At 67.4% G+C, this 57,422-nt stretch carries 55 protein-coding genes (2 of these 55 only partly in view); 19 read left to right on the forward strand and 36 right to left on the reverse strand.

Features of this window, described 5'->3' with window-relative positions; translation table 11 throughout:
* Positions 1-374, forward strand: partial view of a CdaR family transcriptional regulator gene (locus tag DL991_RS39810; protein WP_125789506.1) — the 3' end only. Its footprint begins 871 nt before the window's first position; only the last 374 of its 1,245 coding nucleotides appear in the window; its start codon lies off the left edge, out of view; its stop codon occupies positions 372-374.
* Positions 375-422: 48 nt separating this feature from the next.
* Here the strand turns inward: DL991_RS39810 and DL991_RS39815 are convergent, their stop codons facing one another.
* From DL991_RS39815 to DL991_RS39835, 5 genes are all read right to left on the reverse strand, one after another.
* Positions 423-1,280, reverse strand: coding sequence for an NAD(P)H-binding protein (locus DL991_RS39815; protein ID WP_125789507.1), 858 nt, complete (start codon positions 1,278-1,280; stop codon positions 423-425).
* A 42-nt stretch (positions 1,281-1,322) separates the two neighbouring features.
* A complete protein-coding gene (locus DL991_RS39820; RefSeq protein ID WP_233599270.1) occupies positions 1,323-2,783 on the reverse strand; it encodes an MFS transporter in 1,461 nt (486 codons plus the stop codon).
* A 38-nt stretch (positions 2,784-2,821) separates the two neighbouring features.
* Positions 2,822-3,988, reverse strand: coding sequence for a serine hydrolase (locus DL991_RS39825; protein ID WP_125789508.1), 1,167 nt, complete (start codon positions 3,986-3,988; stop codon positions 2,822-2,824).
* A 101-nt stretch (positions 3,989-4,089) separates the two neighbouring features.
* Positions 4,090-4,794, reverse strand: coding sequence for a DUF2306 domain-containing protein (locus tag DL991_RS39830; protein WP_125789509.1), 705 nt, complete (start codon positions 4,792-4,794; stop codon positions 4,090-4,092).
* A 46-nt stretch (positions 4,795-4,840) separates the two neighbouring features.
* Positions 4,841-5,725: an SDR family oxidoreductase gene (locus tag DL991_RS39835; protein ID WP_125789510.1), complete on the reverse strand. Its 885-nt coding sequence runs from the start codon at positions 5,723-5,725 to the stop codon at positions 4,841-4,843.
* A gap of 159 nt (positions 5,726-5,884) precedes the next feature.
* Here DL991_RS39835 and DL991_RS39840 point away from each other — a divergent pair, with 159 nt between their 5' ends.
* Complete coding sequence (locus DL991_RS39840; RefSeq protein ID WP_125789511.1) at positions 5,885-6,562, forward strand: TetR/AcrR family transcriptional regulator; 678 nt, start codon at positions 5,885-5,887, stop codon at positions 6,560-6,562.
* A 197-nt stretch (positions 6,563-6,759) separates the two neighbouring features.
* Here DL991_RS39840 and DL991_RS39845 read toward each other — a convergent pair whose 3' ends face one another.
* The 6 genes from DL991_RS39845 to DL991_RS39870 form a co-directional block, all read right to left on the reverse strand.
* Positions 6,760-7,410: a DUF1775 domain-containing protein gene (locus DL991_RS39845; RefSeq protein WP_158634498.1), complete on the reverse strand. Its 651-nt coding sequence runs from the start codon at positions 7,408-7,410 to the stop codon at positions 6,760-6,762.
* Between the two features lie 79 nt (positions 7,411-7,489).
* Positions 7,490-9,016 carry a beta-propeller fold lactonase family protein gene (locus DL991_RS39850; RefSeq protein ID WP_158634499.1) on the reverse strand — a complete coding sequence of 509 codons (1,527 nt, stop codon included), beginning with the start codon at positions 9,014-9,016 and terminating at the stop codon, positions 7,490-7,492.
* A gap of 262 nt (positions 9,017-9,278) precedes the next feature.
* Positions 9,279-9,749 (reverse strand): SRPBCC domain-containing protein, encoded by a 471-nt coding sequence (locus DL991_RS39855; RefSeq protein ID WP_125789514.1) that lies wholly within the window; start codon positions 9,747-9,749, stop codon positions 9,279-9,281.
* A 1-nt stretch (position 9,750) separates the two neighbouring features.
* On the reverse strand, positions 9,751-10,236 hold the full coding sequence (locus tag DL991_RS39860) for a hypothetical protein (protein ID WP_125789515.1): 486 nt from the start codon (positions 10,234-10,236) through the stop codon (positions 9,751-9,753).
* A gap of 15 nt (positions 10,237-10,251) precedes the next feature.
* A complete protein-coding gene (locus DL991_RS39865; protein WP_125789516.1) occupies positions 10,252-10,869 on the reverse strand; it encodes an anti-sigma factor in 618 nt (205 codons plus the stop codon).
* On the reverse strand, positions 10,866-11,411 hold the full coding sequence (locus DL991_RS39870; protein ID WP_158632647.1) for a sigma-70 family RNA polymerase sigma factor: 546 nt from the start codon (positions 11,409-11,411) through the stop codon (positions 10,866-10,868). Before DL991_RS39870 ends, DL991_RS39865 begins: the two co-directional genes overlap by 4 nt.
* Before the next feature lie 126 nt (positions 11,412-11,537).
* Here DL991_RS39870 and DL991_RS39875 point away from each other — a divergent pair, with 126 nt between their 5' ends.
* Entirely contained in the window at positions 11,538-12,422 is an 885-nt protein-coding gene (locus tag DL991_RS39875; protein ID WP_158632646.1) for a LysR family transcriptional regulator, read from the forward strand.
* On the opposite strand, the gene DL991_RS39880 is transcribed toward DL991_RS39875, so the two are convergent.
* The 3 genes from DL991_RS39880 to DL991_RS39890 form a co-directional block, all read right to left on the reverse strand.
* Entirely contained in the window at positions 12,403-13,035 is a 633-nt protein-coding gene (locus tag DL991_RS39880) for an aspartate/glutamate racemase family protein (RefSeq protein WP_125789519.1), read from the reverse strand. The two genes, DL991_RS39875 and DL991_RS39880, sit on opposite strands and share 20 nt — an antisense overlap.
* Positions 13,036-13,079: 44 nt before the next feature.
* Positions 13,080-14,084 carry a D-cysteine desulfhydrase gene (locus DL991_RS39885; protein ID WP_125789520.1) on the reverse strand — a complete coding sequence of 335 codons (1,005 nt, stop codon included), beginning with the start codon at positions 14,082-14,084 and terminating at the stop codon, positions 13,080-13,082.
* Between the two features lie 96 nt (positions 14,085-14,180).
* Entirely contained in the window at positions 14,181-14,765 is a 585-nt protein-coding gene (locus DL991_RS39890) for a TetR/AcrR family transcriptional regulator (protein WP_233599271.1), read from the reverse strand.
* A 173-nt stretch (positions 14,766-14,938) separates the two neighbouring features.
* On the opposite strand from DL991_RS39890, the gene DL991_RS39895 reads away from it, so the two are divergent.
* Positions 14,939-16,150, forward strand: coding sequence for a cytochrome P450 (locus tag DL991_RS39895; protein WP_125789522.1), 1,212 nt, complete (start codon positions 14,939-14,941; stop codon positions 16,148-16,150).
* Positions 16,151-16,248: 98 nt separating this feature from the next.
* Here the strand turns inward: DL991_RS39895 and DL991_RS39900 are convergent, their stop codons facing one another.
* From DL991_RS39900 to DL991_RS39910, 3 genes are all read right to left on the reverse strand, one after another.
* Positions 16,249-17,523, reverse strand: a complete 1,275-nt coding sequence (locus DL991_RS39900) for an MFS transporter (RefSeq protein WP_125789523.1) — start codon at positions 17,521-17,523, stop codon at positions 16,249-16,251.
* A gap of 73 nt (positions 17,524-17,596) precedes the next feature.
* Positions 17,597-19,021, reverse strand: a complete 1,425-nt coding sequence (locus DL991_RS39905; protein ID WP_125789524.1) for a DHA2 family efflux MFS transporter permease subunit — start codon at positions 19,019-19,021, stop codon at positions 17,597-17,599.
* Entirely contained in the window at positions 19,018-20,607 is a 1,590-nt protein-coding gene (locus DL991_RS39910; protein WP_125789525.1) for an FAD-dependent oxidoreductase, read from the reverse strand. Before DL991_RS39910 ends, DL991_RS39905 begins: the two co-directional genes overlap by 4 nt.
* 1,170 nt (positions 20,608-21,777) lie before the next feature.
* Here DL991_RS39910 and DL991_RS39915 point away from each other — a divergent pair.
* The gene (locus tag DL991_RS39915) at positions 21,778-22,722 is read left to right on the forward strand and encodes a catalase family peroxidase (RefSeq protein ID WP_233599272.1); all 945 of its coding nucleotides are present in this window, start codon (positions 21,778-21,780) and stop codon (positions 22,720-22,722) included.
* Positions 22,719-23,285, forward strand: coding sequence for a cytochrome b (locus DL991_RS39920; protein WP_125789527.1), 567 nt, complete (start codon positions 22,719-22,721; stop codon positions 23,283-23,285). Before DL991_RS39915 ends, DL991_RS39920 begins: the two co-directional genes overlap by 4 nt.
* Positions 23,286-24,075: 790 nt before the next feature.
* On the opposite strand, the gene DL991_RS39925 is transcribed toward DL991_RS39920, so the two are convergent.
* From DL991_RS39925 to DL991_RS39945, 5 genes are all read right to left on the reverse strand, one after another.
* On the reverse strand, positions 24,076-25,257 hold the full coding sequence (locus DL991_RS39925) for a YncE family protein (protein WP_125789528.1): 1,182 nt from the start codon (positions 25,255-25,257) through the stop codon (positions 24,076-24,078).
* Between the two features lie 249 nt (positions 25,258-25,506).
* Positions 25,507-26,151: a GntR family transcriptional regulator gene (locus tag DL991_RS39930; RefSeq protein ID WP_199746559.1), complete on the reverse strand. Its 645-nt coding sequence runs from the start codon at positions 26,149-26,151 to the stop codon at positions 25,507-25,509.
* Positions 26,152-26,773: 622 nt separating this feature from the next.
* A complete protein-coding gene (locus DL991_RS39935) occupies positions 26,774-27,208 on the reverse strand; it encodes a co-chaperone YbbN (RefSeq protein WP_233599273.1) in 435 nt (144 codons plus the stop codon).
* A 32-nt stretch (positions 27,209-27,240) separates the two neighbouring features.
* Positions 27,241-27,591, reverse strand: a complete 351-nt coding sequence (locus DL991_RS39940) for a rhodanese-like domain-containing protein (RefSeq protein WP_125789531.1) — start codon at positions 27,589-27,591, stop codon at positions 27,241-27,243.
* Between the two features lie 89 nt (positions 27,592-27,680).
* Complete coding sequence (locus DL991_RS39945; RefSeq protein ID WP_125789532.1) at positions 27,681-28,634, reverse strand: LysR family transcriptional regulator; 954 nt, start codon at positions 28,632-28,634, stop codon at positions 27,681-27,683.
* A gap of 201 nt (positions 28,635-28,835) precedes the next feature.
* On the opposite strand from DL991_RS39945, the gene DL991_RS39950 reads away from it, so the two are divergent.
* The 3 genes from DL991_RS39950 to DL991_RS39960 are packed head-to-tail and all read left to right on the forward strand — an operon-like array spanning position 28,836 to position 31,848.
* Positions 28,836-29,552, forward strand: a complete 717-nt coding sequence (locus DL991_RS39950; protein WP_125789533.1) for a tRNA-dependent cyclodipeptide synthase — start codon at positions 28,836-28,838, stop codon at positions 29,550-29,552.
* Positions 29,553-29,554: 2 nt separating this feature from the next.
* A complete protein-coding gene (locus DL991_RS39955; protein WP_125789534.1) occupies positions 29,555-30,868 on the forward strand; it encodes a cytosine permease in 1,314 nt (437 codons plus the stop codon).
* Positions 30,865-31,848 carry a LysR family transcriptional regulator gene (locus DL991_RS39960; RefSeq protein ID WP_125789535.1) on the forward strand — a complete coding sequence of 328 codons (984 nt, stop codon included), beginning with the start codon at positions 30,865-30,867 and terminating at the stop codon, positions 31,846-31,848. Before DL991_RS39955 ends, DL991_RS39960 begins: the two co-directional genes overlap by 4 nt.
* A gap of 28 nt (positions 31,849-31,876) precedes the next feature.
* Here the strand turns inward: DL991_RS39960 and DL991_RS39965 are convergent, their stop codons facing one another.
* Positions 31,877-33,328 carry a M1 family metallopeptidase gene (locus tag DL991_RS39965; RefSeq protein ID WP_125789536.1) on the reverse strand — a complete coding sequence of 484 codons (1,452 nt, stop codon included), beginning with the start codon at positions 33,326-33,328 and terminating at the stop codon, positions 31,877-31,879.
* Between the two features lie 280 nt (positions 33,329-33,608).
* Between DL991_RS39965 and DL991_RS39970 the strand changes: the two genes are divergently transcribed.
* Positions 33,609-34,757, forward strand: a complete 1,149-nt coding sequence (locus DL991_RS39970; RefSeq protein WP_125789537.1) for an MFS transporter — start codon at positions 33,609-33,611, stop codon at positions 34,755-34,757.
* On the opposite strand, the gene DL991_RS39975 is transcribed toward DL991_RS39970, so the two are convergent.
* From DL991_RS39975 to DL991_RS39995, 5 genes are all read right to left on the reverse strand, one after another.
* Positions 34,749-35,240, reverse strand: a complete 492-nt coding sequence (locus DL991_RS39975) for an SDR family oxidoreductase (protein WP_199754267.1) — start codon at positions 35,238-35,240, stop codon at positions 34,749-34,751. The two genes, DL991_RS39970 and DL991_RS39975, sit on opposite strands and share 9 nt — an antisense overlap.
* Before the next feature lie 211 nt (positions 35,241-35,451).
* Entirely contained in the window at positions 35,452-36,912 is a 1,461-nt protein-coding gene (locus DL991_RS39980; protein ID WP_125789539.1) for a cell wall metabolism sensor histidine kinase WalK, read from the reverse strand.
* The gene (locus DL991_RS39985) at positions 36,909-37,619 is read right to left on the reverse strand and encodes a response regulator transcription factor (RefSeq protein ID WP_125789597.1); all 711 of its coding nucleotides are present in this window, start codon (positions 37,617-37,619) and stop codon (positions 36,909-36,911) included. The genes DL991_RS39980 and DL991_RS39985 overlap by 4 nt, the downstream gene beginning before the upstream one ends.
* 42 nt (positions 37,620-37,661) lie before the next feature.
* Complete coding sequence (locus DL991_RS39990) at positions 37,662-38,432, reverse strand: ABC transporter permease (protein WP_233599276.1); 771 nt, start codon at positions 38,430-38,432, stop codon at positions 37,662-37,664.
* Between the two features lie 23 nt (positions 38,433-38,455).
* Positions 38,456-39,370: an ABC transporter ATP-binding protein gene (locus DL991_RS39995; RefSeq protein ID WP_125789541.1), complete on the reverse strand. Its 915-nt coding sequence runs from the start codon at positions 39,368-39,370 to the stop codon at positions 38,456-38,458.
* A 470-nt stretch (positions 39,371-39,840) separates the two neighbouring features.
* On the opposite strand from DL991_RS39995, the gene DL991_RS40000 reads away from it, so the two are divergent.
* Positions 39,841-41,760, forward strand: a complete 1,920-nt coding sequence (locus tag DL991_RS40000) for a cytochrome c oxidase assembly protein (RefSeq protein WP_233599278.1) — start codon at positions 39,841-39,843, stop codon at positions 41,758-41,760.
* A 519-nt stretch (positions 41,761-42,279) separates the two neighbouring features.
* Here the strand turns inward: DL991_RS40000 and DL991_RS40005 are convergent.
* Both DL991_RS40005 and DL991_RS40010 read right to left on the reverse strand, forming a co-directional pair.
* Positions 42,280-42,477, reverse strand: a complete 198-nt coding sequence (locus tag DL991_RS40005) for a hypothetical protein (protein WP_125789542.1) — start codon at positions 42,475-42,477, stop codon at positions 42,280-42,282.
* Between the two features lie 532 nt (positions 42,478-43,009).
* Positions 43,010-43,765 (reverse strand): GntR family transcriptional regulator, encoded by a 756-nt coding sequence (locus DL991_RS40010; RefSeq protein WP_125789543.1) that lies wholly within the window; start codon positions 43,763-43,765, stop codon positions 43,010-43,012.
* 66 nt (positions 43,766-43,831) lie between these two features.
* Between DL991_RS40010 and DL991_RS40015 the strand changes: the two genes are divergently transcribed.
* The 3 genes from DL991_RS40015 to DL991_RS42800 all read left to right on the forward strand — a co-directional run bounded on the left by DL991_RS40015 (position 43,832) and on the right by DL991_RS42800 (position 45,938).
* A complete protein-coding gene (locus tag DL991_RS40015; protein WP_233599280.1) occupies positions 43,832-44,962 on the forward strand; it encodes a YeiH family protein in 1,131 nt (376 codons plus the stop codon).
* A 187-nt stretch (positions 44,963-45,149) separates the two neighbouring features.
* On the forward strand, positions 45,150-45,584 hold the full coding sequence (locus DL991_RS40020; protein ID WP_233599282.1) for a cysteine dioxygenase family protein: 435 nt from the start codon (positions 45,150-45,152) through the stop codon (positions 45,582-45,584).
* A 21-nt stretch (positions 45,585-45,605) separates the two neighbouring features.
* Positions 45,606-45,938, forward strand: a complete 333-nt coding sequence (locus DL991_RS42800; RefSeq protein ID WP_158634500.1) for a hypothetical protein — start codon at positions 45,606-45,608, stop codon at positions 45,936-45,938.
* 81 nt (positions 45,939-46,019) lie between these two features.
* On the opposite strand, the gene DL991_RS40030 is transcribed toward DL991_RS42800, so the two are convergent.
* Positions 46,020-46,253, reverse strand: a complete 234-nt coding sequence (locus tag DL991_RS40030; RefSeq protein ID WP_199754269.1) for a hypothetical protein — start codon at positions 46,251-46,253, stop codon at positions 46,020-46,022.
* Positions 46,254-46,428: 175 nt separating this feature from the next.
* The gene (locus DL991_RS40035; RefSeq protein WP_125789545.1) at positions 46,429-47,385 is read right to left on the reverse strand and encodes an SDR family NAD(P)-dependent oxidoreductase; all 957 of its coding nucleotides are present in this window, start codon (positions 47,383-47,385) and stop codon (positions 46,429-46,431) included.
* A 50-nt stretch (positions 47,386-47,435) separates the two neighbouring features.
* Here DL991_RS40035 and DL991_RS40040 point away from each other — a divergent pair, with 50 nt between their 5' ends.
* Entirely contained in the window at positions 47,436-48,011 is a 576-nt protein-coding gene (locus DL991_RS40040; RefSeq protein ID WP_125789546.1) for a TetR/AcrR family transcriptional regulator, read from the forward strand.
* 199 nt (positions 48,012-48,210) lie between these two features.
* Here the strand turns inward: DL991_RS40040 and DL991_RS40045 are convergent, their stop codons facing one another.
* On the reverse strand, positions 48,211-48,771 hold the full coding sequence (locus DL991_RS40045; RefSeq protein WP_125789547.1) for a TetR/AcrR family transcriptional regulator: 561 nt from the start codon (positions 48,769-48,771) through the stop codon (positions 48,211-48,213).
* Positions 48,772-48,873: 102 nt separating this feature from the next.
* Here DL991_RS40045 and DL991_RS40050 point away from each other — a divergent pair, with 102 nt between their 5' ends.
* Entirely contained in the window at positions 48,874-49,614 is a 741-nt protein-coding gene (locus tag DL991_RS40050) for an SDR family oxidoreductase (RefSeq protein WP_125789548.1), read from the forward strand.
* 127 nt (positions 49,615-49,741) lie between these two features.
* Here the strand turns inward: DL991_RS40050 and DL991_RS40055 are convergent, their stop codons facing one another.
* Together DL991_RS40055 and DL991_RS40060 are read right to left on the reverse strand one after the other, a co-directional pair.
* Positions 49,742-51,271: a glycerol-3-phosphate dehydrogenase/oxidase gene (locus DL991_RS40055; RefSeq protein WP_125789549.1), complete on the reverse strand. Its 1,530-nt coding sequence runs from the start codon at positions 51,269-51,271 to the stop codon at positions 49,742-49,744.
* Positions 51,268-51,852 (reverse strand): TetR/AcrR family transcriptional regulator, encoded by a 585-nt coding sequence (locus tag DL991_RS40060; RefSeq protein WP_125789550.1) that lies wholly within the window; start codon positions 51,850-51,852, stop codon positions 51,268-51,270. The genes DL991_RS40055 and DL991_RS40060 overlap by 4 nt, the downstream gene beginning before the upstream one ends.
* A 20-nt stretch (positions 51,853-51,872) precedes the next feature.
* Here DL991_RS40060 and DL991_RS40065 point away from each other — a divergent pair, with 20 nt between their 5' ends.
* From DL991_RS40065 to DL991_RS40075, 3 genes are all read left to right on the forward strand, one after another.
* Complete coding sequence (locus DL991_RS40065; protein ID WP_233599284.1) at positions 51,873-53,504, forward strand: FAD-binding oxidoreductase; 1,632 nt, start codon at positions 51,873-51,875, stop codon at positions 53,502-53,504.
* Positions 53,501-54,427 carry a diacylglycerol kinase gene (locus tag DL991_RS40070; protein ID WP_125789551.1) on the forward strand — a complete coding sequence of 309 codons (927 nt, stop codon included), beginning with the start codon at positions 53,501-53,503 and terminating at the stop codon, positions 54,425-54,427. The genes DL991_RS40065 and DL991_RS40070 overlap by 4 nt, the downstream gene beginning before the upstream one ends.
* A 267-nt stretch (positions 54,428-54,694) precedes the next feature.
* Positions 54,695-56,362: a hypothetical protein gene (locus DL991_RS40075; RefSeq protein WP_125789552.1), complete on the forward strand. Its 1,668-nt coding sequence runs from the start codon at positions 54,695-54,697 to the stop codon at positions 56,360-56,362.
* On the opposite strand, the gene DL991_RS40080 is transcribed toward DL991_RS40075, so the two are convergent.
* A protein-coding gene (locus tag DL991_RS40080; RefSeq protein WP_158634501.1) for a tetratricopeptide repeat protein crosses the window boundary here: on the reverse strand, positions 56,316-57,422 show its 3' portion. The gene runs 891 nt beyond the window's last position; 1,107 of the gene's 1,998 nt are visible here — the last part of the coding sequence; its start codon lies off the right edge, out of view — the gene reads right to left on this strand; its stop codon occupies positions 56,316-56,318. The genes DL991_RS40075 and DL991_RS40080 overlap by 47 nt on opposite strands.

A 57,422-nucleotide genomic window follows, 5' to 3' on the forward strand; every position in this document is an offset into this window, starting at 1 on the left:
GCCGCAGCCATCTGGACGCCGCCGCCACCCAGCGGATGCTCGCCAGGCTCACCTCACCGCAGCAGATCGCGCGGTACCAGGACATCCAGCTGCTCGCCCTGCTCACCGGCGACCCGGCGCAGGCAAGCGAATTCATCGCCGACACCCTCGGCGAACTCCGGCACGCCGACGCCGAAACCCGGGAGACCGTCCGGACCTACGTGCACGAACTGGGCAACACGACGCGGACCGCGGAACGGCTCTACACCCATCGCAACACCGTCGTCCGACGGCTGGCGCGGGCCGACGAACTGCTCCCCCGCCCGTTGGCGGAGAACGCGGTGAATGTGGCGGTGGCGCTGGAAACGTTGCGGTGGCTGGGAAGCAGCGCTTGAGGTCGTGAGCGAATCGGGTCGTTCTCTTGAGGGGTAAGGCGCGAGGTTTCAGCCTGCAGGGGCGAACGTGGCAACGTGATCGCGAGCGAAGTCGGCGACGTCCCGAGCCGGACGGCCGGTGAGATCGGTGACAGCCGAGGACACTTCCGCGGCTTCGCCCCGGGCGTAGTGGGCGTAGTCCTCGACCAACCCTTCGAGCTGCCATGGCGGGAGGAAACCGCTCAGTGCGGCACTGAACTGGTCGGCCGACGCGTTCCGAAAGACGATTTCCCGTCCTGTGGCGGCGGCGATCGCTTCGGCGATCTCGGCGTGGGTGACGGCACGAGGACCGGTCAGGGTGTAGGTGTGACCGGTGTGTCCCGCGGTCGTCAGCACGACCGCGGCGGCGTCCGCGATGTCCCTGATGTCGATGGCGCTCACGGCGGCTTCGCCGATGGGCGCGGCGAACCAGCCCTGCGCGATCGTGCGGGCAAACCCGAGCAGCGCCTGCAGATAGAGGTTGGGACGCAACACAGTGTGGTCGAGCCCGATCTCCCGTAGGTGCGCTTCGACTTCGGCATGCCAGCGCAGGAACCGCACCGGCGAGTCGGCTCGCGCCGCGTACTGCGAAAGGACCACGAGCCGGTTCACGCCGGCTTCGCGAGCAAGGTGCGCGAACTGGATCTGCAGCGAGGCGGCGTCCGGTGCCGAGGGACTGTTGAGAAAAGCAGCGTCGACTCCTTTCAACGCGGCGGCGACCGATTCCGGATCCTGCAGGTCGGCGACGACGGTCTCGGCGCCGGAAACGGAGTGGCCGGGGTCGCGGGTCATCGCGCGGACGGTGACGCCACGGGCTCGCAGGGCGGGGATCAGAGCGGAGCCGACGGTTCCGGTCGCGCCGGTCACGAGAACGATGGGGTTCGTCATGGTGGTGAGCCTTCCTGGATTCGGTGGATTCGGCCGGGCGTGTCAGCGCGCGGCCAAAGGAGCCGCGGAGCGCTTGCCCGTGGCTCTGGAGACGAGCGACACCGCGAGGGCGATCAGGACGAGCGCGGCCTCGCCGAGAAACGCCGTGGTGAACGCGATGTCCCCGTGCTTGCCCGCGGCGCCGATGGCGATCCCGGCGAGAGCCGCGAGACCGACCGCGCCACCCAGCTGCTGTGCGGCGTTGACCAGCCCGCTGAGGAGGCCGGACTCTCCCGCCGCGCTGTCACGTACTCCCATCGCGGTGGCGTTGACGAGGCCGAGCCCGAGGCCGGTGCCGATCAGCAGGAACGCGCCGAGCAGGCTGAGCGAGAAACCACTGGTGGTCGGGTCCAGTACGAGCCACAGGAAGCCGGCGAGCAGCGTGCCGAGCCCGATCGGCAGCGCGCTGGTCAAGCCGGCGCGCCTGGCCAGCACCGGCGCGAGAACGCTGCCCACGATGATCATGCCGGCGATGGGGAGCTGCGTCATCCCGGTGCTCAGCGGGCTCATCCCGAGTACCTGCTGCTGATACTGAGGCAGGAAGAAGAACAGGCTCGTCAACGTGCCACCGAGCAGCAGCACCACCAGGTTGGCGGTGACGACCGGCTTCCGGCGGAAGACCCGGAGCGGGACGAGTGGGTGAGCGGACCGCCGTTCGACGACCACGAACGCGGCCAGCGAAAGGACACCGAGCGCGAGGCCGATGACCGTACCGGGCGAGCTCCAGCCGGCGTCGGAAGCGGTGACCATGCCGAGTGCGAGGCCGGAGACACCCACGGAGATGGTGATCGCGCCGAGTGCGTCGAACCGCCCGGGCCTGCCAGGGACGGACGGCACCGTGCGCCATACGACCAATGCCCCGAGGGCGCCGAACGGCACCGGAGTCAGGAACACCGACTGCCAGCCGAAGACCTGGGTCAAGGTGCCGCCGAGGAAGACGCCGATGAGACTGCCGAATCCCGCGACAGCACCCCAGATACCCAGCGCACGGGTGCGTTCCGCGGGAGTCGGGTGGATGGCGAGGACGAGCGAGAGCGCGGCAGGCATCACCAGCGCGGCCCCCGCACCCTGCCCGATCCGCGCGGCGATCAGCATCGTGCCGCTGGTCGCGAGCGCGCAGACGACCGAGGTGGCGAGGTACACGCCCATCCCGGTCAGGAACACCCTTCGTGCTCCCATCACGTCGGCGAGCCGGCCACCGAGAAGAAGCAGGCCGGCGAACGCCACCAGATAACTTCCGACGACGGCCGTGAGTTCGGCGGCCGAAAGCCCGAGACCCGTGCGAATCGTCGGCCCGGCGAGGTTCACCATCGCGCTGTCGAGAATGACCAGGAACATGGCGCTGGCAAGGCCCGCCATCGCCACACTGCGCGTTTTCCGGGGGCGAGTGGGTACTTTCGCGGAAGCGGCTTCGTCGCTCATCGTTTCGTCCTCGCTCTGGGCTTCGGCGGATATTCGGGTCATGTCATGACCTTGGCGCGCATCCGGTCTCGCTCGCGTCCCTACTTCCCCTGGCAGAGCGCGGAATCCAGTGTTTCGTCGAGGTGCTTCAATCCCTCGATGGTGGACGGCAGCGCGGTGACCGCGACGCTGGCGGCACGTCCGTCGGTCGTGGCACCGTTGACGATCGTGTAGCCGGGGGTGTTGCCGCCGTGCGACCAGGCCTGTCCGCCGCAGCTGAGCTTGAATGTCGCGATGCCGAGCCCGTAGCGGGATCCGCCGACGGTGTCGAAGCCGGGCGCGTCGACGGTGGACTGCATTTCGGCGAGCTCCTGGGGACGCAGCAGTTTGCCGCCGACCAGCGCGCTGAAGAACCGGGTCACGTCACTCGGGGTGCTGACCAGGGCACCGGCCGCCCAGGCCATGGAGATGTCCTGCCGGGTGACGTCGACCAGGTTCCCGTCCTTGGTGGCGAAGTAGCCTTTGGGGTGTTTGCCACGGAGGTCCTGTTCGCCGAGCTGCGGCCAGTAGGTGTCACGCAGCCCGATCCGGTCGATGATCCGGGTGGTGATCTCTTCCCCGATCGGACGGCCGGTGACCCGTTGGACCAGCAGTCCGGCGATGATGTAGTTGGTGTTGCTGTAGCTCCACCCGCTCGAGGGCGGCTGCTGCAGCGCGGTGTCTGTCAGCTGCCTGGGCTCGAAGTAGGTGTGCCGGAGCGACAGGTAGTTCCCGACGAAATCGCCGCCCATGACCGGATCGACATAGTCGGGCAGGCCGCTGGTGTGTTGCAGCAGCTGGCGGACCGTGATCTTCCGGCCGTCCCCGCCCTTGCCACGGACCACGCCGGGCAGATAAGTCTCGACGGGCTCATCGAGTTCGATCTTGCCTTCTCCGACCAGCTGAAGCACCACGGTCGCGGTGAACGTCTTGGTGTTGCTGCCGATCCGGATCCTCCCGTCGACCGGCACCTTCTTCCCGGTTTCCCGGTCACTGGCTCCGGCGGTGTAGTCGCGGGTCCGGCCGTCCCGGCTGGAAACCGCCGCCAGCGCCCCGGTGAACTTGTCCTGGCCGACCAGCACGTCCAGCCCGCGCTGGACGCCGTCACCCCGCCGCCCTTCCGTGTCCGCACCGGCAGCCGACGGTGCGGACACCGCGCCCACCAGCACAGCGGCCGTCACCGCGAGCAGATACCGGCGCCGCGGCGCCTTCCCGATACGCCCAGTCATGGGAACCTCCGTTGTCCGAACCGGCTTTCGATCACGTCGATCATGTCCGGCGGGAAACCGGGATTCGATCCCGTAGGCGGCCGAGGTACGGGTAGCGCCAGCTATACCGGCACGGGTGGATTCTCCTTTGTGGACTCACGCCTGCGACGCGCCAACGGTGTCAGTGTGCGCTGGATGATGAAGTACTCGGCCACCAGGACGTTGACCAGAATGGACGCCCAGCCGCTCGCGGTGTAGATCTCGTCGAACTCCAGCCCGGGAAACGACGGTTTCAGCTGCAGACCGATGAGGAGATAGATCCGCAAGGTCACGGCGGCGAAGGTCAGGGCGTAGTTGCGGATCATCCAGATCCGGTGCAACGCCACCTCACCACGACGGATCGTCCGGTACGCCTTGGCCGCGGTGAACAACCAGGCCACGGCGAGCACGTAGAAGCCGACCTGGATCGCGAACCCGCTCAGCGTGAAAGTGGCGGCGTACAACGACGCGCCCGAAGCGATGATGACGGAAATCAGGTACACGCGGCCCGCGACCCGGTGCCATTTCGGGTAACGCGCCCGGAACCGGGGTACGAACTGCAGTGGCCCGATGATCATGGCGAGCCCGCCGGGCACCGCGTGTACCGCCAGGGACAGGTAGTGCAGCGCCACATCCGGGTCGATCGGCACGTTGCTGTCCGCGGAATTCCCGGTCAGGTAGGGCGGCACCGCGTAGCCCGCGATGGCGACCGCTGAGACGGCGAGCAGCACCCACAAAGCCCACCACCAGCGGCGCCTGGCGGTTCTGGACAGGGTTTTGGTGACCATTCGAAACTCCGTTTCCTGGGAAAGTTGTTCTGGTGATTCAAGGACTTCAGACGTGGTTCGGTACTCGCGGCGGCGTGAAGGCCCCGGCGAAATCTTGGGCGAACCCGGCCAGGTCACGGGCGGGGCGGCCAATGAGATCGGCGACGTCCGGGTGGACCCGGGCCGCCTCACCCCGGGCGTAGTGCGCGTAGTCCTCGGCCAGGCCCGCGGCCTGCCAGTCCGGCATGACCCCGCGCAGCGACGCGGCGAAGGCCGTGACGGAAAGATCCGTGAAGGTGACCGGCCTCCCGGTCGCCACGGACAACGCTCCGGCGATCTCGCCATGGGTCACCGCTTGTGGACCGGTCAGGGAGTACGTGCGGCCATTGTGCCCGGGCTCGGCGAACACGAGCGCCGCCACATCGGCGATGTCGCGGGTATCGACCAGGCTGACCGGTGCAGCACCGATCGAGGCCGCGAAAGCACCGTTCGCCCGGATCGCACTGGAGAAACGCAACAGTCCCTGCATGAACAGATTGGGGCGCAGCACGGTGTGTTCGAGATCGAGGGTCCGCACGTGCGCCTCCACAGCGGCGTGCCAGCGCAGGAACCGCGCCCGAGAGTTGGTCCTGGCCTCGTACTGGGACAACAGGACCAGCTGCGAAACCCCCGCGCGCATCGCGAGGTCCGCGAACCGGATCTGGAGGTCGACGGCGTCCGGCGTGGAAGGACTGTTCAGGAAGACCCCATCCACGCCGTGCAGAGCGGCGGCGACGCTCTTCGGGTCGCGCAGGTCGGCGAAGGCGAATTCGACCCCCTCCGGCAACGTCTTCTCCCTGCCCGGTGTGCGCACCATCGCCCGCACCCGGAGCCCGCGAGCCCGCAACGCCGGAACCACCAGCGCACCGATCCCCCTGGTGGCACCGGTCACGAGCACTTTTGATGTCTTCACGAGTCTTCTCCTCAGACTGTTCGGTGCGACGGTGACTCGATGGTTAGAGACTGTAACATGCGAGAGTTGATACACCAACGGTTGCCATGGAACTTTTTGTGCGCCCCTCTCACATCCAGGAGCGGGTGTTAAGGTTTGTTCGAGAGAGAAGGAGGTCTGATGCGACCAGTAGCCGCCCGCAACACGATGCGGGAGCGGTTCCGCGAGCAGGTTCGCGAAGACATCAAGGCAGCAGCGCTGGAGCAGCTGACCACAGGTGGGGCACAGTCGATCTCGATCAAGGCCATCGCCAAGCAGCTCGGCGTTTCCGGCACCGCGCTCTACCGCTACTTCGCCAATCGCGATGACCTGCTGACCGCCCTGGTCGTCGACGCGTACGGCGACCTGAGCCGTGCGCTGAAAAGGGAGTTCGAAGACAGAAAGGCCCCTCTCGCCCCCGAAGCACGGGTGCGCGGATTGGCGCGCGCGTACCGGGCCTGGGCGCTCAGCGAACCTCACCGCTACGAACTGCTGTTCAAGCCGCCACTGCCGGGATACGACGCGCACAGCGAACCGCTCGCCGCCGCCGCGCGCTCGCTCATGGAGGTCTTGCTCGCCACTCTTCACGGCATCGACGACGCAGAGGCGCCGATCAAGAAACCCGTACCGGCGACCGGCGACGAAGTCCTCGCCGCACGAAGCGCCGGCACCGAAGAGTTCCATCTGGCCGTGTCGGTGTGGGCACGCCTGCACGGAATCGTGAGCCTCGAGCTGGGCGGTGGCTTCACCGCGATGCACCTGGACGCCGACGCTCTCTTCGAACGGGAACTGCGAGTACTCACCGAGCGACTCCACTGACCAAAGTCGTGAGATGTATCGACGACATCGAGCCGACTGTCCATAAAGGACAAGCCGAAGGGGTCGTGAGCGACAACGAGCGTTATCGGGCGGCAAGCGCCGGCGTGGCCGTGAAGGCCTCCTTGAAGGACTCTGGGTCCCTCAAGGAGGCCTTCACGGCACAGACTCGGCCACAAATCTCACGAGCGCTTGATTTCTCAGCTGACCTTGCGACGGGTTCTCACGATCACACCCAGTGCGGTGACAACGGCGAGAGCGGCCACGCCGGTCAGAACCCAGACCAGCCAAGTGTCGTCGCCCGCTTCCGCGGCGGCCGGCATCGAAGTGGCAGCGACCTCAGGCCCCGAAGCCGCCTGAGCCTGCTTCTCCGCGGCGACCGCGGCCGCGTCCAGAACGAGCACCGCGGAAGGGAACTCCGGTTCCTTGGAACCGACTTCCGGTTCGTTCCACTTCACCACCGTCCCGTCCGAATAGGTCTGGACCACGTCGAAGCCCAGGCTGGGCTTCGCGGGCAGAGGCCCCACACCCAGCTCGAAGTACCGGCTTTCGTCGGGCTTGATCTCCTTGCCCGCTTCCGCCGTCCAAACGACGTGAGCGAGGTTGTCCTGCCCACCCTGAGTCTGCGCGTGAGCCCATCCCTCGACAGGCGGGAACGACGTGGCGGCGACCTCCTTCGGCAAGGCGACGTCGACGCGGATCGTCGTGACCGACGCCAGCTCCGAAGGAACACGGAACTTGAGGGTCGCCGGCTTCCCGGCCACCGCACCGTCGGCGAAGACCTTGACATGCGCGGAAGCCGTTCCCGCGAGCATCACCATCGCGGCGGCGCACGCGCCCACCACGGTCATCGCCGCACGGCCCCACCGGCGTGGCGAACGCGCGCCGCCCCCGGCCCGACGTGACAGTTCCCTGTGCTTCATGTCGACCTCAGCAGCAGTCGCAGTAGAGGAGGTCGGCCGTCTCGACACGGCCGTCAGGCGCGTCGGAACCACTGGAGCCGCCGGAGCCATGGTGCGAAGACTTGCTCACGGCCTGCGCGAGGGTCTGCTGGGTCGCCTTGCCCTGGGATTCGATCGCGATACGGCGGCCCTGGAAGTCGGCGAACGCCAGCACCTGGGGCGCGGAGCCCGAGGCGTCGGTGGTGAACGAGACCAGCGGCGTCCGGCGGCCCCAGCGATCGACGGAGAAGGCTTGATAGGTGGTGGTCGGCTCCAGTTCACGGGCCTGGAGCTGGATCATGTCGAGCCCACTGACCTGCCTGACGGTGGCCTCGAGCACGCGGCCTTTGTTCCCGGGACGCATGGGGTCGCCCGGCCTTCCGTTGGGCAGAACGGTGTCCACGTTCTCCGGAGTGCCACCGAGTCCTTGCTTGCCGAGGCCCGGCGCCGATCCCGCGGGGGCGGCGTCCGGCACGTAGACCAGGGCCTGCGGTTCCTGGCCGACTCCGATGGTGTTCGTCACCTTGTTGGTGGCGGTGTCGATGACGTCGACCTTGTCGGACTTCTCCAGCCCGACGTACACCCGGGTGCTGTCACCACTGGCCCAGATGCCGTGTGGCGCGTGCCCGTTGTTGGGGATCTCGGTGACCACCTCGGGGACACCGCTCGCGGTGCGGCGGTACACGACCGTCTTGTCGAGCCCACCGACGGTCAAATACGCGAACGAGCCCTTGCCGGTGTCGGCGAACGCGGGGTGGTTGGTGTCCGGCCCCGTCTCGAGCACCGTGGTGACCTTGCGGTTGACCAGGTCGACCACACTGATCTTGCCGAACGACTTGTGCGACGCCCACAGTTCCTTGCCGTCCGGCGAGATGGCCTGATCCGAGGAGAAGGTGCTGCCGAGACCGGTGATGTGATCGACGACCTTGCGTGCCGCGACGTCGATGACGGTGATCTCGGCCAGCTTGATGTGGTTGACGTAGGCGAGCTTGCCGTCCGGGCTCAGCAGCACCTTCGACGGACCCGCCCCCACCGGCAGGTTGGCGAGCACCCCGCCGTGCTCGGCGTCGGAGATCGTGACCGTGTCACGACCGCGGTTGGCCACCCAGAATTCCTTGCCGTCGGCGGTGAAGGTGCCTTCGTGCGCGGCACGGCCGACGTCGGTCTGGTTGAGGACCTTGTTGGTGGCGGTGTCGATCACGGTCACCGTGTTGCTGGTGACACTGACCACGCCGAGCCGCTTGTGATCGCGGGTGTAGGCCAGCCCGTGCACCCCGGTGTTCTCAAGGTACTGCGGGCTGAAGGAGGCACCCAGCCGCTGCGCGCCGAGGGCGATCGTGCCAAGGGTGCGATTGGTGGACGGATCGATCACCGACACGGTGTTGGAGGTCTGATCGGCGGTGTAGACGCGATCCCGACCCGAAATGGGGATGGGCACCTGTTTGCCGGTCTCCGCCGCGGCGGCGGTCACCGGTGCGACGGCGGCCTGCGTCGGATCGACCTTGGCGGAGGCCACCGCACCGAAGGCCGTGGCCCCCAGACACACGAAGCCGGCGGTCGCACCTGCTAGATGTCGGACAGAAAGCACGAAAAACCTCCATCGCGGGAGAATTGGGCACACTCCGGTCACGAAAGCGACATTGTCGGATTCCCGGCAGGCGAAAGGACCGGCTCTTCAGCTCCGGCCGGTTGTTCACCGTGCGCCTTTACGTGAGGGGTACGCATCCCGGTGGTGGCAGTGTCCAAAGGGGACGGCATGACTTGCGTCATGCTCGCCGTTACTCGAGCGCGAGGAGACCGGACACCAACTTCTCGCAGCGGTCCTTCATCGCGTTGTTGAAGGCCGCGAAACCCTCGTCGGCCCCTTTTGGCCCTTCTTTGGACAACCGGGACACCAGACCACCGAAGTGTTCGCGATGTGTCAACCTGGTCGTGCCATCGGGAAGTGGGCTCAGAACGAACTCGTGCGTTCCGGTGAAAACGAACGCAGGCAACCAGGCCGCTCCGGGAATCACCGCCGACCACGCCAACCTGGCACCCGGCGTGGCTTCCACGACTGGGACACGGACTACGTACGGCTTGGCGCCAGGCGGCCCCTGCACAAGACGCAGGGAGGCACCCACCTCCGGGCGGCCGTCGATCTCCTGGAGGTAGGGAGCCCACTCCGGATAGCTCGGGAAATCGGTCAGCACCGCCCACACCACTCGCGGACCTACCGAAATATCCGTGACCGCCTCGATCGCGCGCATGTCAGCTTTGTCCTTTCACCCAGGGCACGCGACCGGCCGGTGCCGGATCGTCGTGGATCACGATGTCGGCCAACCCGAAGACGTCAGGTAGCGTTTCCGCACCGGCCAACCGGCGGCCGTACAGTGCGGCAGTGGTGGTACGAGCGTTGTCCCACCGGACATGGTGTACCGCGCAGCGACCCCGCCATCCGAGGAGATACCTAGGGGGCATCTCCAAGATGAGGCGGCGCACGGTGTGCCGGATCTGCTGCTCGGGAATCGCGCGGTCGTTCAGCGCCAGCGGCGGGAACTGCTCGGCGATGATGCAACACACCAGCAGAGCGGGCAGGCGTGTCCGGTCGATACCGTCAACACGGGCGGGCAACGGCGGCCACTCGACCTCGGCGTCGGGGGACATCGTGTTCGGCTCCCTCTCCATAGTGCCGACCGGTCGGGCAGGCGGGCGGCGCGTGTGCCTGTCGCTCAGGACGACCAGCCGGATCGTCACGGCGCACTCCGTTCGTCAGCCCCGAGGGGCCACCGGCAACTGCGCGACCTGACGGCCGTCGTCATCGCGCACCAGCAGCGCGGTGATGGAATCACGGGACATCGCCGTGACCATGCGTGCCCGGAACGGACCAGGGCCTTCGGCACGCACGCTGCCCGCGGGCACGCTCCGCCCCTCGAGCCCGACCGTCACCAGTTGATAGGTCTCGCCATGCCGCAGGCCATTGAGCATGATCGGCACCTCCGTACCCCAGGGCTGCGACACCATGAGACCGTCACGCTCCAAGGCGATCTGCTGAACCGGCGAGGACCCGGACACCATCACGAGACTTCCCACCGCCACAGCCATCACCAGTACGAAGGCGGCTGCGGCGAGCACGAGCCGCCGAACCCGCCGGGCCCCCGTCGCGGCCCGCAACTCGGCTTCGATCCGGGGTCCGAGTTCCGGGGAAACGGCAGGCGGCCGATTGCCCTCGGCGTAGGCGAAGGTAGCTACGACCTCCCGAACCTCGGCGATCTCCCGCGCGCACGCCGAACAGGATGCGACGTGCAAGGACAGCTCGGCGGTCAACGGGCGGCCGAGCATCAACAGTTCGGTCGCCTCACCGCGGGTTTGCAAGCAGTGCTCGTTCATCGTACGAGTCCCCCGTTCTCCTCCAGGATCAAGCGGAGTGCACGGATCCCGTAATACAGCCTGCTCCTCGCGGTTGATGCCGAAATGGAGTTTTCGGCAGCGTAGTCGGCACACGTGTGGCCTTCCACGTGCACGGCCAGGACGATTTCGCGATGGGGGTCGCTGAGCTTGTGCATCGCCTCGTCGAGCTGGATCCCCACCAGCAGACGATCGAAAGGGTCGTCGGTCCGCTGTGTCGGCTCCGCCTCGGTGGGCACGGGACGGCTCGCGCGCCGCCGCGTCGCGTCGATCACGAGGTTTCGCGTTATCCCGAACAACCACGTGCGCAAACTGCCGCGGTCGGGATCGAAACGCCCGCTGGCGCGCCACGCCCGCACGAACGTCTCCTGCACCACGTCCTCGGCCAGCTGCCGGTCATCGAGCGCGTTGAAGGCGAAGCCGAACAGCTGCCCGCCGTACCGCGCATACGCCTGCCGGACGTCGCTTTCGCTGCGTATGGACTCGGCGAGGACGTCGTCGTCCTTAGACCGTCGTACCCTCACCCGCACACCTCATCTCTTGGTTCGCCGGGGTTTACGCACGCCGACGGCGAAGTGTTGAGAATGGAGACCGACTACTACTGTGTTCCCCATCACGCCGCATCACGATCACGCGAGGACTGTAACTCTGTGGATATCGGCTGGCTGGAGAGCTTCCTGGCCCTCACCGAGCACGAGAGTTTCACCAGGGCGGCGGAGGCACAGCACCTCAGCCAGCCGGCGTTCAGCCGACGGATCCGTGCCCTTGAGCTGTGGTTCGGCGAGGAACTGGTGGATCGCTCCACCTTCCCGGTGGCGTTGACCGCGGCCGGCGCGAAGGTGCGGGCCGGCGCACTGGAGACGGTCGCCGGCCTGCACACGGTCCGTGACGAGATCCGCGGTCGGCGGCGCTCGCCACGAGACGCCGTCCGCGTCGCCGCCACGCACACACTCGCGGGTCCCTTCTTCAGCCATTGGTGGTCGCGCAGTGGCGGCGGACCGTGCGTCCTGCTGGCGTCGAACACCCACGACGCCTATGACACCTTGCTTCACGGAGGTTGCGACTTGCTGCTGGTGTACGCGGATCCGGCGATGCCACCGGCCATGCCCGGCGGCGACGTCGAGTCGATGACCGTCGCCACCGATCGGCTCGCTCCGTTCGCCGCGGCAGGCACAACGCATACCCTGCCCGGCACCGACGCCTTCCCCGTCCCAGTGGTCACCCATGGCCAGGGCACCTTCTTCGGCCGGGTCACCGACCGGATCCTCACCGAGCACCGGGTCTCCGTGCGGCCGGTGATGCAGAGCGACTTCACCGCGGCACTCGCCGCGATGGTCCTCGCGGGCGACGGAGTCGGCTGGCTACCGGAACTGCTGATGCGGCAGGCACTCGAGGACGAGCGGATTCGCTTGCTCGACGATGCGTCGTTGACCGCGCGACTGGAGATCCGGCTCTACCGGACGCGCGGTGATCACACGCCGCGTCAAACCGACACCGTCTGGCGGAACGCCGGTCTCACCAGCAGCACTGGATGAGCGCATCGGCCAGGAGATCAGTCGGGTCGAGCAGCTCGCCCTCGCTCGTGGTGTACCTGGCCGCGAGCGGAAGTTCGGTACACGCCAATATCGTCAAAGGCGCGTCGAGCGCCGCCAGCGCGCGGTCGAGATGGGCCCCACCCTGCCGCGCGTCACCCCGTTTCACCGCGGCGATGGCTTGATCGACTTCGGTTTGCGTTGGCTCTGACGGCAAGATCAGCTCGGTACCCGCCAGCATGTTCTGGTAAAGGCCGCTTGCCAGCGTGCCGCGCGTGCCGAGCAAGCCGACCGGACCAGTGCGCGCGGACAGCGCGGCCGCCGTCTCGGCCACCATGTCCAGGAAGCGCATCCCGGTGTCCGCGGCCAGTTTCGGAATGAAGTACTGCGCCGTATGACACGGGATCGCGATCACCGTCGCGTCCAGATCGCGCAACTTGAGCGCGCCCTCCAGCAGCGCGGGATAGGGATCGGTGCTCCCGTCGAGCAACGCGGCCACCCGGTCCGGCACCGTCGGATCCGCCCAGATGACCACTCGAACGTGGTCCTGATCGCGAACCGCCGGCGTGCGTGCGATGACCTTGGCGTAGAACTCGGCGGTCGCCGCAGGCCCCATGCCACCGAGGATGCCCGCCAGCGGCCGCCGGTACGCCGAGGCCCTCACTGGAAGGTCGATCGGTAGCCGAACAATCCCGCGACTCCGCCGGTGTGCACGAACACCACGTTGTCGGTTTCGTCGAACCGCTCGTCGGCGATGGCTCCGAGCAGGCCGGCGAACCCCTTTCCCGAGTAGACCGGGTCCAGCAGGATGCCCTCGGTCGTCGCGAGCAGCGACATCGCGTCGGTCATCGCCTCGGTGGGCACGCCGTACCCGTCACCGACCCAGCGGTCGTCCACCAGCACGTCGTCGCGGAGGACCTCGGCGCCCAGCAACTCCCCGGTCCGCGCGGCGAGCGTGTACACCGCGTCGACCTGCTTCTGTTCCGGCTGACGCACACTTACGCCGAGCACCAGCGCCGGACTGTGCACCGCGCGCAACCCCGCGACGAGCCCCGCCTGGGTCCCGGTACTGCCGGTGGCGTGCACGACCCAGTCCACCGGCACCGGGGCGGCGTCCAGCTCTGCCGCGCACTCGACGTAGCCGAGCGCGCCGACCGGGTTCGAGCCGCCGCCGGGGATCACGTAGGGCTTCCGTCCCTCGGCACGCAGGTCGTCGGCGAGGGAATCCATCGCCGCCGCCATGTCGGTGCCGGCCGGCAGCCGGTCCACGATCTGCGCTCCGAGCAGTTCGTCGAGCAGCACGTTGCCGGAACGCTCGTATTCCTCGTCACGAATCTGGCGCTGTTCGAGCAGCAGCCGGCATTCCAGACCTGCCCGGGCCGCGGCCGCCGCGGTCTGCCGAGCGTGGTTGGACTGCGTGGCGCCCTGGGTGATCAAGGTGTCGGCGCCCTGTTCCAGCGCTTCCCCGACGAGGAACTCGAGCTTGCGTGTCTTGTTGCCACCGGTGGCCAGCCCGGTGCAATCGTCGCGTTTGATCCAGAGGTTCGGCACTCGCCGATACTTCCGGCTCAACACCGAAGCCAACCGTTCCATCGGCTCGAGCGGGGTCGGGAAATGTCCGAGCGGGAAGCGTGCGAAACGCGTCGTCTGTACCACGAAACCCATCGTGCGGGGCCCGGCTCGGCACTGTCCAATGTCGAATCGGCACCGCCCATGCAAACCCCGCATGAGGCCGGGTGTCAGAAGGATGACACGGCACGCTCAGGCGCCCTCGATGCCGCGTTGGACGGCGTCGAACGCCTCCTTCAGGCGTTGAAGGTGGGATGAAGCGACGTCGGCGAGGTCATCCCCGGCGAGTTGCCGTCGTACCGTCTCGGCGGCGACCGTCCGGTAAGCGGCGACGAGCAAGGCCGCGGCCAGTGCGCTGTCGCCGGAGTACCCCGGGTCCGAGTGGAGCTCGGTTGCCAGCTCTGTTTCGATCTCGTACGCGAAGGTGCGGAGCCGCGCGATCAAGGCGGGCGATTCCATGACCGTCCGCATCATCGGCTCGAGGTCTCCGTCCAGGCCCGAGAGCACATGACGTTTCTCCGCGAGTGCGACAGTGGCCTGACGGAGCGCCTCGACAGCGCCGACGGCGTCGTCCCGCTCGCGGATCGCTGTTCGCACGATGTCGGCGACGTCGGGGAGACGGTCGAACAGCAGGTCCTCCTTGCGCTCGAAGTGCGAGAACACGGTCACCTTGGACACGCCGGCGGCCGCGGCGACCTCGGCGATCGTGACCTCGTCGAAGCCGCGCTCCAGGAACAGTCGAGTCGCGATCTCGGCGATGCGAGCTCGCGTCTTCAAACCGCCACGGTCTCCTCGGTTCGGCATTGGAAGAGCTCCCTCACAGCGATGATCTTTACCCAATAAGTTTATCGGATCAGCAAATCCCGTCCAACCTGGCACGACCACAGTCAACCCGATAAACTTACCAAGTAAGTTTATCAAGTAAGTCTGTCTTGTCGATGGGAGCAGTCATGACGCCGACGCCGCGTCCGATCACCATGTCGCGCGATCGCTACAGCCCGGGATCCGACCTCGCCGAACGCGCACACACGGGCAGGCCGACCAGAACGGACACCACCGATTTCGGGGTATCCGCCTGGGTGGTCACCCGCCATGAGGATGTTCGCGCCGTACTCGGTGACGCCGGCTTGTTCAGCAGCGCGGGGCTCGCCCGCCACTCGACCCCGTCCTCATCACCCGATTCCGCCCCTCCCGGCGAGCAGCGATTCACCGACGCGGCGTCCTTCATGGTCGGCCAGGACCCGCCTGAACACACCCGCCTGCGCCGCCTGCTCACCCCGGAGTTCACGATGCGCCGCATGCGCGCGCTGGAGCCTCGAGTACGGGCAGTCGTCGACGAAGTTCTGGACGACATGCGGGAGACCGGCTCGCCGGCCGACCTCGTCCAGGGCTTCGCGTTGCCCATCCCCTCCTTGGTCATCTGCGAACTCCTCGGAGTTCCCTACTCCGACAGGGAACTGTTCCAGCACCTGTCGTCCGTTCAACTTCGGCAGACCACCTCGAAGGAGGAACAGACCGACGCGTTCATCGCGCTTCGCTCCTACATGAGCGATCTCGTCGACCGGCACCGCGTAGCCCCCGGCGACGACTTGATCGGCATGCTGATCCGCGAACACGATCAGGACATCAGTCACGACGAGCTGGTCGGTATCGCCCTTGTGCTGCTCATCGCGGGACACGAGACCACCGCCAACACCCTGGGCGCGGGCACCGCGCTGTTACTCGAGCATCCCGGACAGCTGGCCGCGGTCCGCGACGAACCTCAGCGTGTCGACGACGCCGTCGAAGAACTGCTCCGTTTCCTCACTCCGGTGCACTCCGGTCTGCCCCGGACCGTCATGACGGACACCGCCGTCGGCGGGCAGGAAATGCGCACGGGCGATCTGGTGATGCTGTCTCTGCCGATGGCCAACCGGGACACCGACCTCGTCACCGCCCCGGACGACTTCGACATCGCACGGAAACCGGTTCCTCATGTGGCTTTCGGCCACGGCATCCACCACTGTATCGGCGCGCCGCTGGCCAGGATGGAGCTGCGGATCGCGCTACCGGCCTTGCTGCGGCACTTCCCCGGACTCCGCCTTGATGTCGATCCGGCGGATATCGACTTCCGGAGCATGACAGCCGTACACGGCGTCGAAAGGCTTCCCGTCGCCTGGTGAGCCAGGGTCCGTGAAGGCCTCCTTGCCTACCCTGAAGGCAGGGAAGGAGGTCTTTACGGACTACAGGAGCGCGATGGCGTGGCCCACCTCGCCGATCGTCACTTCGCGCCCTTCACCCGATAGATGATCACGGCGGCGGCAAGGGCGAGGATGGCGCCGAACAGATAGTAGACCGTGAATCCACCGAGTGGGGTCGAAGCGCCGAGCGCGATGATCGCGGGCGCGATCGCGGGAGCGACCGACTGCGGCAGGGAAGCGGCCGTGTTGAGTACGCCGAGGTCCTTCGCGGACTCACCGGTGTCAGGCAGTACTTCGGTCGCGAGCGCGAGGGACACCGAGAAGAACAATCCCGCGCCGATCCCGATGATCGCCTGGGCGAGGAGGACGGTCGCGAAATCCGGGGCGAAGGCGAGTGACACAAGGCCGACGACGATGAAACCCCCGGCGGCGGCGACGAACGGACGACGTTTGCCCAGTTTGTCGGACAGGAACCCGCCGGCCAGACTCGAGATCATCATCATGGCCGTCGAGACCGCGTTGACGGTGAGGACCTTCGCGATCGCGTCTTGCTCCTCGAAGCCGAATTTTTCGGTCAGGTAGTACGGAAGGTAGCTTGCGATTCCTCCGTATCCGAACATGATGAGGAACTGCGCCAACCACGTCCATCCGAAGTCGGGGTGCTTCGCCGGGTTGAAGACGAACGAGCCGAAGAACTGGCCGACAGTGAACCGTCGAGCGGGCTTCTCGGTGAGCACGCGGTCTTCGAGCCCCACGACGAACCAAACTGTCAAGGCGGTCGCGATGAGCGCCGGCACGACGAAGCGCGGCACATCGTCGGCGAGGAAGTTCACGATGGTGAAACCGGCGAGGACACCCAGCGGAGTCGCGACTCCGACGAGTCCGGACACCGAGCCGAATCGCGACGGAGGAACCTGGTCGGGGATGGTCGCACTCGCGGCGGCGACGGTCGCGTTCGTTCCGGCCTGCACGGCACACCAAGCCGCGAGGACGACCCAGAACGACGTCGCGATGCCGACGATGAAGAGTCCAGCGAGCCCGACGAGCATGCCACCGAGAATCCAGGGGCGTCGCATACCCCACTTCGAGGTCGTACGATCGGACAGCCGACCCGCGACCGGGTTGGCAACGAGGCCGAACAGTGCCCCGACGGCAAGGATCACCGCGAGATTCGCGGTCGCTTCCCCGGGGGAAGCGGAGATGTGCTCGATCTTGAACGCCAGCGTGACGGCCATCGGAGTCGTCGCCGCCAGGAAGACGCCGAAGTTGACGGCGAACAAGCCGCGGGCGTAGCCACGCGGCGCCCTCTGGCGGGACGGACCGGCTGGTTCGACGGACAGGGAAGTCTTGCTCAAGACACTCCTCTTCCAGGGTGGGGTTCGAGGGTGCCGCCGGCCATGCGGTGCGCCGCGGGCGGCGGCACGCAGCTCAGGAATGGGCCGCGCCCGCCTGTACCGACACGGCCGCCTGCGGGTATCGGCGTTCGGCGATCGCGAGCGAGACGGCCGCGACGAGCGCGATCGCCGCGGCGGCCGCGAGGATCGCGTGGGCGGCCTGGAATCCGGCGAGTTGCCCGGGAATCCGGGCGATGACGATGACGATGATCGCGCTACCGAGGCTGCCGCCGACGCGTTGGATGATGTTCGACGTGACAGTGGCGTCCGCCAGCTGATCGGCTGCGGCGCGCATCGCCGCGGTCATCGCCGGTATGCCCGCCAGACCGACGCCGATACCACGGAACGCCTGGAGGAACTCGACCGTCACGAGGCTCGTGTTCTGGGGCAGGAAGATGAACGGAACCGTGGCGGCCACGGTGATCGCCAGGCCGATGACGCAGGTGACGCCGGCGCCATGGCGGTCGGTGATCCGGCCTCCGACCGGGAGCGCGGCCATCGCGCCCAGACCGTATGCCAGCAGGAGCAGCCCGGTGTGGATGACCGTCAGGCCGTGCAGCTTCTCGTAGTACAGGGGTAGCAGGATCAAGCCGCCGAAGAGGCTGAGCCCGGTGAAGAACAACGTGATCTGAGCGGTGGCGTACGGCATTCTTCGGAACAAGCTCAGATCCAGCAGCCTGTCCCGCTTCGACGACCGGTCACGGCGGGAGGCGTCCGCGACGAACGCTACGAGCAAAAGGGCTCCCAGCGCCGTGGAAACCAGCCCGAACGTCCCTTGTGGACCGGCCGAGCCGAGGTTCGTCAACCCTGACAACAGGGCCGGCAGCCCGGTCGACAGCAGAGCCATTCCGATCAGGTCGAGCTTCGCCGCGCGATCCGGGGTGTCTTTCGGCAGTACGCGGAGAGCGAGCAGGGCGGCGACGATACCGATCGGCAGGTTGACCGCGAAGAGCCATCGCCAGGACGACGCGTCGATGAGCAGGCCGCCCAGCGCCGGGCCGATGGCAGGCGCCGCGAGGATGACCAGGCCGGCGGTGGCCATGGTGCGGCCCATCCGGTCAGGGCTGACGGCGCGTGCCACGATGTTCTGCCCTGTCGGCACGAGGAGCCCACCGCAGATGCCTTGCACCGCGCGGGCGATGATCAGCCACGGGAGGTCGGGCGCCACCGCGCACAACAGTGACGCGACCACGAACCCGAGAAGAGATATCAGCCATAACCGCGACGCGCCGAGCCGGCGTTGGAGCCACGAGCACGCGGGCAGCGCCGCGGCCAGTGCGAGCAGATATCCGCTGGTGACCCACTGCACGCCGGTCAGCGTGGCGTGCAGGTCTTCGGTGATCGTCGCCAGCCCCACGTTGACCAGTGACGTATCGACCCCGGCCATGAAGCCACCGAGCACGATCACCGTCGTCAGCGGACCGATTCTCGCCGGTGACGGGCCGCCGTCCCTGCTCATCGCGAGCCTGTCCAACGCGAAATCGCGGCGTCGAGTCGCTTGCGGGCGTCGCCGCCGTCCGACTCTTCCTCCTGTGTCGTGGCCCAGACGATGATGCCGTCCGGCCGCACGAGCAGGCTCGGCAGCGACATGTCCGCGGTGGGGTCCGCGACGTAAGCGACCCGCTCCAAATCCCTTACCTCGTCGGCGAGCCTGCCGTCGTGCGAGCGGTCGACGAGGACGAACCGGCCGTCGTGGGCGTGGTCGGCGAGCCTGCCCTCGGAGGCCAGGTCGACATCCCCGGCGAGCGCGCCGACGGGAGCGACGGCACCGTCGGCGACGTCGTAACGCTGCTCGATGCCCGAGGACAGGGCGACCATCCGGTTCATCGCTCCGGGCGCGGTCATCAGCTCGTCGCCGATGATCTTCCGCAGCTGCTCGGTGCGCTCGTCGCCACGCATGAGGGCGACCTGCGCCCTTGTCCAGTCGAGCACCCACGCGGCGACGGGGTGCCGTTCGGTTTCGTAGGTATCGAGCAAACCCTCCGGCGCCCAGTCCTTGATCGTCGCGGCGAGTTTCCAGCCGAGGTTCACCGCGTCACCCAGGCCGAGGTTCAGGCCCTGGCCACCCAGCGGCGAATGCACATGCGCGGCGTCGCCCGCCAGCAGCACCCGGCCGTGCCGGTACGTCCGTGCCTGCCGGGTGTTGTCCGTGAACCGCGTCGCCCGCCCGCGCATACCCGTCACGGTCACCGGGACCCCGGTGACATCCCGCACGGCGTCCTGTAGCTCTTCCAGCGACACAGGAAGGTTCCGGTCTTCCGGGACGACCCCGTGCCGGACGAGGAAGACGCGTCCCGGAGTCGGCCCGTAGGCATAGAGACCGCGCGGCGTCCACGTCCAGCCGCGCCGTAATCCGCTGGTGTCGTCGAAATCGGCGATCGCCTGATACCCCACCAGCTCGGGCTCGGTACCGACGAAGTCGATACCGAGCTGTTTGCGGATCAGACTCCGTCCCCCATCGGCCGCGACGACCCATCCGGCCGTGAAGTCGCCGGCATCGGTCTCGACGACCACGTCGGCGTCGTCCAGGAGGCTCCCGGTCGTGCTCCGTACCTTGTGCACCTCGACACCGCGACGGGTTCGGACACCGAGCCGGGCGCAATGCTCCGCGAGCAGCAGCTCGAGATCGTACTGGGGCACGCCGATTCCGTTCGACACCGCAGTGTGCGCCGCCAGGACCGGATCGTCCTGGTCGACCAGGTCGTTGCGGAACATGAACCCCGAGAAATGCCCCGCGGCCAGGAATCGGCGGGATTTCCGCCGGGCCGCCTCCAGCTGTTCACCGACCGTACGGTTCGAGGTGTCTCCTGCGAACGCACGAGCAGCCGCGATGAGGCGGGCCTGCGCCTCCTCGGCAGCAGGCAGCAAGCCTCGACGGTCGAGGATCTCGGCGCTGGCGACGCTGATCGAACCGGCCTTGATCGTCTGATCCGGCTCATCGAGGCGCTCCAGGACGGTCACCCGCACACCCTGTAGTGCCAGCTCGCCGGCAAGAAGAAGGCCCGTGGGCCCGGCTCCGACCACGACTACGTCCGTCCTCTGCATGACACACCTCTCAGGCTTGACTCATACTCGATAACTTTACCAAGTAAGCTTACTCGATAAACGGTAGCATGAGCCGGCCTTGCCGACCACGCGAGTTCCTTCTCGCAACCGAGCGCAGGACGCCTTGATGTCCATCCGGACAGACAGTCGCGCCCAATCGGACAGCGGCAACCCGCCAGTCTGGACGGACCGAAGCGAGCGTTGTCCACTGCACCGTCAGTGGGATCCCGGCCTGTTCTCCTCACTTGAAGGTCAATCGGCTCCCACGTCGCTGCGGCACGTCAATCGAGCGTGTGAGTGACGGGATCGGCGTGGCGGCGGCCCGTCGACTCACGGCGCCAAGACCGAAGCCATCGCCACCGAACTCGAGCCGAGTTCCACGTCGCGGACTTCGCCCTTCTCGATGAGGTCCGCGCGCTCGCCGCGAGCCTCGCCGGCGAGGCTTCGGTCATCCAGACCTCGAGCAATGCCGCGAGGTTCTCCCCGCGAGTGCGCCGTGATCGGTGCCGCTTCGATGCCCTGATGCGCCCAATGTGGCATGGGGGACGCTCACGGTCCCCCATGCCACATTGGGCGCACTCAACTAGCCGATTCTGAGGCGTAAGGCGAACAGGGCGCCGCCGGCAAGGACGCGAAGGGGCCCATCGCCGCATCAGGCGCAGCGAAAGCCCCTTCAGCCCAGCTGACGAGCACACCACCTTTGTCTTACCCCTCAATAGAACGACCATTTCGGCTTCGCGCCACGAAAACCCCGTCACTCTCGACCCCGGCGCCGACGCTTCGCCAGTCACACCCGCCCCGATAGTCACGCCGGCTTCACAGAATCAACCATCCAGGACACGCTCCCGCAGCGTCGCTCGGTCCAGCTCGGGATCCGATCGGGGTACGCGACGTGTCGAACGCACAATCCTGGTAGCGCTCGATTGTCGACAGCCGCGGCCAGTGATCCAGGCCATACCGAGGCTGTTCAACACTCTCGCCCTGCCGTGCGTACACCTGCCGTAAACACTCGGCAGATTGGGCGACTAAGTGGGAAAAGAAGAACATCGCGAGGGTTCGGGTCTCTCCAGGCGAAGCGCGCTACTCGGGATGCTCGCCGTCGCAGGGATAGGAACAGCGGACGTCGGGGTCTTCCTCGGCACCAGTGGCGCATTCGCGGCGGATGACGCATTGACACCGGAAAAGTTCGCGGATCGCTTCGAGCAGGTTTACGGGAAACACGACGGGTTCCGCCGCAATCACGCCAAAGGCGTCAGTTTGACCGGGACGTTCCGATCGAACGGCGCGGGAGCGGAGGTTTGCGAGGCGTCGGTCTTCGCTTCCGGAGAATTCCCGGTGACCGGCCGTTTCTCGCTCTCCGGCGGAATGCCGCACGCGGCGGACACCGGCAGTACGGTGCGCGGTCTCGCGCTCCGCTTCGAACTTCCCCGCGGCGAACAGTGGCGGACGGCGATGGTCAACATCCCGGTTTTCCTCGATCGCACACCGGAAGGGTTCGCCGACCGTATCGTCGCGTCCGCTCCGGTCGCCGCCACCGGCAAGCCCGACCCCGCTCGCATGGCCGAGTTCCTCCGATCGCACCCCGAAACCGTGAAAGCGATGGCGTACGTGAAGGCGAGGCCTCCAACGGCCGGTTTCGCCGACAGCACCTTCCACGGGCTCAACGCGTTCCGCGCCACGAACGCGACCGGTCGTACTGTCCCGGTGCGCTGGACTTTCGAGCCTGGACCGCACACGCCCGTTCCGGCTCCCGCCGAAGGCGACGGCAAACTGTTCGACGGCGTCGTCGCGGCGGTCGAGCAGGCCCCGCTGTCCTGGCGGCTGGTACTGACCGTCGGCGATCCGGGCGATCCCACCGACGATGCCACAGTCCCCTGGCCGGACTACCGGCGCAGGATCACCGCGGGCACCTTGACCATCACCAGTGCCCAAGCGGAAGCCGAGGGCAATGCCAGGGACCTCAACTTCGATCCCACCGTGCTCCCCGCGGGACTGGCCGTGTCCGACGATCCGCTGCTCAGCGCCCGTTCCGCCGTATACGCGCAGTCATTCCGCCGACGAGCCGGTGAACCGAAGCAACCCAGCGCCGTGCAGTTCAAGGAGGTGCGCGCGTGACCGCGCCGGAACGATTCACCTTGTTCAGCCGCGTCCTGCATTGGGCGATGGCCGTACTCGTGGTGGCCATGCTGCTCATCGGGTTCGCCATGGTGGCCTCGATCGCCGACTACCGGTTCCTCCAGGCGATCCACCGCCCGGTCGGTGTTCTCGTCCTGGTGCTCGCCGTCGTCCGGATCGTGAACCGGCTACGGCGCCGGCCGCCCGCCGCGAATCTCGGCAGGCTGGAACGCCTCGCCTCGACCGGTTCGGAACTTCTCCTGTACGCACTCCTCGTCGCGCAACCGCTGGTCGGCTGGGCGATGGTCTCCGCTTCGGGTACGCCGGTGATCCTGTTCGGCTCCCTCCACCTGCCGCGGATCACACCAGCGGACCTCGATCTCTACTCCTGGTTCCGCGAAGTGCACACTTTGCTGGCCTACGCGTTGTTCCTCCTGTTCACCGCGCATATGCTCGCCGTCCTTTTCCACACTCTGGTACTCCGCGACGGCCTCCTCTCCCGGATGACTTTCGGCCGCCGCCGGAAGGCCGTCGCACCCGGCACGCCCGCCGACGGCGCATAGCCGGCAGTACCACTGATTCGGCAGCAGCTGGGATCGAATGTCAATGCGTGCACAGGCATGCTCAGGTGAGTGCGAGACATCGCCAACGGCTACCACCGGAACGATTCGCCGAAGACGAAACCAACACTGACAAACGGTGAACTGATATGACCACATCACTTCATCAAGTCGGGATCATCGCCAACGACCCGATCATTTTCGAAGGCAGCCCTGTCGCACAGGCTGCCCCGTCGACCGCACAGCGGGACTTCGTGGCGCACATTGTCCACAAAGGACACCAAGGTGTCCGATTTGAATGCTTTGCACGGGAGTCGTGAGCGGCAATGGTCGTTCTAACGCAATGACGACAAATGGTCCGCCAGCAGTCAGTTTGTCCATTGTGGATAGTTGTCGGTGTGGCAGCGGGCGTTGACGTAGGGGTCGTCGCGAGTGGTAAGTGTCGTTAGAACGACACTTACCACTCACGACTCCCCAGCCGCGCCACCCTGCGAACGGGCGGTTTCGCGTGACCTCGGGGACGGCACGTGTGCTCAGATGGACGACACGCGTGTCCAGGCGGACGACTCGCGGCGCCAGGCCGAACACTGAGAACTCCCACTCAGGCAAGTGGCGGCCAGGCACGGCCGACATCCGCTCGACGAGGTGTACCTTCCCGGGCGACTGCCGAGCTGGGCGAGAACTCGGCAGGGCCCGGGAAGGTACTTACTCGGTCACAGCCCACGGGTGCGATGAGGGGGTCACCGCAGTCCGCGACCGAGCGGCTTCACTTCAGGTGGTCGACACCAGCGCTTCACGACTCCTTGGGCCTGGGATATCCCGGGTCCACCTTGCCGTTCGCAACGTCGATCTTCGCGAGGGTCAGGTCGCCATTCAGCACCAAAGCGGACGACTCGTCCAGGAAGACGATCGCCTGACGGGGCCCATTCAGGTGCATCGGGTCGGTCAAGGGAGCGCTCACCGTTCCCGTGGTCAGGTTGATGATCGAGACCGAGTTGCTGTCCTTGTTCCCCGTCAGAACGGTATCGCCGTTGGGTGAAACCACGGCACCGTAAGGGTCATCTCCGACCGTGAACTTATTCAGCCCCGTGCCGAAATCGCCGTCCGCGACGCTGATGACACGCACGGAGTCATCGCCACTGGTGGCGACGTACAGCTTGTTGTCCCTGGCGGTCAGACCACGCAGCCCGGGGAGACCCGTACCGGGTACACCCGAGCTGTCCTTCTCGAAACCCGTGATCTCGCGTCGACTCGTGCCGGTGTCCGCGTCCGTCACGATGATCTTGCTTTTCACTCCATTACCGTAGTTGGTGACATACAGGGTTTTGTCGTCCGACGAGAGCTTGATGCCCTGACGAGGCTGATCGAACTTCGCGAAGGTCGCGTTCATCTTCATCGAACCGTCGGCGGAGTACAGGTCGACCTTGGTGACGGTGTTCTCCAGGTAATTGTTGACGTAGAGCCATTTGCCATCACTGCTTTGCGCGGAACCGAAAGTACCAGGGAGCAGCGGCAGCCGCTCCATAGTCCAGGACGCGCGAGTCAGCTCGATCCGGTCCACGACGCCCAGAATGCTGTCCGTCACCGTGAAGGTCAGGCCTTGCGTTGCGAAGATGACACTCCGCGGCGCCTTGTACCCCGGGATTTCAAAGAGCTTATTGCCGTCCGGCACGGAGTAGACGTTGAGACCCGTTGATTCCGAGTTGGCGCCCACGGCGAGCACATGGTTGGAATCGACGGCCAGGGTGTTGTTCTGTGGAGCGGCGACAATGGGATCGGCACTGGCCGGGTCGTTCCCCGCTTCAACCGCGAAGGACCCGGATCCCTGATTCTGTGCGGTGGACGAATAGGTGTCCGCGAATGCGGCAGTACCTGGTAGGGCTGTCAAGGCAATCACGGCCGCGCCGAGAATCATCCGGCGCGTTGCCTGAGAATTTCTCACTTGCGCTTTCTCTCTTCCGTCGAGGCGTCCCACCTTTATGGGGCACCGCATGGGGAATACGCCGACGGCGGGCGGAGTGTTGAACCATGTCGAGATCTTTTTCCGACTATCGTTTATGTCCGGTTTGCTCCGACCGTGCCGCTACCCGGACGTCAGCGAGACGGCACGGCAACTCCAGGTCGTTCAGGTGGTTTCCTTCGCCGGCGTCGAATTCCCCGACGTCGTCGTTCGAGCAGGGCCTTCAGCAACTCCTGGACAGCACTCGGACCCTGCTCGGACCGGTCACGATCCCCGATGCTCGATCAGCCCTGCTGCCGTCATAGTCAGGTGCCGGGTGAGCACCGCGGCAGCCGTGTCCGCGTCCCTCGCCAGGGTCGCCTCCTCCAGGCGGCGATGCTCGGTGACACCATCACGACCCGGCGTCCGGTGCGCCGACCACCGGCGAGCCAGTTCGCTCGCGGTCCACATCCGGTCGAATACCTCCAGTAGGACCGGGTTCCCGCATCCCTCCAGCAGAGTGCGATGGAAGACGCGGTGCGCCTCCGACCAGGCATCGCTGAGGTATTCGCCCTCTTCCGGCACGAACACCGGAGTACGGGCCAGCTTGTGGTGAGCGGCCCGCACCCGTGATTCCCAGTCGACATCGCCGTTCTCGATGGACAACCGCAGCATGACCGGTTCGATGGTCCGGCGTGCTTCGGCGATCTCCTGCCAACGACGGTCCGAGAAGGCCGGGACGGCGAACCCTCGATTGGGCAGCCTGTCCGCCAGCCCGTCGCCGACCACCCGCACCAAGGCTTCGCGCACCACGGCCAGGCTCACGCCCTGGGCCTTGGCCAGGTCCTGAGGTTTGAGAGCGGCGCCGGGCTCGAAATCCCCACGCATGATGGCGTCCCGCAGGTGTACGTAGACCTGCTCGGACAGCATCTGTTTCTCCGGCGACGACGAGACGTTCATCCGGCGATCATAGACCATCCCTAAGATAATCGATTATTAATGCTACAGTCGATGTCACGACCTACCCCAACGATCCCTCGCGCCCACATGGACCCGTTTCGGGCTGAATGTACGGAACCCGCGTTCGGTTTCCAGCTTGACAGCGAGTTTCTTGATAGCCGGTTCGTGGGCCTTTTCGTATGCCTTCTCGGTCATCTTGTCCTGCTTCAGCCGGTCGGAGATCCGGGCTGTCTTGGCGATCGAAGAGAATCGGCTCACCCGTCCCCGCCTGGATACGGGACAGCCGTGCGCAGGAGTCCGACACCGGCAGTCGCCCGCCCTGACCTGCACCATTGAGGGGTAAGGCAAACATGGCGTGGTGGGTCTGGTGGCCACCCACGCCCCGTCTCCACCGACGATGTTGCGAACGCCACGTTCGCAACCTTGAACGTTGCGAAAGTGGCTTTCGCAGCCTTCCTCTCAAGAAAACGACGGGTGCCCGGCACTCTTGGACGGCACACCTCCGTCCGTGAGCGCCGGGCACGTCACGCAGACCCGGGAGAGCTTTCAGCGCGGTGGGTCGAAGGGTTTCTCCCCGAGGTCCTCGGTCAGGTCAGCCCTTGGCCAGCTGGGCGTCGATCCAGGCACGCAGCCGCGCCTCACCGGGGTAGCCGACGTTCCGCGAGTTGGGCAGTTCGGCGGCGTTGCGGATGCCGATCAGCGTCGGCAGGTAGCGGATGTTGTACCGGCTGGACAGGTCCCGGCTCTGGTCGACGTCGATCTCGCCGAGCAGGAACCGGCCGTTGTACTCGGCGGCGAGCCGTTCGATCACCGGCTTCATCCGCTGGCACGGCGGGCACCAGGTGGCGCCGAAGTCCAGGATGACCAGCTTCTGCCGCGAAATCTCCATGACCTCGGCGTAGTTGGCCGAAGTCACCGTGACCACGTTCGCGGCCGTCGGTGCCGGCGCGGCCGAGGCCGGTGCGCCGAAACTCACGACCAGCGCCAGCGCGCCGGCCATCAGGCCGATGAATCGTTTGAACCTCAACAAGGTGCACTCCTTCGTTGCGGGGGGTCCACTCAGGACGAAGACTCGGTCGGCAACCCGCCCGCGACCCAGTCTTCGATGCCTTCGCGGTATTTGCGGACGTCCGTATAGCCGAGTTCCACCAGCCGCCGTCCGACGAATTCACTGTTACGGCACGGCGTGTTCGCACAATAGACGACAATCGCGGCACTCTTGTCCGGAAGTACGGACGGAGCCAGCCGATCGGTGAACTCGGCGGCCTCCTCGTAGGGAAAGCCCGGAATATTACGCGCTTCCGGTATATGCTCCTTTTCGTAATAGGCGACCGGCATGGTGTCGACCACGACCACCGATCTGGCCTCCACTTCGGAGAGCAATTCCGTTCGAGTGATCAAAGGCAGCATGGCAACCCTTCCCGACGACCGTGATTGACGAATTCCATCGTCGGCCAGTCGCCGTGGTCGCTCTAGTGCCGCCTCGGCATGCCAGCGGGTTATCCGGCCACCATTTCGCCGTGCCGCTCCAGCCAGGTCCGATAGGGTGCGGATCTTTCGGCCATTCGCCGGTACTCGGCGGAGGTTCCGGCGGCCAGTTCCTGGATCCCTGGCACGCAAGGGCCGGCTTCGTGCCAGGCGAGCACATGACGGAGCTTCATCGGTGAGCCGGTCAGCGGCCGGATGACCAGGCCGTCCACCTCGGGCCGGGTCGGCTGGACGAGGCTGACGCCGTACCCGCCCGCGACGAGGTGCTCCCGGGTGACGTCCACGTCCACGTCATGGGTGATCCTCGGGTCGAACCCGTGCGCGAGGCACATCTCACGGAACACCGCACGGCATCCGTCACCACCGCTCGACACGATCCAGTCTTCGCCGGCGAGCTCGGCGAGGTCGATCTCCTTCCCGGTCGCGAGCCGGTGCCCGGCCGGGACCGCTACGAACGACGGCTCCCGCACAAGGGTCATGGTCCGTACCCCCGGTGGCACCGGGAGGACGCGCTTGCCGCAGATCATGATCAGCGCGAGATCGATGGCCCGGTGCGAGACCTGCGCGAGCAGCCGGGTGCGGGACGAGTCCGCACGGGTGCGGACCGGCCGGTCGGTGAACAGGTCTCGCAGGCCGCCGAGCAAGGGCGAGGCGAGGGCGCTGTCGTTCCAGCCGATGCGGATCGAGGTGTCCGTTTCGCTTCCCCGGCGGTGGAAGTCGTGCTCGAGTTCGTCGAAGGTGAGTACGATCACCTTGGCCCGGCGGAGGATCAGGGCGCCGAGTTCGGTGGGCCGCACCCCGCGCTGGTCGCGGTGGAACAGCGGGCCGCCGACCATCCGCTCGATCCGGCGCAACTGATGGCTGAGCGCGGGCTGCCCGAGCCCCAGTCCGGCCGCGGCGCGGTTCAGGCTGCCGTGGGAAGCGATCTCACAGATCACGCGAAGATGCCGAACCTGAATCTCCATGACTTCGTATACCGCACCGCGCCCCGGACTGGGCACCCTCGAAAGTTGCACCGACCTCCCCGTAATCCGATATCCACAGATCATTCGCGATTTCCCATAACCCGGTGACAACCGGTGACGGCAATACCGGCTCCCACGGCCGGTGGCTACGTTCGGTCGACGCGCCTATTCCCTCGCACATCACGCGAATCAGGAGTCCTCGTGCTTCGACCATCGCCACTCACCGAGCACTGTGCGGACCCGCTCATGCGAGCCGACCACGTCTGCCTCGGCGTCAGCCCGTTCAACAGCCATTTCACCGTCGATCGTATCGCCGATCTCGCTCGCTGGGCGATGTCGAACTTCCAGGGTTTCCATTTCTTCGTCCCGGACGGGCCGTCCGCGTTCACCCTCGAAGCACTCGGCTACAACCCGGTCCGCGCCGCGCAGAAGGCGCTGAGGCAAGGCAACTACACCCGGAACAAGATCATTCGTGCCCTTGAGCAAGTCTACCCAGGGGATTCACGGGAACTGATCCTCGACTCCACGGTCCTCGACACCAATCGCGCCTACCTGGGGCTGCTTTCCGAGGCGCACCACCGGTTCGCCACCGACCCGGAGTTCGCCGAGCAGTGCCTCGGCGCCACGGGCTGGGTGCTGGACAAGCGGCTGCCCGAAGGCGAACACCCCACTCGTGACCAGTTGCGCAGCGCGGTCCGGTACTTCCTGGCCGAGTTGCCGATGTTCGTCGGCACCGTCGCCGTGGCCGGGGTCGGCAGTTCCGTGTTCGCCTATCACCAGCGCGTCTCGTTCCTCGAACGGCTCTACCGCCGCGAACTGTCCTGGCGGCCGAGCCCGGGCCAGGGCTTCGTCGTCCTCGAAAACACTGTCTCCGGACAAGCCATTCCGGAGCAGGCCGTCCCGGAACGGGTGGAGTGACGGTGGAACACGACGACTTCTCCCTGCGCCGGGTGCCCGCCGAACGCCGCTACTCCTGGATTTCCGTCGCACTGCAACGGTTCGGGCAGGTGTCCTCGTTCCACCAGTTCCTGCTCGGCGCGGTACTCGGCTTCGGCATGACGTTCTGGGACGCGGTGCTGGCCATCACGATCGGTTCGGTACTGCTGGAGATCATCACCATCCTGATGGGCGTCGCGGGCACCCGGGAGGGACTTTCGACGTCGGTGCTCGCGCGCTGGGCGGGCTTCGGCACCGGCGGGTCTTCGCTGGTCGGGCTGCTGATGACGGTGAGCCTCGCGGGCTGGTTCGGGGTGCAGAACGACGTGTTCGCCCACGGCCTCCACGCGTTGATGGGCGGCCCGCCGGTGTGGGTGTGGGCGCTCGCCGGCGGCGCGCTGGTGACCGCGATCGTCGTGTTCGGCTTCCACGCGATGGCCTGGACGGCGTATCTGACGGTACCCGCTTTCCTGGCGCTGGCGGGCTTTTCGATCATCACCGCCCTCGACGACCACTCGCTGCCCGCGCTGATGTCCGAGCCGCCGCCGGGGCCGTCGATGTCGCTGGCGCAGGGCACCACACTGGTGGCGGGCGCGTTCATCATGGGCGCGATCATGACCCCGGACATGACCCGCTTCAACCGGACCGCGTCGGATGTGGTGAAGCAGACGCTGGTCAGTGTCACCCTCGGCCAGTACCTGATCGGCCTGATCGGGGTGCTGCTCGCGCACGCGGCGAAAAGCGCCGACGTGGTCGGGATCATCACCTCGTCGTCGGGGGTGCTCGGCACGCTGATCCTGGTCACCGCGATCCTGAAGATCAACGACTGGAACCTCTACTCGTCCTCGCTCGGGCTGGTGAACGCCGTCCAGGTGCTGCTGTCGCGGCGGCTGGACCGCACCGCCGCGACGTTGCTGCTCGGCGGGCTCGGCACGGTGCTCTCCGCGATCGGCATCCTCGACCATTTCACCGCCTTCCTGACCTGGGTCGGCGTGCTCACGCCGCCGGTGGCGGGGGTGGTGATCGCCGAGTACTACGTGGTCCGGCGCTGGAAACCGGAACTGGACGCCACCCGCGCCTCGGGGGAACTGCCTTCGACCTGTCCGTCGTGGGTTCCCGCCGCGCTGATGTGCTGGGTGGCAGGCGCCGCGGTGGGCATTTGGTTCCCGTGGGGAATTCCCACGGTGAACTCCATTTTCGCGGCTTTCCTACTGTATATTCTGATCGGCAGACGAACCACGGGCGCCTCGGCGCCCGTGGTGGTGACTTCTTCCGGCGGGTCGAAAGCTCGTTCGTGACAAAGGAGTTTGGCGTCGTACAGCTGGATGTGCAGCACCTGCGGGTGATCCGGGCGATCGCGGATACGGGCAGCCTGTCCCGTGCCGCGATCGCTCTCGGCGTCACCCAACCGGCGGTTTCCACGCAGCTCAAACGGCTGGAGAACATGCTGGGCTACCAGTTGTTCGACCGGTGCGAAGGCGGCGTGACACCGACGCCGATGGGCGAACTGCTGTTGCGCCGCACCGCCGCTTTGCTGCCACAGCTGGACAAACTGCTCGAAGACATCGAGCAGCGCAGCTGCCCCAGCGGCCCGCCCGGCGTCGTCCGGGTGGCGGCGGTGGCGAGCGCGCTGGTGGCGCAGCTGCCTTCGCTGGTGGCCAGGTTGTGGCCCGAGGTGTCGGAAGTGACCATGGTCCACGACGACCACCCGGAGAGACTGGTCTCGCTGCTGGCACAACAGCGCGTGGAACTGGTGCTGGCCAAGGACTATCCCGGGTACGAGCTGGAAGTACCAGAGGGAGTGGACACTGCGGTGGTGGCGACCGAGCCGACCTTCGTCCTGCTGCCGGAACGCCATCCGCTGGCCCGCGAGAAGACCGTCGACCTGCGCGACCTGCGGACCGACCCCTGGGTGATGGTGTCCGGGTCATCGGCGAACACGTTCACGAAGTACTTCGTCGACACGTGCGCACGGAACGGTTTCACGCCGTCCATCACGCATCAGGTGACTTCGCAGCAGGTGGCGCTGCTGGTCGTCAAGGCGGGCGCGATCGGGCTGTCACAACCGATCTGCGACCCGAAAGGCGACGGTATCGTGACCAGGCCGCTGGCCGGAGAAGTCTTGCCGCGCAGGCAGGTCATCGCTTGGCACCGGGACACCTTCGTGGCCGGGCGAAAGGCGGAACTGGCCGCGGCAATGGTCGAGACTTACTGGGCGGAAGCGAGAAAAGCGCCGATCTACGCCAGGTACCTGGAGTCCCGCACGGGCGCCGGGTGATACGTCACCGTCGCCCGCGCGGGAAGGATCACTGCCGTGGCGTAAGCGGGCCCGGGTAGAGAACCGCGTCCGGCGGTCGAACCGTGCCCTCGAGCCAGGCGTGGTTGAACTCGGTGAGATCGAGCTGGGTGACCGCCGAGACGTAGAGCGTGAAGTCGTGCCAATTCTGATTGCCCTGCAGGTTGATCAACGGAAAACCCTCCGCGATCTGGAAGAACAGCTCGTCGCCGATCAGGCGGCGCAAGGCATGCACCATGAGCACCGCTTTGGTGGTGGGCACGAACTCGGTCCCCTTGCCGGGATCGGTGAGTTTGGGCGCCCAGAACGCCGCGTCCCCGGCCGCCACCAGCTCGCGGTAACGCTGGTCCATGTCGACACCGTTCGCGGTCTCATCCCACAACCACACCGCGTAGCGCGCGAAGGATTCCGGCAACAGCGCGTCGCGCCACATCTTGTTGGTCACCCCGGCCCCCCACCATTGGTAAGCCGTGGCGTAGACAAGATCGGAGACGGTCGCCGAACGGCCGTACACCGGCCGTGTCTGCGCTCCGTGCACGTAGCCGAGGTCGCGGTCGACGAACAGCCCACCCGCCGCCGCCTGCGGGTACTCACCGAACTTGCCGGCGAGGAACTCCAGCACCTCGGGGAGCCGGTCGCCGATCGCCCGTTTACCGGTGGCACAGGGATCGTAGACGTTGGTCGCGGTCCGCCCGCCGGGAAGCGCGATCTTGTCGATCTGCCAGCGCCCGATGCCGAGCATCGCCGTATTCGGCGCGAGCGCGGTTTCCTCCGCCCAGGTGACGGTGTGCCGTCCGGGCCCCGCTGGCACGTCCGACACCTGAAGACCATTGCCCACCACGGAATACTCGTTCAGAACGGTGACGGAGACCCGCAGGGTCGCCTTGTCGACTTCGGTGCCGTTGACCGGGAACCAGGTCATCGCCGAGTGCGGCTGGCCGGTGGCGACGGCCGAGCCGTCGGCCATGGTCAGCCACCCCGTCCTGCCGCGCGCCGTCGTGATCGGTGCCGGGCGTCCGTCGTAGCGGACCGCGACGGTGAACTTCGCGCCCTCGGCCAACGGGGTCCGCGGGGTGATCACCAACTCGTGTTCACCCGCGCGCTGGAATGTCGCGGCCACGCCGTCGACGGTGACCGACCGTACCGTGAGCCCGCGCAGGTCGAGGTTGAACCGGCTCAGATCCTGCAGCGCCGTCGCGGTGATCGTCGCCTTGCCGCCCACCATCAGGAAGTACGGCGAGTAGTCGAGCGCGATCGAGTAGTCGGTGACGTCGTAGCCGCCGTTCCCGTCCTTGGGGTAGTAGGGGTCGGCACCGAGGACGGTTCCATCGGGTGAAACGTGCACGTAGCCGTCGCTGCCGATCGCCGGGTCTTCCGCGGCCGACGCCTGGCCGACGCCGATCATCGTGGTGGCCAGCAACGCGGTGCACAGTGGCTCCTGCCACCGAAGCCGCACGGTCATGAACGAGCCTTCTCTCTGCGAACTAAGTGGTTGCCAAAGGTCCTCGTACCGGGTTGTACTCGGGCCTTGCGGCCGTATGTCCAGCGGGAAGCCGGGCCGTCGAGACACCCGAAAGACTTCCGATGGTGACCGCTAAGGGACGATGCCCGACCATCGTGCGATTGTTCCGCCGTGTCCGGCACTGCCGGACGGCCATGTCGTGGGGTTATCCACGCCGATAACCCCACGGCATGGTCGTCCGGAAGTACCCGCGCGCCCGCTGGGAAGCGATCGTCGAGGCATGCTGCCCTTCCGTGCGCTGCTCGCGCTGACGACGACGGTCTTCCTCGGTTGCCTCGCCGAGGTCCTCCCCGCTGGGCTGTTGCTGAACATGTCCGAGGACCTCGGCGTGTCCCAGGCGGCGACCGGCCAGCTGGTGACCGTCTACGCGATCACCACCGCACTGACGGCGATCCCGCTCACCACCGCGACGCTGCGCGTGCCGCGCAAGGTGTTGCTGCTGGCGTTGATCATCGGCTTCCTGGGCACCAACCTGCTGATCGCCGTGTCCTCGTCGTACCCGCTGATCCTGGCGACACGGGTGGTTTCCGGTGCGCTGACCGGGGTGATGTGGTCGCTCGTCGCGGGCTACGCGATGCGCCTCGCGCCGCCTGGGCTCACCGGGCGCGCGCTGGCCGTGGCCATGTCGGGCACCCCGATCGGTTTCGCCCTCGGCGTGCCCGCCGGCACCGCGCTCGGCGAACTGGCCGACTGGCGCTGGGCGTTCGCCGCGATGGCGCTGATCACCGTGCCACTGCTGGCGTGGGTGCTCGCCGCGGTTCCCGCCGTCCTCGCGGATCCGACTCGCCCCACCCGGCCGCTGACCGCGTCACGGCTGCCCGGAATGCGGGCGCTGCTGGCGACGGTGGCGCTGTTCTCGTTGGGGCACAACGTGGCCTACACCTACATCGGCCCGATCCTCGCCGGCCTCGACGCTGTGGGAATGCTGGGGGCGGCCCTGCTGGTGTTCGGGTGCGCGACGGTGGGCGGGTTATTGGCGGTCGGTACCGCGCTCGACGGCCATCCGCGCGCCGTGCTGACGTGTTGTACCGGCCTGACGGCCGCGGCTGTCGTTCTCGTGGGGCTCAGTGACGGGATCCACGGCGTGGTCCTGGCCGCCGCCTGCCTGTGGGGACTGGCGTTCGGCGGCGCGCCGACCGCCTTCCAGGCCGTCACCGCCCTCATCGCGGGCCCCACGGCCGACGCCGCCCAATCACTCACGATCGCGGCCTGGAACGGCGCCGTCGCCGGCGGAGCACTCATCGGCGGTCTCCTGCTGCCACTGGGAACGGGCCTGCTCCCTTGGTGCGCCGCCGTCATGATCCTCCTACCGCTGCTGATCAGCCGGCAAGTCGTACCTTCAGCACCCGCGAGCCAGGTCTCACGATGACTTCCGCGTCCCGTTCGACCGGGCTCGTTCGCCGGGTCGAACGGGCAGCCAAGGGCTGACGATCATGACTGCTTCGCGGTTCGTCGGCACACTGTCCGGCATGATCTTCCTCCGCGCGGCCGTCGCCGCACTGGCTTTGGCCGGGTAAGAGACCGCGCGCCGCCGGGCGTAGTCGTCGAGGGTGCGGGCGGCGACCCTGGCCGGTTCGTCGGCCACCCGGGGGTCGATCGTGGCCGAGGTGCCGTCGAAGAACCCGGTCGAGATCGCGCCGGGGTGCGCGACCATGACGTGCACCCCGGTCCCCCGCGGTTCCTCGGCCAGCGCTTCGGAGAAGGAGAGCACGAAGGCCTTGGTCGCGGCATAGCTGGCCTGGTACGGCATGGGTTGGAAGGCCGCGGTGGACGAGACATTGATGATTCCACCGGAACCGCGGGAAGCCAGCTCGGTGCCGATCGCGTGAGTCAGCGTGAGCAGGCCGCTCACATTGAGTCCGACGGAGTTCAGCTGGGGCTCGAGAGGGCGGCCGCGGCCGCGACGAGCTGGTCCGCACAACGCAGGAGAGGTCGCCGCTGGCGGCATTGGCCGGACCTGAATTACGACGGCTCATGGCATTACCGGACCGCGCTGTCGAGCGCCCCTGACCGCGACAGAACCGGCGAGGACTTCGTGCCCTCCGTATGACACCGAACGCCACTCACACGTCGGCAGGATCGCCTGTTTCCGGCAGGGTCAGCCGGAAACAAGCGCCCTCACCGAGAGCGGTCACCAGCTCGACGTCGCCACCATGGGCCCTGGCCAGAGAACGGGCGATGGCGAGCCCGAGCCCCGCATTGGCGCCACCGGAGCGGCTCCGGGAGCGGTCGGCCCGGTAGAAGCGATCGAAGGCGCGGTCCGCCTGCTCGGCCGTCATCCCCGGGCCCGCGTCCGCCACTTCGAGCACAGAATGGCCTTCCACCGTGCCGACACCGATCCGGACAGGTGTGCCAGGCGGGGTGTGGGCGGCGGCGTTGCCCACGAGGTTGATCACGACCTGCCGCAGCCGAGCCTCGTCGGCATGGACCGGCGCGGGGCCGGGCGAGCCGGCGCCGCCCGGCCCGGTCAACTCGATCGGCCGGGACGGGTCCAGGGCGCGCAAATCGTGCCGGGCGTCGCCCGCGAAGGTCCGCAAGTCCATCGGCGCCCGATCAAGCTGTGCCTCCGGTGCGTCGTCGAGCTGAGCGAGCAGCAGGAGATCCTCGGTGAGGGCGGTGAGCCGGATGGACTCGCGGTCGATTCGCCGCATCGCCTTGTCGATGTCGGCCCGCGCCGGCAGCGCACCCATCCGCCAGAGCTCGGTCCAGCCTTTGATGCCGACGAGAGGCGTGCGCAGCTCGTGACTGACGTCCGCGACGAAGACGCGCATCCGGTTCTCGGACGCGGCACGGTCGGCGAAGGCCTGTTCGAGCTGGCCGAACATGGTGTTCAGCGAGGTCGCCAGGTGCCCGATCTCCGTCCCGGGTGATGCGAGAACCGGTACACGGCGGGAAAGGTCTCCCCCGGCGATCGCGGCGGCGGTGTGCTCGATCCGGCGCAGCGGCCGCAGGCCATGACCGAGCGCGAACCAGCCGGCCGTCGTCAGTAGGACGAGCAGCACGGCACCGCTGACGATGCTGGCCGCCCGGAGCTGCGCGATGGTGGCTTCGGCCTCGGTCAAGGGCGCGGCCGCGATCACCGTCCCCTGCCATCCCGTGGTCGGCAGGCCGACGGCTCGCCAGCGTCCGGACCCGTCCGCGGCGCGCAGGTCGACGGCAGTCCCGGTGGCGGGGATCGTGCGCAGCTCTTCGCGGGGCGGCAAAGCCGAACCGTCCAGCCGGGAAGCGTGGAGGTCGCCCGTCACCGCACCCGCCGCGTCCAGGTAGACCAGATAAGGAACGCCGATGGCGTCGGGAGCGGAGTCGCGGAGCTCGGGGCGCGCGAGGGAGTTCCCGATATCGGGCGGTCCCGTGGCGGGCACCCGCGAGATCACCGTGGTGACCGAGCGCAGCTGGTTGTCGATCCGGTCGAGCTGATAGCGCTCCACACGATCGGAGACGACCGCGCTGATGAGGCTCAGCCCGGCCAGCAACAGCCCCGAAGTGAGCAGCAGCAGCCTGACCCGCAACGAAAACCGGCTCACTGCCGCGGTTCCCGCATCACGTAACCCACGCTGTGCACCGTATGGATGAGTTTGGGTTCTTCGATGTCGACCTTGCGCCGCAAGTAGGAGATGTAGGTGTCGACGATGCTGGCGTCCCCCTCGAAGTCGTAGTCCCAGACGCGGTCGAGGATCTGCGTTTTGGACACCACCAGGCCCGCGTTCTCCATCAGGTAGCGCAACAGCCGGAATTCGGTGGCGGTGACATGGATCGGCCGCCCTGCCCTGCTCACCTGATGCCCGTCGACGTCGAGCTCGATCGTGCCCACCGTCAGCAGGTCGGTCTGGTGACCGGACGTGCGGCGGAGGATCGCCCGGATCCGGGCGATCAGCTCTTCCAGGTCGAAGGGCTTCGTGACGTAGTCGTCGGCACCGAGCGAGAGACCGGTGACCTTGTCGGCCTGACGATCCCTGGCCGTGAGGAACAGGACAGGGACCGGCCCGCCGCGGCCTGCCGATCGCTGCCGTCGCAGCCGCCGGACCACCTCGAAGCCGTCCATGTCCGGCAGCATGACGTCGAGCAGCACCAGATCGGGCGGCTCACCGTCGGCCGAGGCAACCGCCTCGGCGCCGGTCGACACGGAGGTCACGTGGAATCCCGCGAACCGCAGGGTGGCGGAGAGCAGCTCCCGGACGGTGGCCTCGTCGTCCACCACCAGGAGCCGCTCAGCGCGTCCATGAGGCGTCATCGCCCGACTTGATCGTTCCACTCCGCCAGGATACGAAGGCCGTCACACGTCACGGCGCCGCAGGACGACGAACCCGGCCGCCACTACGACCAAGACCCCGACGCACATCCCACCCAGGTTCAGCCAAGGGTCCGGGTAGGCGGGATCCGGGACCGTCGCGAGGATCGCGGCCGCACCCCGCGTCGGCCAAAAGGCGAAAAGGCCTTCGAGCGCGGGGAAGAGGCCGGCGATGGCAGGCACCAGGAAGACGATTCCCACCAGGGTGGCCAGTGCTCCGGCGGTGGCTCGCATGAGCACACCGAGCCCGACCGCGAGCAGCGCGATGGCCGAGAGGTAAAGCCCCCCGCCCGCCACGGCGGAGAACACGCCGGGATCACCCAGCGCCGCGTTCGGCACGTCCTGAGCGGCCAAGAGCGCCTGTCCGAGGAAGAACGACACGAACATCAGTACTTGGCCCGCCACCAGCCCGATGACGGTGGCCAGCACCGCCTTCGCCGCCAGCAGCCGATGCCTGCGGGGCGTGGCCGCCAGCGACGACTGGATCGAGCCGGTCGCGTACTCGGAGGTGATGATCAGGAGACCCACCACGCCGATGATCAGCTGGGCGAGGATGAAGGACTTCAAGCTGAGACCGGTCGGATCCCAAACCGCCTGTTCCGCGGGCGTCGACGTCTCGTACGTCGTCCCGGCGGAGCTCATGGAGATGGCCGTGATGCCGAGTCCGACCACGAAGAGCCCGGCCAGGGTGTACCAGGTGGAACGCAGGCTGCGGAGTTTGATCCACTCCGCGTGGAGAGTGTGTGCGAAGGCCACTTCAGACTTTGCCGCGAGCCAGTTCATGCGGCGGCCCCCTGGTACTCGACACTGTCCTTCGTCAGTTCCATGAACGCTTCCTCCAACGAGGGTTGTTGCGGAGTGAGTTCGCCGAGCGCGATGCCGTGGTACGCGGCGAGCTTGCCGATCTCGGCACTCGTCATGCCGGAAACCACGAGCGAAGACTCGAGCCCTTCCCGCACAACGGCCCCGGCCGCGGTCAACGAGAGCGCGAAGGAGTCCCGCTCCGCCGTACGGACGAGCACAGTGCCCTCGCCGTTGGACCGCAGGAACTCGCTCATCCCGGTATCAGCGATGAGCCTTCCCCGGCCGACCACGACCAGGTGATCGGCGGTCTGCGCCATCTCGCTCATGAGGTGACTGGAAACCAGCACCGCCCGGCCTTCGCGCGCCATGGAACGCATGAAGTCCCGGATCCACCGGATACCCTCGGGATCCAGGCCGTTCACCGGCTCGTCGAAGATCAGCACCCTCGGATCACCCAGCAGGGCCGCCGCGATGCCGAGCCGCTGCCGCATACCGAGCGAGAACCCTCCCGCTCGTTTGCCCGCCACGTCCTCGAGCCCGGTCCGGGCGAGCACTTCGCCGACCCTCTGCCGGGGCAGCCCGTTGCTCACCGCGAGCACCAAAAGGTGGTCGTACGCCTTCCGGCCGCCGTGGACCGCGCCGGCGTCGAGCAGCGCGCCCACCTCGGTCAGCGGTACGGGCAAGTCGGTATACCGGCGTCCGCCGATCTTGACCGACCCTCGGGTGGGCGCCGCCAAACCCATGATCATCTTCATGGTGGTGGACTTGCCCGCCCCGTTCGGCCCGAGGAATCCGGTCACCTGCCCGGGTTCGACGGTGAACGACAGGTCGTCCACCACGGTGTCGGGCCCGTACCGTTTGGACAGCCCCTTTACTTCGATCGTTGTCATGGCATCGACCTTGCCGAGCCGGGCTGACCGATCTCTGAGAGCTTCTGTGAAAACCCTGGGAATTGCCTGCCGGCGTCGCGGACGGGCCATACTCGACCATTCCCCTGAGGGGGAAGTGGTCACCAACCGCGGCTGTGAAGATCATGCGGGCGCCGTCCATCTCATTCGTGCCTGCCGGTCCGCGACCGGCACGAAAGGGCACTCTTATGTGCCCGAAATCCGGAAACCTCGCGCCCACGCCGAACGACAACTCCATAGTGGACACGGTGCCGTCGGGGCGCATGCCGTCGTCCACGCACCAAGGCCGGCGGCGAGACCTGGCTCCTGCTCCTGAGAGATCGCTTCTCGCCGCCGGTTCCCAGAACTCAGCTTGTCCACAGTGGACATATCTGATCGCCGACGATGGCGGCGTGGTCCACATCACCCTCACTCGGAGGAACCGCCCCCCTCCGCCAGCCGACGCTTAGGGGGTGAAGACCTCTCCGCGCCGTGGCCCGTTCGTCGCGGCCGTCCTGGCCGGGCTCGCCCTCCTGCTCCTGATGGTCGCCACGGCCGGCGATGTGTACACCCCACTGGGTAACGCGAATCCGGGACCGTCGACCACCTTCGGATTCGCCATCGTGCGATTCCTGGCGGTGATCGCGGAGGCCGGTTGCCTCGGCGGGCTGGTCTTCGCCTCGTTCATCGCGCAGGGCCGGAAGGACGGCAGGCTTTCGGCCGACGCTTACGAGGCCGTCCGCTTCGCCGCGGGATGCGGTGCCGGCTGGTTCGTCATGGCGGTGACAGCGGTCCCGTTCTCGGCGGCCGTCGCCGCGGGTCTGCCGATCGAGGAGACTCTGCGGCCTGAGGTTCTCGTCCCCACGATGAGCGCCACCGAAGAGCCCAAAGCCTGGCTCTGCGTGGCGGCCGCGGCCGCCATCGCGTCCATCGTCGCCCGGCAGGCGCTGGCTTGGCGCACCGCGGTCACCGCCGCGGCCGCCGCGTTGGCCGGTGCCCTGCCGCTGGCCGCCGTCGGCCGGGCCGCTGTCGGCGCCGGGCACGATCTGGCGACCAACGCGCTCCTCTTGCACGCGCCAGCGGCAAGTATCTGGCTGGGCTCGCTGATCGCGCTGATCGCACGGCTGAGCCGTTCCACGGCAGCGGAACCGTTCCTCCGCCGGTACCGGCGACTGTCGACGGTGTGCTTCGGCATCGTCGTCCTTTCGGGACCGATCGGCGGCATCGTCCTGGCCCGGCCGGATGGCCTGTTCGGCCGGTACGGACTCGTGCTCGCGATCGAGACCTCGCTGATCATCGGTGCCGGTCTCGCGCGAATGGCCTGGGGGCGGCGGGGCCCGCGCAGGCGTCTGATGCTCACGGAACTGGTCCTGCTCGCGATGGCGACGGGTGGCTCGGTCGCGCTGACCGTCCTGATCCCGCCCTCCTTCATCGCGGATCCGGCCACGGTTCAGGAGACCCTGCTGGGCTACAACCTCGACGCTCCACCAACGCTTGCTCGAATGCTCCTCGGTTGGCGGCCCGACCTGCTCTTCGGAAGTGCCGCGGTGATCGCCGTGGTGGTGTATCTCGTCGGAGTCCGGCGGCTCCGAGGGCGCGGCGACCACTGGCCGCCCGGCCGGACCGCGGCCTGGCTCGCGGGCTGTGCCGTGATCGTCGTCGTCACGTCGTCCGGGCTCGGCGTCTACGCACCCGGCACTTTCAGCCTGCACATGATCACGCATATGGCGCTCACCATGTTCGCGCCGGTCCTGCTGGTACTCGGCGGCCCGGTCACGCTCGCGTTGCGAGCCCTGCCCACGGCGGGTGCGGACGCGCCTCCCGGTCCGCGGGACTGGATCGTTTCGCTGTTGCACGCACCGGTCACGAAGTTCTTCGCCCATCCCGCGATGGCGACGGTGCTCTACACGGGTTCGTTCTACGGGCTGTACTTCTCCGGTTTGTTCGACAAGGCCATGCCCTTCCATTGGGCCCACCAGGTGATGAAGGCACATTTCCTGATCACGGGCTATCTGTTCGCCTGGGTCGTGGTCGGCACCGACCGCACCCCGCGCGAACTGCCCCATCTGGCCCGGCTGGGCATGCTGTTCGCGGTGATGCCGTTTCACGCCTTCTTCGGCGTCGCCTTGATGAGTTCCCAGACCGTCATCGGCTACACCTACTACCACTACCTCGATCTGACGTGGGTCGGCGATCTGTTGGCCGACCAACGGCTCGGCGGAGGGATCGCCTGGGCGAGCGGCGAACTCCCGATGGTCGTCATGGTCGTGGCACTGCTGGCCCAGTGGGCACGAAGCGACGAACGCAAAGCACGGCGAACCGACCGCAGAGGCGACGACGAACTCGATGCCTACAACGCGATGCTCGCCGAGCTCGCGGCACGAAAAACCTGAGAGATCCGAACCTGGCGAGGCCGAAACGAAACCCACTGGCCACGAAGGGGTTGTCCGCCAATCTCTGGACGACGATCGCGATTCTCGTGAGTGTTTCTGGTCGCCAGAACGACACTTATCGAGGGGTAAGGCAAAGGTGGCGAGTCGAGTGCGCCCAATGTGGCATGGGAGACGGTGAACGTCTCCCATGCCACATTGGGCGCATCAGGGCAGCGGAGCGGCACCGATCTCGGCGCCACCTTTGCCTTACCCCCCAATAAGTTCCTTCAGCGCAGGCAAGGAGGGCCGCGCGGCGGCGGGCAGACCCGGCCCCTGTTCCCTTTTCAACCCACACCCGGGAACAATCGGGCAATCTTCGCATTGCTCGGCGTAGCGCTGGCCAAGGTCGGCAGATGCCACTGCGGGCCCCAGACTACGAACAGCTCTTTCGTCCCGGATCGCGTCACACCCTGGCCAACGGTGATGACGCCACAGTCCGCTTGCGGCGGGACACCTCTCTCTGGCTGCCGTCCGGGCGGGTCATCGCCGGTGAACCGTTCGGGTTCGGAACGACTTGGACGACGCGAGACCGCCGGGTTCGTCACTCTGCTCGACCCCCGCGGCCTCGACTCCGGCCATGCTCCCGAACGGACCGACGGCCTTTTCGATGCCCCAGGCTCCACCGCCGACCAGGGCGAGCGCCGCACCGTAGGCGGCGAGTTTCGTTGTTGTGTTCAAAGTGAAGTCCTTGTGGCCGGATGAATCGTTGCGCTCAGCTCTTTTGATGGTTACGGACGAGCGAGGCGGAACGTCTCAGGCGCCTTCAAGAAATCTGGGCGGCCGATGACCACGTACAGCCTGGATGGTCGATTCCGTGAAGGTGGCGTGAGTGGTTGTGACTGGTGAGGTGTCGGTGGCCGGTCGAGGCTCAGGTCGCGGGACTGATGTCCCCAATGCCACATTGGGAGCGCTGAGCGACTCCAATGTGGCATTGGGGGCAGTGGCTGTGCAGGACTCTTCACGACAAAACCGTACATATGGGCATGAATCAGTCGTCTTGCCGCCGAGAGGTGTCCTTTGTGAACACTCGGAGCACGGTCAGGCTCCCTGACGGCCAACGCTCCAGCGGACATTCCTTCGCGGACGAACGGAAAGGCAGCCACCCGGAGCGGCGCCAGCGCGGTGCTGTGCCCGGCATGCGGCGATGGTGATCACGCTCGGGTCGCTCCTGGAGCCGGATGGTTCGCCGGTCGAGAGACACCGCCGAAGTTCAGTCTGGAGCGACCAAGCGGTAGCCGGCGGCCGAGAACTCCGCGGTCAGGGCATAGCGGTCGCCACGAACCAAAGTGTGCCGCCATTCGACCGCGCGATCACGGGAGTGGCTGAGCCGGTTGATCGCGAACGCCGCGACGTCGTGCGCGCAGGCGAGCTGCCTGCGTTCGGCGGCTGTCGGGATGACCGCGTGGACCTCTTCGCGACCGCGATCGAGCTTGACTCCGGCGCGCGCGGCCAGCTCGGTGTAGAGGCTGGTGTGACTGAAGTCGGCGGCCATCAGGGGTCTCGCCAGGTCCGCCGGTAGCCAGACCCGATCCAGCGCCAACGGCTCGTCGCCCGCCAAGCGCAGACGTTCGAGGTAGACCAGCGGGGTGGACGCTTCGAGGTCGAGGCGTTCGGCGACGAGCGCGTCGGCTCGGACGTCGAAGAAGCGAACGACGCTGTGCTGCGGCAGACCGGCGGCTTCCACCGACGCGAAAAGACTGTAGAGCGCCCCCAACGGCTGAGCGATCTCGGCTGGGGGCGCGACCCGGGGCTGTCGTCCTCGTTCGGCGACGATCACCCCGTCCGCGCGCAGCTGCCGCAGGGCCTGCCGCACGGTATGTCTGCTCACGCCGTATTCCTCGACCAGTGCGAGTTCGCCGGGGAACTGATCGGTGAAGTCTCCGGCGTCGAGCCTGGCCAGCAACTCTCGCTGTAGCTGCCGCCAGAGCGGCTCGGCACCCGACCGGGCGAGCGTCCGCTGGGTCATCACGTCCTCCAAGCGATCGCCGCAGAGCGTACCTCTGGCCAAATGTACGGACATCCCCTAGCGTAGATGTCCGTACATTTGGAGGCCGTCGATGTCACAGCGGACACTGCTCAGATCCGGGCCGGTCGCATGATCGCGACGCGGGACGCGCCGGCGGACAAGAAGACACCGCTCCGCCACGGCAAAGAGATCGCGCCCGGACTACTGGCCGCTGTCACCGTCGCCGCCGTTGCGACCGGGCTCGGGCTCGCCGCTCCCGTCGTCGGCGGGCCGGTCTTCGGCATCCTGCTCGGCGTCATCGCCGCATCCGCGGTCCCCGCGCTCCGGACCACGAGGTGGACACCCGGCTACGCCGTGGCCTCGAAGCCGGTGCTGCAACTGTCCATCGTGATACTCGGTACCGGCCTGTCCTTGCAGGAGGTCCTCCGGGTCGGCGGAGAATCGCTTCCGGTCATGCTGGGCACCCTCGCCATCGCCCTCGGCGGCGCGTGGCTGCTCGGCCGATGGCTCGGGGTCCTCGGCGACACACGGACGCTGATCGCCGTCGGCACCGGGATCTGCGGGGCATCGGCGATCGCGGCCACCGCGGCGGTCATCAAACCGAAGCAGGCCGACATCGCTTACGCCATCGGGACGATCTTCACCTTCAACATCGCCGCTGTCCTGCTGTTCCCTCCGCTCGGGCACCTCCTCGGAATGAGCCCGCAAGCCTTCGGGCTCTGGGCGGGTACTGCGATCAACGACACCTCGTCGGTCGTCGCGGCCTCCTTCGCCTACGACGGCGACGCCGGTCCCCACGGCGTCGTCGTCAAGCTGACCAGGACCCTGACGCTGATCCCGATCGTGCTCACGCTGGCGATCTCGACCGCCCACCGCACCACCTCGGGCCCGGCGGAACCGCGCACCGGGTTCACCCTCCGCGGCCTGCCCTGGCGCCGGGTCGTCCCACTGTTCCTGCTCGGATTCATCGCGGCGGCCACCCTGGAGAGCCTCGGCGCGATCCCCGCTTCCTGGCACCCCGCGCTGTCCTTCCTCGGCACGTTCCTGATCACCACGGCGCTGGCCGGGATCGGGCTGACGCTGCGCCTCGCCGACCTGCGCAAGGCGGGCCACCGTCCCTTGCTGCTCGGCGGCCTGCTCTGGGTCCTCGTCGCGGCGTCGAGCCTGGGCCTGCAGGCCCTCACCGGCACCCTCTGATATCCGGTGGACCTTCACCGGATTCGACATCCCCGAAGGAGATCGGAAACCAACAAGAAGGAGTGTGCACATGACAGTCGCGTCCAATCCTCCGGAAACCTTGGTCAGGCCCGGCCTCGAGGAACTGATCGAACGACTTCGACAATGCACCGGGCGCACATCGGAACCCCGCGTCACCGCGCAAGCCGTGGCGAACGTTCTCACCGAACTCCACCCGGCTCCCGAACTCCTCACCCCGGCCGAACGAGAAGGGTCCAGAGGGGGATACACCCGCAACACCCTGCACGCCGAAGCCGACTTCTCGATCACCGCCCTGGTGTGGCGACCCGGCCAGCGCACCGAGATCCACGACCATCTCGTCTGGTGCACTTTCCTTGTCCTCCAAGGAACCGAGACGGAGACCATCTTCGACATCGACGGCGACCACCTGGTCCGGAAGTCCCAGCGGGAACGCCTCACCGGTTCGGTCAGCGGTGTCGCGCCGCCCGACGACATCCACCAGGTGCACAACACCACCGACACCGTCGCCATCACCTTGCACGTCTACGGCGCCGATCTCAGCAAGGGAACCAGCGTCCGCCGCGTCTACCAGGAACGCGCCACTCCGAAGTACATGGAGTAAGCGATAGCTCCATTTCGGCCAATGCCGCGTCTCGGCGCCGGTACCGGCGTTCCCCATTACGGGAAGTCGGTACCGGCTATTTCTCACGAATGCCATCGGAATGCGGAGTCGCCCATCGGGGACTTCGGCGATCTGGTCGACGACAGTGAGGCGAGCACCGTCGTGGGTGACCAGAAGAACGGTTCGTTCATCAGGGAGCGGGCGGTTCACCCGGACAGCGGCGCGAGCCGGCTCGACAAGCAGATGTCGCCCCGCGGTACGGTTCCCCAAGCTGTCCTCCAGGTCAGTCGACCCGACGAACCATCAGCTTGCAGCTCGCCGCTTTTGGCGCGCGAATATCGTTACGCCCCTTGACAACGTGCTGTCACGGAGTCCCCGAAGAACTCGCGACAGTCGATTAGGCGCTCGCACCGGTCCTGACCAACATGAATTCGGTCAGCTGATCGTCTTCGTGCCGGCGAAGTCGGCGTGAGCCTGCTCGATCGCTTCCGGGTACGCCTCCCGCCTGACGTGCTCGGCCAGTGCCCGGTAGCTGCTGGCGAGACTCGGGTTGTCGCCCTTGCGTTTGCCGACGGGGATGATCAGGTCCGGCTGGACGTCCTCCACCGACTCGCCGCCCGCGCGGCACGGTGTGTGACCGGCACGGCGAGCCCGGCTCCACCCGAGCATCGCGGGCACCGGTGTCGATGTCCGGAGTCGCCCGCACGGAAGTCCGAAACCCCTGTGCACGTGAATTTGCGAGAGCACGTCACCGACCCGGTGCGCTCGGCGTGCCGCTGGTTCTGAGATTCCGCGCCAAAGGACCGGTTTGGCCTCCAAATCCCGCGGAGGTGAAACCACCGGGCTACCTTTGCTCCAGCCCGGCGGGGTCTGGAGTGACCCCGGTGGCGGCGCTCGTGATCTGCCAGAGCTCGTTCGCGAGCCCCAGGTCCTTGGCGGCCGCCGAACGGCGTGCCGGCCCGGCCGGGCCGCGGATCTCGAACGGTCCGGTCGGGCCAAGGTAGTCGCCACCCTCGGCCGGTCCGGTGGCGGCGATGAGCTGGGGCGCGACCCCGGTGGTGACCGGCTGCGAGAGGTATCGGTCCGGCAGCACGAGGAGGCGGGACCTCCACGTACTCCCGCGGGCAAGGGCGTTGGTCAGCAGCTGTGACGTCGTCAGTCCCGGATGAGCGGCGATCGACAGCACCGGGTCGCCGGCGGTGCGCAGCCGCCGATCGAGTTCCGCGGCGAACAGGAGGTTCGCGAGCTTGGAGGCTCCGTAGGCGCGGGTCGGCGAGTAACGCCGGCGCTCCCAATGCAGGTCGGCGAGGTCGAGTCCGCCGGTACGGTGGCCGAGGCTGGACGTCGTCACGACCCGCGCGGGTCGCCCGCGGTCTCCTGCCGCCCGCAGCGCGGGCATCAACAGCCAGGTCAGCGCGGCCGGGGCGAGATGGTTGGTTCCGATCTGCAGCTCGAAACCGTCCCGGGTCCGGCTGTGCGGCCCCAGCGATACCGCGGCGTTGTTGATCAGCACGTCGATCCGGTCCCCGGTGCGTTCCCGGATCTCCGCGGCGGCGGCCCGCACCGAGGAGAGGTCGGCCAGGTCGAGCAGAACGGGTTCGGCCGACCCGGTGCCGTCGATCCCGGCTCGCACCAGGTCGACGGCCGCCGCTCCACGCTCGGCGTCGCGAACAGTCATCAGGACCCTGGCACCGGCCGCCGCCAACGCGCCGGAGAGGGCGAGGCCGAGGCCGGAGGTCGTCCCGGTGACGACGATGGTGCGGCCCGTCAGGTCGGGCAGGAATTCATGTGACACTGTCATATGGGATAGCCTGCCCAGTTCGGATGACACTGTCAACTAGAATGGCCGGCGTGACGCGCACCGAGACCGCCGAGGCCACGCGGCAAGCTCTTGTCCGCGCTGCTTCCGAGCTGCTCGACCAGGGCGGTCCTGACGCGGTGACCCTGCGTGCGGTCGGAGCTCGGGCAGGAGTCTCACGAGGTGCGCCCTATGGGCACTTCGAGAACAAAGAACATCTGCTGGCCCAGCTCGCCATCAACGCGTGGAGTTCCCTGGCGGACGACGTCGAGCACCTTCGTGCGAACCTCGAGTCCACTTCGGACATACGGCTGGAGCGAGCCATTCTGGCGTTGATCGACGTCGCTCGACGACGGCCGCACCGGTACGCGCTGATGTTCAGTGCTCCGGCCGATACACCAGCCGCGTTGGAGGCCGCAGGCCGTCTCGAGGGCATGTTCCTGGCCCTGGTCGCGGACATGGTCGGCGAATCCGACGCGCCTCGGTTCGGCGCGCTGCTGATGTCGAGTGCACACGGCATCGCGGGAATGGAACTCAGCGGTCATCTGGCGAAAGAAACGTGGCAGGTCAGCGTGGAGCAACTCGTGCACATGCTGATCGACGCGATCCGACATGGATACCCGCAGTAAGAGACAACCCGCGAGTTGCGGGGTACCTCGCCGGGAACACGAGGGGCCGATCCGCCCAGGTCCGCCGCGCGGACCGGTCCCGCCTCCACCAGTGCGTGCGATTCCGCGGTCGTGGCACTGGTGAAGGTCTTGGGGCCGTACGAGAAGTGCACGGACACGTGTGCCCATCCCACCACCTGGCGTGATCCTTTTGCGGCTCTCAGCGGCGGCGCAGACCGTCGAGGATGACGGCGACCAGTTTCCGGGCTCGGGTGTCCCAGTCCTTCTCGGGGACCCGCGACAACGCGCCGAGCAGCAGGATGACGTCGGTGGCGTCGATGTCGTCGCGCATCTCGCCCGCGGCGGCGCCCCGGTCGAGCAGTGTCGTGAGGGCCTCGCCGAGTCGGCCGTGGTGGTCTGCGTAGAGGTCCTGCCAGGTCGATGCCTCGATCGCGGCCATGACCCCGCGTTTGACCCGTGCGTATCCGACCAGCCGGTCCAGCCACCGGGTCAGGGCGTCCAGTGGCGGGTGTTCGGCGAGCAGTGCCGGAACCGCGTCGACCAGCTCGCCCATCTCGTGCCGGTACACCTCGGCCAAGAGGTGCTCGCGGGTCGGAAAGTGTCGGTAGAGCGTGCCCTGCCCGACGCCCGCGGCCTTGGCGATCAGGTGCAGTTTGAGTTCCAAGGCCACTTCGGGGGAGTCGCTCAGCGCCGCCCGCGCCGCGACGACGATGCGCTCGCGGTTGGCGACCGCGTCCGAGCGACGTGTACGAGCGGGCACACCCTCACCTCTTTTTCCTGACCGCGACGAGCAAGTGGACAACTGTCCGGCTAGCCTTGGAGCATAACCGGACAGTTGTCAGCTTAGAGCGGGAGAACGTCAATGAATGGAGTCAGCGGCAAAGTCGTCGCCATCACCGGATCGAGCAGCGGCATAGGCGAGGCGACCGCGCTGGAACTCGCCGCACGGGGCGCGGCGGTGGTGCTCGGAGCCCGGCGCACCGACCGGCTCACCGCGCTGGCCGAACGGATCCGCGCCTCGGGCGGCCGCGCGGAGGTGGTGCCCACGGATGTCACCCGGCGCGCGGACCTCGAGCGGTTGGTCGCCGCGGCGGTCGATCGGTTCGACCACCTCGACGTCCTCGTGGGCAACGCCGGGATCGCCAGGATCGCTCCGGTGGCCGAGCTCGACGTCGACGACTGGGACGCGATGATCGACGTCAACGTGCGTGGCGTGCTGCATGGGATCGCGGCCGCGCTGCCGGTGTTCCGCGAGCAGGGGCGCGGACATTTCGTGACCATCGTGTCGACCTCGGGCCTGAAAATCGTCCCGGCCCAGGCGGTCTACGCCGCCTCGAAGAACGCGGTCCGCACGCTGCTGGAGGCGCTGCGTCAGGAGTCCACCGACGGCGTTCTGCGCACGACCTCGATCTCGCCCGGCTTCGTGAGCACTGAGCTCGTCGATTACCTCGACGACCCCGAGGTCCGGCAACAGATGCAGAGCCGAATGCGGACGCTCGCCATCGAGCCCGGCGCCGTGGCGCGTGCCGTGGCCTTCGCCATCGAGCAACCCGACGACGTCGAGATCGGCGACATCACTGTCCGACCCACTCGTCAAAACTGACCCCGGCCGGACTCGGCGCCGAGTCCGAGCCGATATTCCGGCTCTGAACCCGGTCGTGGATCGGCACCGTAGGACAACGCCTCCCACCCCGAACGTCGGCCCCGAAAAGAGCACTACGAGGACCCCGTCACGGTAGCGACGCGGACGCGAAGATCCCGTCGACCGCCGCGCGCGCCGAGTCCGCATCGGCCTGGACGAGGCCGATGCGGGTGCGCCGGTCGAGCACGTCGGACAGGTCGAGCGCGCCTTCATGGGTGATCGCGTATTCGATCTCGGCGCGGGTGACGTCGATACCGTCGGCGATCGGTTCGAGCGGCGCGCGCACGGTGGCGGCGTCGACCACCGCACGGGCCGATCCACCGTGCCGCGCGACGAGCGATGCGGGCAACCCGTCGGCAGGCAGGCTGTCCGGGCGGGCGGGAGCGCCGACGAGCGGGATCCCGCGGGTGCCGCACGGCCGCGCCGTCAGGCCCGCGACCAGGACGGCCTTGTCGACGACGTCCTCGGCCATCCGCCGATAGGTCGTCAATTTGCCGCCGATGACGCTGATGACGCCGTCCGGCCCGACCATGACGGCGTGCCGCCGGGAGACGTCCGACGTCGCTCCGCCACCGGTGTCGATGAGCGGACGCAATCCGGAGTACGTCCCCAATACGTCGCCCCTCGTCAGCGATCGCCCGAGCGCCTGGTTGACGGTGTCGAGCAGGAACGTGATCTCGGCCTCCGCCGCCACCGGCACGTCCGGGATCGGGCCTGGCGCGTCCTCGTCGGTGAGCCCGACGTATACCCGGCCGAGCTGCTCCGGCATCGCGAAGACGAAACGGCTGAACGAACCGGGCACCGGCACCGTGAGCGAGGCGATCGGATCGCCGAGGGAGGCCGAGCCGAGAACGAGGTGCGTGCCGCGCGACGGCCGCAGCCGGACCGATGGGTCGACGTCGCCGGCCCAGACACCGGCGGCCGAGATGACGGCACGCGCCGAGATGGTCATCGACTCCCCGGAGAGGGTGTCGACCAGTCGCGCGGAGGTTCCGGTGACTGCCTCCGCACGCATCCTGGTGAGCACGGTGGCTCCTTGTTCCGCCGCGGTCCGCGCGAGCGCGACGACCAGACGTGCGTCGTCGATCAGTTGCCCGTCGTAGGCGACGAACCCGCCACGCAGGCCGTCGGCCGAGACGCCGGGCACGAGCCGTCGCACTTCGGCCGCGCCCACGCGCCCGGACAGCGGCAGTACCGAACCCGGCGTGCGTGCCGCGACGCGCAGCGCGTCACCCGCGACGAAGCCGGCGCGGATCACGGCCGCCTGGCGCCTGCCTGTCGAAGGCAGCAAGGGGACGACGGTGGGCAATGGCCGGACGAGGTGCGGGGCGGTCGTCGTCATCAGCACACCACGCTCGACGGCGCTCTCGTTCGCCACACCGACCCGTCCGGACGCCAGATACCGCAGTCCGCCGTGGACGAGTTTGGAGCTCCAGCGACTGGTGCCGAATGCCCAGTCACGGGACTCGACCAGCACTACCCGCAGGCCGCGAGCGGCGGCGTCGAGAGCCGCCCCCGTGCCCGTGACGCCTCCCCCGATCACGAGCAGATCGACCGCCGGGTCCGCCGCCAGTGCGTCGAGGTCACGGGTGCGCCGCGTGCGGTTGAGAGCGGTCATGGGCGCAGGTATCCGTTCAGCGCGTGGGCGAGTTCGCGATACCAGGCGTCGTCGGAGAGATGCTCGGCGATCATGCGGCGCGACTGGATCGCGGACTGCGTGATGAGCAGGACCATCGCGGCGAGCTCACGGGGGTCGCCGTCGCGGATGGTGCCACCGGCCTGCGCGGACTCGATCGCACCGACGAGCGCTTCGAGCAGAACACGCTGTCCCGCGCCGAGCCGCTCGAGAATGTATCGCGCGACGAGTGTCGGCTCGGAGGTGAAAGTCGGCGCCAGGGTGGGATGCGTACTGATCTTGTCGGCCAGCTCGACGACCTGTCGCACCAAGGACTCGCGGCCGGCGCTCCGCTGAGGCGTTGCCTCGAGCAGACGGCGGATCTCCCGTTCCCACAGCGCGCGGAACACGGCGTCGCCATCGGCGAAGCGCCGGTAGACCGTCGGCCTGCTGATCCCTGCCTGACGGGCCAGCTCGGCGATGCCGGGGCGCCGCGTCGAGACCGACAGGCAGCGCGCGGCGGCGTCGAGAATGCGGTCCTCGACGTCAAGCTCATCCGTCTTTGCATCGTTACGACTTGACATAATATGTAAAACTGTAGCACATGACGACCTCGCGACCGCAGCTGCCGACCCCACCGATGCGCTGGGACGGCTGGGGAGACCCTGGGCAAGTCACCGAACTGTCCGGAACACAGCTGGCGATGGTCCGGGACTTGCTCAAGGTGAGCGCCGACGACGTGCGCGCCGTCTCACGGGAGGCGGTACGGCTTCGGCCGTCCGCTCTCGACGCGGCCGGCCTCGCCGCGCTCGAAGCGGTTGTGGGCAGCGACAAGGTCAGCACCGCCGATGCCGACCGGCTGCCGCGCGCAGGCGGCAAGTCCACACTGGATCTGCTGCGGCGCAAGGACAACGCCGAGCAGGACGCGCCGGATGCCGTCGTCCTTCCCGGCTCCGACGCCGAGGTGGCGGAGCTGCTGGCAGTGTGCGCCGAACGCGGGATCGCGGTCGTCCCGTTCGGCGGCGGAACCAGCGTGGTGGGCGGCCTCGATCCTCTCCGCGGCACGTTCACCGCGGTGGTCTCACTCGACCTGCGACGCTTCGACGCACTTCACGAACTCGACGAGGTCGATCAGACCGCCGTCCTCGGCGCCGGCCTCACCGGCCCTGCCGCCGAAGGACTGCTTGCGGCGCAAGGGTTCGAGCTCGGCCACTACCCGCAGAGCTTCCGGTACGCGACGATCGGCGGCTTCGCCGCGACGCGATCGTCCGGGCAGGACTCGGCAGGCTTCGGCCGCTTCGACGAAATGGTGCGCGGTCTGCGAGTGGTGACAACGCGCGGAGTACTCGAACTCGGGCGGCCGGGACCGAAGAACGCGGCGGGTCCGGATCTGCGCCAGCTGTTCCTCGGCTCGGAAGGCGTCTTCGGCGTGATCACGGCGGTCCGCGTCCGGGTGCACCCCGTGCCGAAGGCGAAGGCTTACGAGGCTTGGACATTCCCGGATTTCGCGACCGGCGCCGCGGCACTGCGGGTGGTCGAACAGCTCGATACCGGGCCGACCGTGCTCCGGTTGAGCGACGAGGTCGAGACGGCGCTCAACCTCGCGACCGTCGCCGACGCCGGCAAGGACGACGCGGGCGAGCCGCAACAGGGTGGCTGCCTCGGCGTGACCGTCTTCGAAGGCGAGCCTGAGCTTGTCGCCGCGAGGCACGACGCGACCCGGCGGGTCCTCGAACGGCATGGTGGCACTTCGCTCGGCGCGGACAAGGCACAGCGGTGGGAGGCTCACCGCTTCGACGGGCCCTATCTCCGGGACCCGCTCCTCGCGAACGGCGCTCTCGTCGAAACCCTCGAAACAGCGACGTCGTGGTCGAATCTGGCCGCGCTCAAGCGGGCCGTCACCGAAACCATCCAGGCGAAGTTCGGCGAGTACGACTCGCTCTGCCTGGTGCTGTGCCACATCTCGCATGTCTACGACACCGGCGCCTCCCTGTACTTCACCGTCATCGGCGCCCAGCGCGGCGACGCGATCGCGCAATGGCGTGACATCAAGGCCGCCGTCAACGACGTACTGATGACTCACGGCGGGACGATCACGCACCACCACGCCGTCGGCGCCGATCACAGCGACTGGATGACCGACGAGATCGGCGACGTCGGCGTCGAGATCCTGCGCGCTGTCAAGGCCACGCTCGACCCGGTGGGAATCCTCAACCCCGGCAAGCTGATCCCGTGAGCCCGATCCGCACCGTCGCGTTGCTCACCAACCCGGTGGCCGGGCACGGCAAAGCGCTGGCGGCAGCCGAGCTGGCGAAGGCACGCCTCACCGCACGCGGCATCGACGTACTGGCCCTGGCAGGCACTAGCGCCGAGAACGCGCGCGAGTTGGCGCGCCACGCGATCACCACCGGTGTCGACGCCCTCGTCGTCGTCGGCGGCGACGGCATGATCCACCTCGCGCTGCAGTCGGTCGTGGGCACCTCTACGCCGTTGGGCGTCATCCCCGCGGGCACAGGCAACGACCAAGCCCGCGAGTACGGCTGGCCGCGGGGGCGCGCCGAGGCCGCTGCCGACGTCGTCGCCGACGGCCACCTGACCGAAATCGACGTCGGCGTCGCAGAGACAGCCGACGGCAAGCGCACCCTCTTCGGCTCCGTACTGGCGTCCGGTTTCGACTCGCTGGTGACCGACCGCACCAACCGGATGAGCTGGCCGCATGGCCGAGCGCGCTACAACGTCGCGATGCTGGTCGAATTCGCTCAGCTACGAGCCCGGCCGGTCAAGATCACGCTCGCGGACGGCACGCTCATCGAACAGGACGCGCTCCTCGTAGCCGTGGGCAACACGAAGTCCTACGGCGGCGGCATGCGGATCTGCCCGGCCGCCGACCCGTCCGACGGGCTGCTGGACGTGACGATCGGCGGCGCCTCGACCCGGCGAAAGGTACTCGCGCAGTTCCCGAGCATCTATCGCGGCACACACGTGACCCGGCCCGAGGTCCGTACCGTCCGGACCGAACGGCTGCGGATCGAGATGGACGGCATCAACGCCTACGCCGACGGCGACTACGTCGGCCCCTTGCCTGTCGACGTCAGCCTGCTCCCCCGTGCCGTCTCCGTCATCGTGCCCGGGGTCGTGCGTGGCAAAGAGGGCTATTGAGAGCCAAGGCAAACGTGTCAGGCCCCGACGCGGCGACAACTGTCCACAAGGGACTGAAGATCGGTCTTCGGCACCCGATTTGAACACTTTGCGTATTTCCGCGCCGGGGTCGTGAGTGAAAGAGCGTTAGAACGACCATTACCACTCACGACGCCCTAGTCACTCCAGCGCAGGTCCACGACCTGCCCGGCAGTGGATATGCTTCCGACGACGGACTGCGATCAGAACGGAGGATTGCTCAACTATCGAACACGTTGAGTGATCAAGATGCTACAATCAGACGATACACCGGGATCCAGGAGCCGGGAGCCGTGGGGCACGTTCTCCTGTGACCGCACAGTCCTCGTCGTCGCCCGGACACTGACCTCGGCGTACCGGCTGCTCGAGGCATGGGCACTGTTCCGCGACGACTTCCGCGTAAGGTTGCTGTTCACGGTCAACGACACGTCGGCGTTCAGCGACGGCGTCGAAGATGTCCTTCGCCGAGCAGGTGCCCGGCTGGTTCCGTGGGAGGCTGTCCGCGAGAAGGAGGTCACCTACGACCTGGTGCTGTCCGCGAGCGAGAACATCGATTTCCACGATGTCTCGAAACACACCGTCGTACTTCCCCATGGGTTGGGCTTCAACAAATTCGTACCCGACAGCAATGGTGACGGAATGCGGCTCGCCGGGCTTCCGCCGGAGTCGGTCCTGCAGGCAGGCGATGCCACGGTAGTGCTCTCTCACCCGGAGCAGCGTCATCAGCTGAAGGCGGTCTCCCCCGCGAGCGAACACCACACTGAGGTGGTCGGCGATCCGACTCTGGCACGTTTACTGTCAAGCCGGGGGCTGCGAGACCGCTACCGGGAGGCGTTCGGAGCCACCGGGCGGACGCTGGTGGTGCTGGCTTCGACCTGGCGGCCGGATTCCTTGCTGGGCAGGTGGCACGCCCTGCCGTCACAGCTGTTGGCGGAGCTCCCCGTCGATCGCTACCAGGTCTGTGTCGTCGTTCATCCGAACGTCTGGTCCTTCTACGGGCGAGCGCAGATCGAATGGTGGTTTTCTTCCGCGCTGGAAGCGGGTCTCGTGCTGCTCCCGCCGGATTCGGGGTGGCAAGCCGCGCTCGTGGCCGCGGATCAGGTGATCATCGACCATGGATCGCTGGGTTTGTTCGCCGCCGCCCTCGACAAACCGCTCCTGCATGCCGGAGCTTCGGCGGAGATCGTCGCGGGCACTCCTCCTGATCGGCTACTGCGCGAGACGGTGGAACTCGACCGGAACGCATCGCTACGGGACCAGCTCGACCGGTGCCGGGACGCCCACCGTTCCGGCCGGTTCCGGTCCATCACCGATCGCGTGTTCGCTCACACTTCCGAAGCGGACACCAATCTGCGGAACCTGATCTACCGGAAACTCGACCTCGAGACGCCATCGGACTCGCTGACTGCACAAAGGTTTCCCTTACCGGAACCCGAACTTCGCCGCATCACCTCCTATGTGGTGCACACGGTCCCGATCACGAACGCCGAGCTGAGGCTGACCAGGTTTCCCGCCGCGGTTCTGCCGGAGTGTCCTGGCGAGGAGACCCACGTGGTCGCCGACGAGACCGAACGCGACCTGAAGATCCTCGAAAGAGCCGCAGTCGTCTTCAGGGACGGGCCGCTCTCCATGCCGGAAGCCCGGCACTGGGCGGCTTCGACGCTGATGGCCTATCCCGGCGCCAGGGTCGCGATCGCCGCCACAGAGAATGGGGGACTCGCCGCGGTTCGCGGCGGCGGGTTCGTCGAAGCCGTGATGGCCAGTGGCCACCAGCTGTCCTTGGCGGCCTCGGCCATCTACTGCTGCCGGCTGTCAGGTGCTCTCGACGATCGCCGGATTCTCGTGCGGGCGGGCAGGGTTTCCGCGCGGATCACGCTGACGGTGCGGAATCCCGAAGCCGGCGTAGCCGATCCCTGAATTCGCCTGCCCGTCCACTGCCCAAGCGCTCATGAATCTCCATCAAGGCCTGTAAACCGGTCTCGTCCTCGACGAGGGTGAGGAGATCCTCCCGCGCCTCGGCTTCGTAATACGGCTGGTCGTCGTCGCGCAGAATTTCCACGGCCTCGTTCAGCGTCTGCCGTGCTTGCCCAGTCGCCCCGCGAGCCCGCAGAACGTTCCCGAGCTCGGTGAGACACCGTCCGTGCATCCGCGCGTCGCCGACTTCGCGGATCTGCGCCAAAGCGTTGCGCAGGATGTCCTCGGCCTCTTGGAGCCGCCCGGAGCGATAGTGAGAGCTTCCGAGGAAGAGTGACGTGAAAGCGATCCCGCGCGTGTCGTTCTCCTGCGCGAACAGGGCGATCGCGCGCTGATAGGCCTCTGCCGCGTCACCGGGGTCGACGTGGTCGCGATACCTGCCCAGCATCTCCCAGACCGAGGCCAGCAACCGCGTGTCATCCGCCTGCTCGGCCAGTGGAAGCGCGCGATCGACCAGCTCTTCGCCGGCGCGATCCAGGTTGCCCAGATCCGACCACGCGCGCGACACGAAGCTGCGCAGCCGGGCCTCGGCCCTCCGGTTTCCGATCAGCCGTGCCGAATTCGCTCCGAGTGCACTCGACTCCGTCCAATCCACCAGGTAGCGGCGAGTCACGTACAGGGCGGTCAGTGCTTCGGCCAGGCGCCATGACTCGTCGTGCATATCGAGGTCCGCGGCGGCGCGCTGCACCGCGAGCAGATTCCCCCGCTCACGATCGAGCCATGCCAGCGCTTCCCGTTTCGCGCTGGCACCCGCGAACGGGGACTTCCACCCATGGGTCAAGGTGTCCGGGTCGACCCGATATCGCCCGGTTCCCAGCACGGCAAGATCCGCGAAAGCCGCGGTGGTCACCAGATGGGTGACCACTCGTCGCACCGCGGCCTCGCATTCGTCCGCCCCGTCCTGACTGAAGGCCAGTTGCCGGGCGTGCCGCCGAACCATCGCGTGCAACGAAAGCCGACCGTCCGAATCCTCGTTCAGCAGCCCGGACTCGATCAAGGTCTC

This window comes from Amycolatopsis sp. WAC 01375, assembly GCF_003947325.1.
GTDB lineage: Bacteria > Actinomycetota > Actinomycetes > Mycobacteriales > Pseudonocardiaceae > Amycolatopsis.

What these genes read in the sequence shown, in the direction of transcription:
- DL991_RS39820 (WP_233599270.1), bottom strand. Translation starts at nt 2,783, where the DNA reads ATGACCCGAATATCCGCCGAAGCCCAGAGCGAGGACGAAACGATGAGC.
- DL991_RS39825 (WP_125789508.1), bottom strand. Translation starts at nt 3,988, where the DNA reads ATGACTGGGCGTATCGGGAAGGCGCCGCGGCGCCGGTATCTGCTCGCG.
- DL991_RS39815 (WP_125789507.1), bottom strand. Translation starts at nt 1,280, where the DNA reads ATGACGAACCCCATCGTTCTCGTGACCGGCGCGACCGGAACCGTCGGC.
- DL991_RS39905 (WP_125789524.1), bottom strand. Translation starts at nt 19,021, where the DNA reads ATGAGCAGGGACGGCGGCCCGTCACCGGCGAGAATCGGTCCGCTGACG.
- DL991_RS39970 (WP_125789537.1), top strand. Translation starts at nt 33,609, where the DNA reads ATGCTGCCCTTCCGTGCGCTGCTCGCGCTGACGACGACGGTCTTCCTC.
- DL991_RS39930 (WP_199746559.1), bottom strand. Translation starts at nt 26,151, where the DNA reads ATGCTGTCCGAGCAGGTCTACGTACACCTGCGGGACGCCATCATGCGT.
- DL991_RS39865 (WP_125789516.1), bottom strand. Translation starts at nt 10,869, where the DNA reads ATGAACGAGCACTGCTTGCAAACCCGCGGTGAGGCGACCGAACTGTTG.
- DL991_RS39995 (WP_125789541.1), bottom strand. Translation starts at nt 39,370, where the DNA reads ATGACAACGATCGAAGTAAAGGGGCTGTCCAAACGGTACGGGCCCGAC.
- DL991_RS39840 (WP_125789511.1), top strand. Translation starts at nt 5,885, where the DNA reads ATGCGACCAGTAGCCGCCCGCAACACGATGCGGGAGCGGTTCCGCGAG.
- DL991_RS40015 (WP_233599280.1), top strand. Translation starts at nt 43,832, where the DNA reads ATGTCCGTACATTTGGAGGCCGTCGATGTCACAGCGGACACTGCTCAG.
- DL991_RS40050 (WP_125789548.1), top strand. Translation starts at nt 48,874, where the DNA reads ATGAATGGAGTCAGCGGCAAAGTCGTCGCCATCACCGGATCGAGCAGC.
- DL991_RS39880 (WP_125789519.1), bottom strand. Translation starts at nt 13,035, where the DNA reads ATGGGGCCTGCGGCGACCGCCGAGTTCTACGCCAAGGTCATCGCACGC.
- DL991_RS40055 (WP_125789549.1), bottom strand. Translation starts at nt 51,271, where the DNA reads ATGACCGCTCTCAACCGCACGCGGCGCACCCGTGACCTCGACGCACTG.
- DL991_RS39985 (WP_125789597.1), bottom strand. Translation starts at nt 37,619, where the DNA reads ATGACGCCTCATGGACGCGCTGAGCGGCTCCTGGTGGTGGACGACGAG.
- DL991_RS39830 (WP_125789509.1), bottom strand. Translation starts at nt 4,794, where the DNA reads ATGGTCACCAAAACCCTGTCCAGAACCGCCAGGCGCCGCTGGTGGTGG.
- DL991_RS39945 (WP_125789532.1), bottom strand. Translation starts at nt 28,634, where the DNA reads ATGGAGATTCAGGTTCGGCATCTTCGCGTGATCTGTGAGATCGCTTCC.
- DL991_RS40030 (WP_199754269.1), bottom strand. Translation starts at nt 46,253, where the DNA reads ATGCTCGGGTGGAGCCGGGCTCGCCGTGCCGGTCACACACCGTGCCGC.
- DL991_RS39940 (WP_125789531.1), bottom strand. Translation starts at nt 27,591, where the DNA reads ATGCTGCCTTTGATCACTCGAACGGAATTGCTCTCCGAAGTGGAGGCC.
- DL991_RS39855 (WP_125789514.1), bottom strand. Translation starts at nt 9,749, where the DNA reads ATGCGCGCGATCGAGGCGGTCACGGATATTTCGGTAGGTCCGCGAGTG.
- DL991_RS39895 (WP_125789522.1), top strand. Translation starts at nt 14,939, where the DNA reads ATGACGCCGACGCCGCGTCCGATCACCATGTCGCGCGATCGCTACAGC.
- DL991_RS42800 (WP_158634500.1), top strand. Translation starts at nt 45,606, where the DNA reads ATGCCGCGTCTCGGCGCCGGTACCGGCGTTCCCCATTACGGGAAGTCG.
- DL991_RS39845 (WP_158634498.1), bottom strand. Translation starts at nt 7,410, where the DNA reads ATGACCGTGGTGGGCGCGTGCGCCGCCGCGATGGTGATGCTCGCGGGA.
- DL991_RS39910 (WP_125789525.1), bottom strand. Translation starts at nt 20,607, where the DNA reads ATGCAGAGGACGGACGTAGTCGTGGTCGGAGCCGGGCCCACGGGCCTT.
- DL991_RS40075 (WP_125789552.1), top strand. Translation starts at nt 54,695, where the DNA reads ATGCTACAATCAGACGATACACCGGGATCCAGGAGCCGGGAGCCGTGG.
- DL991_RS40065 (WP_233599284.1), top strand. Translation starts at nt 51,873, where the DNA reads ATGACGACCTCGCGACCGCAGCTGCCGACCCCACCGATGCGCTGGGAC.
- DL991_RS39965 (WP_125789536.1), bottom strand. Translation starts at nt 33,328, where the DNA reads ATGACCGTGCGGCTTCGGTGGCAGGAGCCACTGTGCACCGCGTTGCTG.
- DL991_RS40060 (WP_125789550.1), bottom strand. Translation starts at nt 51,852, where the DNA reads ATGTCAAGTCGTAACGATGCAAAGACGGATGAGCTTGACGTCGAGGAC.
- DL991_RS40010 (WP_125789543.1), bottom strand. Translation starts at nt 43,765, where the DNA reads ATGACCCAGCGGACGCTCGCCCGGTCGGGTGCCGAGCCGCTCTGGCGG.
- DL991_RS39885 (WP_125789520.1), bottom strand. Translation starts at nt 14,084, where the DNA reads ATGGGTTTCGTGGTACAGACGACGCGTTTCGCACGCTTCCCGCTCGGA.
- DL991_RS40035 (WP_125789545.1), bottom strand. Translation starts at nt 47,385, where the DNA reads ATGACAGTGTCACATGAATTCCTGCCCGACCTGACGGGCCGCACCATC.